At 66.2% G+C, this 56,937-nt stretch carries 47 protein-coding genes, 2 pseudogenes and 3 riboswitches (1 of these 52 only partly in view); of the genes and pseudogenes, 29 read left to right on the plus strand and 20 right to left on the minus strand.

Annotation, left to right across the window (positions count from 1 at the left end):
- On the minus strand, positions 1-2,253 hold a 2,253-nt coding region (locus D3F03_RS12050), incomplete at its 3' end, for a beta strand repeat-containing protein (protein ID WP_147414724.1).
- A gap of 522 nt (positions 2,254-2,775) precedes the next feature.
- Here D3F03_RS12050 and D3F03_RS12055 point away from each other — a divergent pair.
- Both D3F03_RS12055 and wrbA read left to right on the plus strand, forming a co-directional pair.
- Positions 2,776-3,213: pseudogene (locus D3F03_RS12055) on the plus strand (DoxX family protein); the annotation flags it as partial.
- A gap of 87 nt (positions 3,214-3,300) precedes the next feature.
- Positions 3,301-3,903 carry an NAD(P)H:quinone oxidoreductase gene (gene wrbA, locus D3F03_RS12060; protein ID WP_119109683.1) on the plus strand — a complete coding sequence of 201 codons (603 nt, stop codon included), beginning with the start codon at positions 3,301-3,303 and terminating at the stop codon, positions 3,901-3,903.
- A 103-nt stretch (positions 3,904-4,006) separates the two neighbouring features.
- Here wrbA and D3F03_RS12065 read toward each other — a convergent pair whose 3' ends face one another.
- Entirely contained in the window at positions 4,007-5,320 is a 1,314-nt protein-coding gene (locus D3F03_RS12065) for a D-amino acid dehydrogenase (RefSeq protein WP_119109684.1), read from the minus strand.
- Between the two features lie 51 nt (positions 5,321-5,371).
- A riboswitch (glycine riboswitch) is annotated at positions 5,372-5,477 on the minus strand.
- Between the two features lie 15 nt (positions 5,478-5,492).
- Positions 5,493-5,594: riboswitch (glycine riboswitch) on the minus strand.
- Positions 5,595-6,192: 598 nt separating this feature from the next.
- On the opposite strand from D3F03_RS12065, the gene dinG reads away from it, so the two are divergent.
- The 3 genes from dinG to D3F03_RS12080 all read left to right on the plus strand — a co-directional run bounded on the left by dinG (position 6,193) and on the right by D3F03_RS12080 (position 9,576).
- Positions 6,193-8,379 (plus strand): ATP-dependent DNA helicase DinG, encoded by a 2,187-nt coding sequence (gene dinG, locus D3F03_RS12070; protein ID WP_119109685.1) that lies wholly within the window; start codon positions 6,193-6,195, stop codon positions 8,377-8,379.
- A 35-nt stretch (positions 8,380-8,414) separates the two neighbouring features.
- A complete protein-coding gene (locus D3F03_RS12075; protein ID WP_119109686.1) occupies positions 8,415-8,771 on the plus strand; it encodes a zinc ribbon domain-containing protein YjdM in 357 nt (118 codons plus the stop codon).
- Between the two features lie 91 nt (positions 8,772-8,862).
- Positions 8,863-9,576 (plus strand): 3'-5' exonuclease, encoded by a 714-nt coding sequence (locus D3F03_RS12080; RefSeq protein WP_119109687.1) that lies wholly within the window; start codon positions 8,863-8,865, stop codon positions 9,574-9,576.
- Here the strand turns inward: D3F03_RS12080 and D3F03_RS12085 are convergent.
- Positions 9,540-10,232, minus strand: coding sequence for a class I SAM-dependent methyltransferase (locus D3F03_RS12085; protein ID WP_342769324.1), 693 nt, complete (start codon positions 10,230-10,232; stop codon positions 9,540-9,542). The two genes, D3F03_RS12080 and D3F03_RS12085, sit on opposite strands and share 37 nt — an antisense overlap.
- 247 nt (positions 10,233-10,479) lie before the next feature.
- Here D3F03_RS12085 and D3F03_RS12090 point away from each other — a divergent pair, with 247 nt between their 5' ends.
- The 3 genes from D3F03_RS12090 to D3F03_RS12100 all read left to right on the plus strand — a co-directional run bounded on the left by D3F03_RS12090 (position 10,480) and on the right by D3F03_RS12100 (position 15,910).
- Positions 10,480-10,974, plus strand: a complete 495-nt coding sequence (locus tag D3F03_RS12090) for a C40 family peptidase (RefSeq protein ID WP_199665462.1) — start codon at positions 10,480-10,482, stop codon at positions 10,972-10,974.
- A 31-nt stretch (positions 10,975-11,005) separates the two neighbouring features.
- A complete protein-coding gene (locus tag D3F03_RS12095; protein WP_119109688.1) occupies positions 11,006-12,109 on the plus strand; it encodes a 3-deoxy-7-phosphoheptulonate synthase in 1,104 nt (367 codons plus the stop codon).
- Positions 12,110-12,235: 126 nt separating this feature from the next.
- Positions 12,236-15,910, plus strand: coding sequence for a bifunctional diguanylate cyclase/phosphodiesterase (locus tag D3F03_RS12100; protein WP_119109884.1), 3,675 nt, complete (start codon positions 12,236-12,238; stop codon positions 15,908-15,910).
- 657 nt (positions 15,911-16,567) lie between these two features.
- Here D3F03_RS12100 and D3F03_RS12105 read toward each other — a convergent pair.
- Both D3F03_RS12105 and D3F03_RS12110 read right to left on the minus strand, forming a co-directional pair.
- Positions 16,568-17,167, minus strand: a complete 600-nt coding sequence (locus D3F03_RS12105) for an acyloxyacyl hydrolase (RefSeq protein ID WP_119109689.1) — start codon at positions 17,165-17,167, stop codon at positions 16,568-16,570.
- Positions 17,168-17,357: 190 nt separating this feature from the next.
- Positions 17,358-17,918 carry a Spy/CpxP family protein refolding chaperone gene (locus D3F03_RS12110; protein ID WP_119109690.1) on the minus strand — a complete coding sequence of 187 codons (561 nt, stop codon included), beginning with the start codon at positions 17,916-17,918 and terminating at the stop codon, positions 17,358-17,360.
- Positions 17,919-18,234: 316 nt separating this feature from the next.
- Between D3F03_RS12110 and D3F03_RS12115 the strand changes: the two genes are divergently transcribed.
- Positions 18,235-19,233, plus strand: coding sequence for a recombination-associated protein RdgC (locus D3F03_RS12115; protein WP_119109691.1), 999 nt, complete (start codon positions 18,235-18,237; stop codon positions 19,231-19,233).
- Between the two features lie 13 nt (positions 19,234-19,246).
- Here D3F03_RS12115 and D3F03_RS12120 read toward each other — a convergent pair whose 3' ends face one another.
- From D3F03_RS12120 to D3F03_RS12140, 5 genes are all read right to left on the minus strand, one after another.
- Positions 19,247-19,816, minus strand: a complete 570-nt coding sequence (locus D3F03_RS12120; protein ID WP_119109692.1) for a manganese efflux pump MntP — start codon at positions 19,814-19,816, stop codon at positions 19,247-19,249.
- A gap of 12 nt (positions 19,817-19,828) precedes the next feature.
- A riboswitch (yybP-ykoY riboswitch) is annotated at positions 19,829-19,999 on the minus strand.
- A 212-nt stretch (positions 20,000-20,211) separates the two neighbouring features.
- A complete protein-coding gene (locus D3F03_RS12125; RefSeq protein WP_119109885.1) occupies positions 20,212-20,652 on the minus strand; it encodes an EamA family transporter in 441 nt (146 codons plus the stop codon).
- 153 nt (positions 20,653-20,805) lie between these two features.
- Positions 20,806-21,606 carry an enoyl-CoA hydratase/isomerase family protein gene (locus D3F03_RS12130; protein WP_119109693.1) on the minus strand — a complete coding sequence of 267 codons (801 nt, stop codon included), beginning with the start codon at positions 21,604-21,606 and terminating at the stop codon, positions 20,806-20,808.
- Between the two features lie 106 nt (positions 21,607-21,712).
- Positions 21,713-22,177 (minus strand): Cu(I)-responsive transcriptional regulator, encoded by a 465-nt coding sequence (cueR, locus tag D3F03_RS12135; RefSeq protein ID WP_119109694.1) that lies wholly within the window; start codon positions 22,175-22,177, stop codon positions 21,713-21,715.
- Positions 22,174-22,380, minus strand: coding sequence for a heavy-metal-associated domain-containing protein (locus D3F03_RS12140; RefSeq protein WP_119109695.1), 207 nt, complete (start codon positions 22,378-22,380; stop codon positions 22,174-22,176). The genes cueR and D3F03_RS12140 overlap by 4 nt, the downstream gene beginning before the upstream one ends.
- Before the next feature lie 239 nt (positions 22,381-22,619).
- Between D3F03_RS12140 and D3F03_RS12145 the strand changes: the two genes are divergently transcribed.
- The 4 genes from D3F03_RS12145 (at position 22,620) to D3F03_RS12160 (ending at position 29,226) form a co-directional block, all read left to right on the plus strand.
- On the plus strand, positions 22,620-24,914 hold the full coding sequence (locus D3F03_RS12145; protein WP_425453124.1) for a heavy metal translocating P-type ATPase: 2,295 nt from the start codon (positions 22,620-22,622) through the stop codon (positions 24,912-24,914).
- A gap of 70 nt (positions 24,915-24,984) precedes the next feature.
- The gene (locus D3F03_RS12150) at positions 24,985-26,811 is read left to right on the plus strand and encodes a ClcB-like voltage-gated chloride channel protein (protein WP_119109696.1); all 1,827 of its coding nucleotides are present in this window, start codon (positions 24,985-24,987) and stop codon (positions 26,809-26,811) included.
- A 204-nt stretch (positions 26,812-27,015) separates the two neighbouring features.
- Positions 27,016-28,575, plus strand: a complete 1,560-nt coding sequence (locus D3F03_RS12155) for a methyl-accepting chemotaxis protein (protein ID WP_119109697.1) — start codon at positions 27,016-27,018, stop codon at positions 28,573-28,575.
- A gap of 72 nt (positions 28,576-28,647) precedes the next feature.
- Complete coding sequence (locus D3F03_RS12160) at positions 28,648-29,226, plus strand: hemerythrin domain-containing protein (RefSeq protein ID WP_119109698.1); 579 nt, start codon at positions 28,648-28,650, stop codon at positions 29,224-29,226.
- A 31-nt stretch (positions 29,227-29,257) separates the two neighbouring features.
- Here the strand turns inward: D3F03_RS12160 and D3F03_RS12165 are convergent, their stop codons facing one another.
- Entirely contained in the window at positions 29,258-30,367 is a 1,110-nt protein-coding gene (locus D3F03_RS12165) for an alkene reductase (protein WP_119109699.1), read from the minus strand.
- A 254-nt stretch (positions 30,368-30,621) separates the two neighbouring features.
- Here D3F03_RS12165 and D3F03_RS12170 point away from each other — a divergent pair, with 254 nt between their 5' ends.
- Complete coding sequence (locus tag D3F03_RS12170) at positions 30,622-31,848, plus strand: YbfB/YjiJ family MFS transporter (RefSeq protein ID WP_119109700.1); 1,227 nt, start codon at positions 30,622-30,624, stop codon at positions 31,846-31,848.
- A gap of 18 nt (positions 31,849-31,866) precedes the next feature.
- Here D3F03_RS12170 and gstA read toward each other — a convergent pair whose 3' ends face one another.
- Both gstA and D3F03_RS12180 read right to left on the minus strand, forming a co-directional pair.
- A complete protein-coding gene (gene gstA / locus D3F03_RS12175) occupies positions 31,867-32,475 on the minus strand; it encodes a glutathione transferase GstA (protein ID WP_119109701.1) in 609 nt (202 codons plus the stop codon).
- 66 nt (positions 32,476-32,541) lie between these two features.
- Complete coding sequence (locus D3F03_RS12180; RefSeq protein ID WP_119109702.1) at positions 32,542-33,462, minus strand: LysR family transcriptional regulator; 921 nt, start codon at positions 33,460-33,462, stop codon at positions 32,542-32,544.
- A 135-nt stretch (positions 33,463-33,597) separates the two neighbouring features.
- On the opposite strand from D3F03_RS12180, the gene D3F03_RS12185 reads away from it, so the two are divergent.
- Together D3F03_RS12185 and D3F03_RS17415 are read left to right on the plus strand one after the other, a co-directional pair.
- Positions 33,598-35,214: an NADH-quinone oxidoreductase subunit L gene (locus D3F03_RS12185; RefSeq protein WP_119109703.1), complete on the plus strand. Its 1,617-nt coding sequence runs from the start codon at positions 33,598-33,600 to the stop codon at positions 35,212-35,214.
- Positions 35,211-37,694: pseudogene (locus D3F03_RS17415) on the plus strand (YbcC family protein); the annotation flags it as partial. The gene D3F03_RS12185 and the pseudogene D3F03_RS17415, both read left to right, overlap by 4 nt.
- Positions 37,695-37,728: 34 nt before the next feature.
- Here the strand turns inward: D3F03_RS17415 and D3F03_RS12195 are convergent.
- Positions 37,729-38,712: a LysR family transcriptional regulator gene (locus tag D3F03_RS12195; protein ID WP_119109705.1), complete on the minus strand. Its 984-nt coding sequence runs from the start codon at positions 38,710-38,712 to the stop codon at positions 37,729-37,731.
- 88 nt (positions 38,713-38,800) lie between these two features.
- On the opposite strand from D3F03_RS12195, the gene D3F03_RS12200 reads away from it, so the two are divergent.
- The gene (locus D3F03_RS12200; protein ID WP_119109887.1) at positions 38,801-39,934 is read left to right on the plus strand and encodes a YeiH family protein; all 1,134 of its coding nucleotides are present in this window, start codon (positions 38,801-38,803) and stop codon (positions 39,932-39,934) included.
- Here D3F03_RS12200 and D3F03_RS12205 read toward each other — a convergent pair.
- Positions 39,903-40,208: a YkgJ family cysteine cluster protein gene (locus tag D3F03_RS12205; protein ID WP_119109706.1), complete on the minus strand. Its 306-nt coding sequence runs from the start codon at positions 40,206-40,208 to the stop codon at positions 39,903-39,905. The genes D3F03_RS12200 and D3F03_RS12205 overlap by 32 nt on opposite strands.
- 58 nt (positions 40,209-40,266) lie before the next feature.
- Positions 40,267-40,857 (minus strand): NADPH-dependent FMN reductase, encoded by a 591-nt coding sequence (locus D3F03_RS12210; protein WP_119109707.1) that lies wholly within the window; start codon positions 40,855-40,857, stop codon positions 40,267-40,269.
- 247 nt (positions 40,858-41,104) lie between these two features.
- On the opposite strand from D3F03_RS12210, the gene mnmG reads away from it, so the two are divergent.
- From mnmG to D3F03_RS12265, 11 genes are all read left to right on the plus strand, one after another.
- A complete protein-coding gene (mnmG, locus tag D3F03_RS12215; protein WP_119109708.1) occupies positions 41,105-43,081 on the plus strand; it encodes a tRNA uridine-5-carboxymethylaminomethyl(34) synthesis enzyme MnmG in 1,977 nt (658 codons plus the stop codon).
- Positions 43,078-43,764, plus strand: a complete 687-nt coding sequence (rsmG, locus tag D3F03_RS12220; protein ID WP_119109709.1) for a 16S rRNA (guanine(527)-N(7))-methyltransferase RsmG — start codon at positions 43,078-43,080, stop codon at positions 43,762-43,764. Before mnmG ends, rsmG begins: the two co-directional genes overlap by 4 nt.
- An 87-nt stretch (positions 43,765-43,851) precedes the next feature.
- Entirely contained in the window at positions 43,852-44,655 is an 804-nt protein-coding gene (locus tag D3F03_RS12225) for a ParA family protein (protein WP_119109710.1), read from the plus strand.
- Between the two features lie 50 nt (positions 44,656-44,705).
- The gene (locus tag D3F03_RS12230) at positions 44,706-45,245 is read left to right on the plus strand and encodes an RBBP9/YdeN family alpha/beta hydrolase (protein WP_119109711.1); all 540 of its coding nucleotides are present in this window, start codon (positions 44,706-44,708) and stop codon (positions 45,243-45,245) included.
- An 8-nt stretch (positions 45,246-45,253) separates the two neighbouring features.
- A complete protein-coding gene (locus D3F03_RS12235; RefSeq protein ID WP_119109888.1) occupies positions 45,254-46,168 on the plus strand; it encodes a ParB/RepB/Spo0J family partition protein in 915 nt (304 codons plus the stop codon).
- A 20-nt stretch (positions 46,169-46,188) separates the two neighbouring features.
- On the plus strand, positions 46,189-46,992 hold the full coding sequence (locus tag D3F03_RS12240) for a class I SAM-dependent methyltransferase (RefSeq protein ID WP_245960602.1): 804 nt from the start codon (positions 46,189-46,191) through the stop codon (positions 46,990-46,992).
- A gap of 172 nt (positions 46,993-47,164) precedes the next feature.
- A complete protein-coding gene (locus tag D3F03_RS12245) occupies positions 47,165-48,676 on the plus strand; it encodes a COG3014 family protein (RefSeq protein ID WP_119109712.1) in 1,512 nt (503 codons plus the stop codon).
- 40 nt (positions 48,677-48,716) lie between these two features.
- On the plus strand, positions 48,717-49,109 hold the full coding sequence (locus tag D3F03_RS12250; protein ID WP_119109713.1) for a YcfL family putative periplasmic lipoprotein: 393 nt from the start codon (positions 48,717-48,719) through the stop codon (positions 49,107-49,109).
- Between the two features lie 26 nt (positions 49,110-49,135).
- The gene (gene lpoB, locus D3F03_RS12255) at positions 49,136-49,744 is read left to right on the plus strand and encodes a penicillin-binding protein activator LpoB (protein WP_119109714.1); all 609 of its coding nucleotides are present in this window, start codon (positions 49,136-49,138) and stop codon (positions 49,742-49,744) included.
- Positions 49,745-49,940: 196 nt separating this feature from the next.
- Positions 49,941-50,900 carry a hypothetical protein gene (locus D3F03_RS12260; protein WP_119109715.1) on the plus strand — a complete coding sequence of 320 codons (960 nt, stop codon included), beginning with the start codon at positions 49,941-49,943 and terminating at the stop codon, positions 50,898-50,900.
- Positions 50,901-50,929: 29 nt separating this feature from the next.
- Positions 50,930-51,955 carry an alpha/beta hydrolase gene (locus D3F03_RS12265; RefSeq protein ID WP_119109716.1) on the plus strand — a complete coding sequence of 342 codons (1,026 nt, stop codon included), beginning with the start codon at positions 50,930-50,932 and terminating at the stop codon, positions 51,953-51,955.
- 37 nt (positions 51,956-51,992) lie between these two features.
- Here the strand turns inward: D3F03_RS12265 and D3F03_RS12270 are convergent, their stop codons facing one another.
- From D3F03_RS12270 to D3F03_RS12285, 4 genes are all read right to left on the minus strand, one after another.
- Positions 51,993-52,622: a flavin reductase family protein gene (locus D3F03_RS12270; protein ID WP_245960603.1), complete on the minus strand. Its 630-nt coding sequence runs from the start codon at positions 52,620-52,622 to the stop codon at positions 51,993-51,995.
- 183 nt (positions 52,623-52,805) lie between these two features.
- A complete protein-coding gene (locus D3F03_RS17505; protein ID WP_119109718.1) occupies positions 52,806-54,815 on the minus strand; it encodes a methyl-accepting chemotaxis protein in 2,010 nt (669 codons plus the stop codon).
- A 142-nt stretch (positions 54,816-54,957) separates the two neighbouring features.
- Positions 54,958-55,101, minus strand: a complete 144-nt coding sequence (locus D3F03_RS12280; protein WP_119109889.1) for a DUF3149 domain-containing protein — start codon at positions 55,099-55,101, stop codon at positions 54,958-54,960.
- A 105-nt stretch (positions 55,102-55,206) separates the two neighbouring features.
- Positions 55,207-56,100 carry an AraC family transcriptional regulator gene (locus tag D3F03_RS12285; protein WP_119109719.1) on the minus strand — a complete coding sequence of 298 codons (894 nt, stop codon included), beginning with the start codon at positions 56,098-56,100 and terminating at the stop codon, positions 55,207-55,209.
- Between the two features lie 64 nt (positions 56,101-56,164).
- Here D3F03_RS12285 and D3F03_RS12290 point away from each other — a divergent pair, with 64 nt between their 5' ends.
- Positions 56,165-56,937 carry the 5' portion of an MFS transporter gene (locus D3F03_RS12290; protein WP_119109720.1) on the plus strand. The gene runs 490 nt beyond the window's last position, so 773 of the gene's 1,263 nt are visible here — the first part of the coding sequence; its start codon is at positions 56,165-56,167; its stop codon lies off the right edge, out of view.

Consider the following 56,937-nt stretch of genomic DNA (forward strand, 5'->3'; position numbering starts at 1 on the left):
TGCTGCCGAGGCGCTGCCCGTGCCCGCCGTATTGGTAGCGGTCACCGTGAAGGTGTAGGCGGTGCCGTTGGTCAGGCCCGTCACCGTGATCGGGCTGGTAGCACCGGTTCCGGTCAACCCGCCAGGATTGGAGGTGACGGTGTAGCCCGTGATGGCCGAGCCGCCGTTGCTGGCCGGCGCCGTGAAGGCAACGCTCGCCTGGCCGCTGCCTGCCGTGGCCGTGCCTATCGTGGGCGCGCCTGGAACCACCGCATTGACCGCAAAAGTCTGGCTCACCTGCGGCGCCGCCAGATAGGTGCCATCGCCCGCCTGGTCGGCATGGATGGTGCAGTTGCCTGCCGTGACGAAGGTCAGCGCGCCGCCGCTGGTAACGGTGCATACGCCTGTAGTGGCCGAGGTAAACGCCACTGCCAGGCCCGATGTGGCCGTGGCCGTGAGCGTTGGCGTGGTGCCGAAATTCTGCGCTCCAGGGTTGGCGAACGTGATGGTCTGGGCACCTTTGGGCGTAACGCTGTTGGACGCTGCCGATGCCGACCCCGTCCCGGCTGCATTGGTCGCCGTCACCGTGAAGGTGTAGGCGGTGCCGCTGGTCAGGCCCGTCACCGTGATCGGGCTGGCAGCACCAGTTCCGGTCAACCCGCCAGGATTGGAGGTGACGGTGTAGCCCGTGATGGCCGAGCCGCCGTTGCTGGCCGGCGCCGTGAAGGCAACGCTCGCCTGGCCGCTGCCTGCCGTGGCCGTGCCTATCGTGGGCGCGCCTGGAACAGTGTACGGGGTGACACCGACAGCCGCTGACGCAGCCCCACCGCCGCCCGCATTCACTGCACGCAACGTGACAGAGTACGCAGTTCCATTGGTCAGGCCGGTAATCGATACAGGCGAACTGGTGGCCGCAGGTGTGAAGGAAGTCCAATGGGCGCCAGCATCCAACGAATACTGGTAGTTAGTGATCGGCGATCCGTTGTCGGAGCCTGCGGTGAACGAAATGGTGGCTTGCGCATTGCCAGGTGTCGCACTCAGGCCCGTGGGTGCATCCGGTAACGGGATGGCGGTCAGGCCGACCTGGTAAAGATCAGAGTGGATATAGCCAGACGAATCGGTTCCGGAGGCCGAGTACAAAAGAGAATATCCGCCACCGCCGTCCGGCAAATAGAAAGGTGTTACCAGCGCCGGGTTCGGCGGCGTGGTGGTGTTGGCAACGGCGGGCACCGTGATGCCTGAATCGACGACAGAGCCGATCAGCGCGCCTGTCGCAGGCGAGATGGTCCCTGTGCTGAACCCCCCGGCATCGTTGAGCATCATGGCGACCAGATTGCTGCCGTTCATGCCAAAACTTGCCGACGCATTGCCCACACCGGAAGGATTGCCCCAATAGCGTGTTGCCGCAATGGTTGCGCTCGCCGGGAAAATGCGCGCCGCAGTGTAGGTCCTGGCACCACCGCCAGACCCCCCGACTGTCACGTTTTGAATATCGGTGGTCACCAGACTGCCATCGTTATTGAAAACCGTGACCTCCCAATCGATTGACGCCTGCTGGTTCAGCGTTGCAAAGCCGCCGTTAAAGGAGGTGACCAACGTGGTGTCGTTGGTCTGCCCCTGGCTCCAGTTCACCCGGGCATAGTTCACACCGCTCGCAAAATTTGCCGCAGTTCCGTCAGATGCCAACTTGAAAACAAAATCACCCAAGGGCGTGTAGGTAGAGCTCACCCAGTCATAGACGGCGCCCGTGATGACAAAACTTCCATCTGACAACGCCGCCAGATTCAATCCACCCAAAAACCACAGTTTTCCAATATCCGGGTCGCTGCCCGGATTAGGTGCAGGGTTGGTCGAATCGCCCACCGTGGTTTCCGTGTTGTGCACGTAGTTGCCTGCCACGTAGGAGTAGGCGTTGACGTACACCTTGCTGCCATTGAGCACAGCGGTGGCAAATCCGCCGCCCGTCAAGCCCACGACCTGCGGCGCATAGCCGGATACCGATGCCAAGGCCGACGTGCTTTTGGTCAGAGTCCCGGCGTTGTCAAAAAGCGCATAGAAATTAGCTGGTGTGGAAGAAGTAGCCTTATCTACTTCAGTCCAGACCACGACAAACCCGCCATTAAGCAATGGCGCCACGCGCATGTCCTGCAGGTAGTTGTTGACGGGGTCCGACAAATGCGTCGCCGTGATATTGATCGTGGCCTGCACGGTGTTGCCGGCATCCAGCACTTTGACGATCCCATCGAAACCTGGAGCATTGGGGCTGTAGGTCATTGCGTCGCCAGACGTCTGCTGAAGGTAAGCAGAGATCTTGTTCCCGTTGGACAAAACATCCAGCCCCGCCGCCAGCACTTGAAAGCCAGACGGGGACCCGGTGCTGGCTTGGACCAGCGTGCCAGTCGCATGGGCCTGCAAGGAAGCCGACATCGCGATGCACGCGACGACGCTTAGACAAAGTCGCCCTGCTGCTCGACAAAACTTTGAGAACATTTAAAACCCTCTTCTTCTGAACGGAGCCCCAGACTTACACGTTGCCCAAGTCTATGGATGCGTGCCTTTGGAGCGAATACACGTAATTCTTTGTCACATCTTGTAGAAGATCAATCTTTTCTCTCGAACTCGTGGCAATCCCGCCCTCGCTCGGCGGCCATTGACACCAAAGACAGAACGGTGAGTTGGCCGCGCACCGGTTTATCTTTGTTTGCAGCAAAACTAAAGTCGTGGTGCTGATACGACAACGCGCGAGGGCTACTTGGTTGAGCACCGCCGTTAGCCGCAAATTGCCAAGAAGTCTCCTCCCTGTTTTTTTCGACTACCACCATGACCGACAAATACGCCTCCACCGTTTCCCTCGCCGGCCGCATCCTGCTGGCGCTGATGTTCATTCCCGCCGGTTTCGGCAAGTTGACCAACATTGGCGGCACGGCGGGCTACATTGCCAGCGGCGGTTTGCCCTTCCCCAGCCTGCTCGCAGTGCTGGCCGGCGCGCTGGAGCTGTTTGGTGGCCTGGCGCTCGTCATCGGTTTCAAGGTGCGCTGGGTGGGCCTGGCGATGGCCTTGTTCACGCTGGTTGCCAGCATGGTGTTCCACCCCTTCTGGTCGGTGCCCGAAGCACAGCAGATGGTGACCAAGCTCCTGTTCATGAAGAACATCTCCGTCGTTGGCGGCATGCTGCTGATCTCTGCCCTGGGCGCTGGCGCGCTCAGCGTGGACGAGCGCAACCGCCAGCGCTGAAGTCTTACCCAACGCTCTACCCCGTTGCGCCGCATTGTCGGTCCGCACTGGGCGTCGCCAATCTCTCAGTCAACCCAAGGAAGCACCATGTCCAAAGTCCTCGTTCTCTATTACTCGTCTTATGGCCACCTGGAGACCATGGCCTCGGCCGTGGCCGAAGGCGCTCGCTCTGCTGGCGCCGCGGTGGACATCAAGCGCGTGCCCGAAACCGCACCCACCGAAGTCGCCAAGGCCGCGCACTTCAAGCTGGAGCAGGCAGCGCCCGTCGCCAGCGTTGCCGATCTGGAGCACTACGACGCCATCATCGTCGGCGCGCCCACGCGCTTTGGCCGCATGCCGGCGCAGATGGCGAGCTTTCTGGACCAGGCCGGCGGCCTGTGGGCACGCGGCGCGCTCAACGGCAAGGTCGGCGCTGCGTTCACCTCCACCGCCACGCAGCACGGCGGCCAGGAAATGACGCTGTTTTCCATCATCACCAACCTGCTGCACTTCGGCATGGTGGTGGTCGGCCTGCCGTACAGCCACCAGGGCCAGATGACGCTGGACGAAATCGTCGGCGGTAGCCCCTACGGCGCGACGACGATTGCCGGTGGCCAGGGCCAGCGCCAGCCCAGCGCCATCGAACTCGAAGGCGCGCGCCACCAGGGCAAGCTGGTGGCCGAGACGGCGAACAAGCTGTTTGGCGGCTGAAGGCTGCCCGGCCAGCGATGGCCGCGCAGGCCCTTTGAGTTTTAGGTCAAATTGGCTGCTAGCGCTTACCCAGTAAGCGCTAGCAGCTATTATTTAAATAGCATTACTGCGCTGCGGGCGCCATTGCTCCGCGCGGTGAGCGTGCGGTGCCCGTGCCGACAAACGCAAAATCCACCTCCGGCGCCAGGCCGCTGACGATGCGCGCCAGGCTCTTGCCCGAGCCGCAAGAATGCGTCCAGCCTAGCGTGCCGTGGCCCGTGTTGAGGAACAGGTTCCGCACGCGCGACTGGCCGATGATGGGCAGGTTCGACGGCGTGGCCGGGCGCAGGCCGCTCCAGAACTGCGCTTGCGCCGTGTCGCCCGCGCCGGGGAACAGTTCTTCCACGCGGCGAACGATGGCCTGGCAGCGAACAGGGTTCAGGTCGCGGTCGTAGCCATTGAGTTCGGCCGTGCCCGCAATGCGCAAACGGTCGCCTTGCTCTGACGTGTAGCGCGAGAAAACGAGCTTGAATTCGTCGTCGGTCAGTGACACCTGGTGCGCCAGGCTGGCGTCTTTTACCGGCATGGTCACCGAGTAGCCCTTGGCCGGGTAGATCGGCAGGTTCAGGCCCAGCGGCTTGGCGAGCAATGGCGAGAAGCTCCCCAGCGCCAGCACGTAGGCATCGCCCTGAATGCGCTGGTAGCGGCCCTCGTTGTCGGTCACTTCGACATGGTCGATGCGACCGCCTGCTTCGCGCAGCGCCGTGATGTGGTGGCCCATGCGGAACTCGACGCCGTCGGCCACGCAGCGGGCGGCCAGTTCGCGGGCGAACCGGTTGGCATCGCCCGATTCGTCTTCGGCGGTGTAGGTGGCACCGGCGAGCTGCGGGCGAATGTGGCGCAGCGCGGGCTCCAGGCGCACGGCTTCGTCGGCAGAAATCACCTGGCGCTCGCAGCCCAGCTCGCGCATCTGCTGCGCGGGCGCTTCCGCCGCATCGAACTCTTTCTGGCTGGTATAGAAGTGCAGAATGCCCTGCGTGCGCTGGTCGTATTCAAGACCCAAATCGCGGCGCAGCGCCTGCAAAGTGTCGCGGCTGTAGGTGCCCAGGCGCACGATGTGCCCGATGTTGTGGCGCGTGCGCGCCGGCGTGCATTCGCGCAGAAACTGCAGGCCCCACAGCCACTGGCGCATGTCGGCGCGCAGGCGAAAGAGCAGCGGCGCATCTTCGCGGCCCAGCCACTTGAGCAGCTTGAGCGGCGCGCCGGGGTTGGCCCAGGGCTCGGCGTGGCTGACGGAGATTTGCCCGCCGTTGGCGAAGCTGGTTTCGGCGCCGGGCGTGGCCTGCCGGTCGATGACGGTGACGTCGTGGCCTTGTTGGCGCAAGAAATAAGCCGAGGTGACGCCGAGCAGGCCGGCGCCCAATACGATGACTCGCATGAGAAGACTCCAAGAGAACGGTGGTCGCACCCAACAAAACATTGGTTGCGTGCCGCTCCCTCTGTCCTCGGTACCTGAGAGATTCAGCCCTGCTCTGCGAGCGCGGCCTTGCTCCTTCGGTGCGTCACGGCTGTGACGGCTCTCCAGACGGCGTTTGGAACGTGTGGACGTTCCACGGTGTGCAGTACGGTACCTGAGCGTTCATGGGAGTTTGCGCCTTCGGTGGCACGCCGTGGAACGGGTCCGTGGGCGTGCGCTCTCCTGCGGGGGGCAGTGTAGCAGGGCGAGCGTAGCTGTTCCATGCGACGCATGCCCTAGGCTCGTCCACCTTGGCCAGCCAGAGCTTGATGGGCTCGACCTTGGGGCTGGGGATGGAGTGCACCAAGTGCAGCAGGGTTTCGGCAGTGGCGCAATCGGTTCCGCGCTGATTGCTGTCTGACGCGATCCATTTCAACCTTACGATTTTCTCGTACGGTTGCTTTAAGCCAGCCTCCTGTGCCAACTTGCGCTTCAAGTCAGACCCATACCGATTGGAGCAGGCTCTGTCCGTCAACACTTTCACCACGTCCACCACAGGAAGCCATCACTGAGTCGGCCGGGACAAGCAAGGCCTTGCTTATTTCTTCTCAGAGCAGGTCTAAATAGTCTTAGGGAAATTCGGCTCTATCGCATATCCAGAAATCGCCTGCAGCTCTAATTTTTATAGTTTTCCCTCTTTACGATCCGGCTCCACCCGCCTCGGCGTCCCGCCGTAGAACTCGCCCAAGCAGGCCTTTGCAGGCGTGCAACGCGAGGGACTGGGAGCATTTCCAGCCCGACATCACTGGCTTTTCATCCAGCGACCGGCTGCGAACGTGCCACACTCACGTCCCATGTCTTCTGAAGAATGGTCGGCCAAAGCCTTGCAGGCGTTCGATGCCATGGTGCAGGCAGGCAGCGGCCTGCGCGCGCGCAGCGGGCAGCGCGGCATGGCCGAGTGCGTGGCCAACACTTTTGCCAAGGCGCAACTGGGCAAGGTGGAAGACGGCGCCACACCGCAACGCGCCATTGCCGTCATCCAGGCCGGCACCGGGGTGGGCAAGTCGCTCGCCTACTGCGCGCCGGCGATTGCCATGGCGCTGGCGCGCGGCACGCGGGTGGTCATCTCGACGGCGACCGTGGCCCTGCAAGAGCAACTGGTCCACAAGGATTTGCCGCTGTTGGCCGCGCAGATGCCCGAGCCGTTCCGCTTTGCCCTGGCCAAGGGGCGCGGGCGTTATGTGTGCAAGCTCAAGCTGGAACGCCTGGCGGGCCAGGGCGGGGCGGACGAGGGCGACGACGACCTGTTTCCCGACGACGAGCTGCCCGCCTCCAGCGAGGTGGGCGAAGCCCGCGTCCGGCTCTACAAAGGCATGGCCGATGCGCTGGCCAGCAGCGCCTGGGACGGCGACCGCGACAGCCTGCACGAGCAGCCCGACGCCGCCCTCTGGCGCCCGGTGGCGGCCGAGGCGAGTTCGTGCACCGGCAAGCATTGCCCGGTGTTCAACGAGTGCAGCTATTTCGAGGCGCGCAAGGCGTTGGTGGGCGCGCAGGTGATCGTGGTGAACCACGATTTGCTGCTCGCGTCGCTGGGCGCGCGCGTGCTGCCCGAGCTGGACAACTGCCTGCTGGTGCTCGACGAAGCCCACCATTTGCCGGCCACGGCGCTGGAGCAGTTCGCCTGCCGCATGGACCTGAGCCGCCTGGCCTGGGTCGACCGGCTGGCCAGCCGCGCGCTGCGCGTGGGCACGCTGCTCGAAGTGATGGAGGTGGCCGATATTCCCGCCCAGGCGAGCAGCCTGCGCCAGGCGCTGCAGGCGATGGAGCGCCTGGTGCTCGATGCCTACGGGCCTGCGCTGCGCGGCGAAGCCGGCGGCACGGGAGCCCGGCGCTGGGGCCGGCCCGGCGATCCGGCCAGCCCGACTCGCCACCGACCGCCGCGTGGCCTGTTGGCGGCGCAGTTGGACGCGCCGATTGCCGAAGTCGCCGCGCACGCCAGCGAGTTTCTGGAGAGCCTGCGCGCCATCGCCAAGGCGCTGCGCGCGGCCCTGCGCGATACCCCTTTGGAAGCGCGCCGCCTGGCCGCGCTGTACGCGCAGATTGGCATGCTCGCGCCCCGGCTGGAAGAGGTGCACGCGTGCGCCGCGCTGCTGCAGCAAGCGCCTGCCGAGGGCGCCTCGACGGTGCCCGCGGCCAAGTGGTTCACGCTCATGCAAAACGGGGATTTCCTGGTGCTCCAGGCCCATGCCAGCCCGGTGCTGCCCGGCAACGCGCTGCGCCAGCAGCTGTGGGGCGCGGTGCGCGGCGCGGTGCTGACCTCGGCCACGCTGACGAGCTGCGGCAGCTTTGATTTCTTCCTGCGCGAATCCGGCCTGTGGGGGGACGAGGCGGCCACCACCTTGGAGGTGGCCAGCCCGTTTGACTACGCCGCGCAAGGCACGCTGGTGCTGAGCGAAACGCACGCCGATCCGAAAAACGCCGACGCCTTCAATGCCGAAATGGTCGACGCCCTGCTCGAAGACCTGACGCGCGTGCGCGCCGGCGCGTTGGTGCTGTTCACCTCGCGCGAGCAGATGCGCCGCGCGGTGGACGCGCTCGCCACCGCCATGCGCCCGAGCGTGCTGGTGCAGGGCCAGCTGCCGCGCCCGCAGCTCTTGGCGCGCCACCGCGAGCGCGTGGCGGCGGGCCAGCCCTCCATCGTCTTTGGCATGCAGTCGTTTGGCGAGGGGCTGGATCTGCCCGGCGCGCTGTGCGAATCGGTCTTTATCACCAAGCTGCCCTTCGCCCCGCCCGACGACCCGGTCGCCGAGGCGCGCGCCGAATGGCTGCGCAGCGTGGGGCGCGACCCCTTCAGCGAGCTGGTGGTGCCGGCCACGGCCCTGCGGCTGGCGCAGTGGGCGGGCCGCGCGATCCGCAGCGAGGAAGACCAGGCGCACATCTACTGCTACGACAAGCGGCTCGCGCGCACCAGCTACGGCCAGCGCCTGCTCAAGGGGCTGCCGCCGTTTGCGCAGGAGCGGCGCACCCTGCAGGGACAATAGCGGCCTCACACAACAAGACAGCGGAGGAACGCCCCATGCCCCACACCCTTCCCGCCTGCCCCCAATGCGGCCAGGAGAACACCTACCCCGATGGCGATCAGTTCATCTGCCCCGACTGCGCGCACGAGTGGCCTCAGGCAGTCGCTGCCAGCGCGGAAGACGACGCCAAAGGCGATGGCGTGGTACGGGACGCCAACGGCAACCCGCTGCAGGACGGCGACGCCGTGATTCTGGTGAAAGACCTCAAGGTCAAGGGCTCTTCTTCCACGCTGAAAAAGGGCAGCAAGATCAAGGGCATTCGGCTGGTCGATGGCGCCGACGGCCACAACGTGGACTGCAAGACCGACCTGGGCAGCATGCTGCTCAAGTCCGAGTTTCTCAAGAAAGCATGATCTGTTTTTGATAGCTGTAAAGCCAATACAGATAAGCGCTATAGGCTATTTTTAATACAAACTCTTACCCTTCCGACAACCCCGCTGCCCAGTGACTTCCCGCATCGCCGTCATCGACTTTGAAACCACCGGCAGTTCGCCCGGCCAGGGTGCGCGCGCGACCGAGGTGGCCATCGTCATCGTTGAGCACGGCGCGGTGGTGGGTAGCTTCCAGAGCTTGATGAATGCCGGGGTCTGGGTGCCGCCTTTCATCACCCAGCTCACCGGCATCACCAATGCCATGGTGGCCGAGGCGCCGCCGGCTGCCGAGGTGATGCGCCAGGCGCATGCCTTTGTCGGCGGCGCGCCCATGGTGGCGCACAACGCGGCCTTTGACCGGGGTTTCTGGCGGGCCGAACTGGCGCGCATCGGTTGCGATGCCGAGCACCCGTTTGCCTGCACGGTGCGGCTCTCGCGCCGGCTGCACCCGAACGCGCCCAACCACCGTCTCGGCACGCTGGTGGACTACCACGGCATCGCCAGCGCCGGCCCGGCCCACCGGGCGCTGGCCGACGCCAGCGTCACGGCGCAGTTGCTGCTGCGCATGCAGGAGCATTTGCGCCTGCATTGGGGCATTGCCACCTCCGACCACGCCTTCCTGCTGGCCCTGCAGGCCTGCGCCAAGGCGCGGCTGGCGGATTTCCTGGTGCGGCATGCGCGCGGCGCGCAGGAGAGCCTTGGTCTCGCCAGGGACTTGAACCGCAAGCCGCTGGCCGAACCCCAAAACGCTCAGGCACGCACGTACGTCAGCAGCCGTCCTTTGTAGGCGGGGTGGGCGGCCGAGGCCGGGCTGTCCAGCCGCTCCTGCGTGCAGGCAAAGCCCAGCCCCTGCATCTGCCGCGAGAACGCCGCGCGGTTTCCCCGGTCGGGGTCGACGATCCAGATCTCTGACTGCGCATTCGCATGGCGGCCGATAAAGCCCGCCAGTGCGCTGCTCGCATCGCGGTCGTACAGCAAATCACTGCCGATCAGCAGGTCGTAGCGGCCCCTCAGCGTGGTGGAATGGGGCGCTGCCGGGCCAGGCTCTGGTGCGTTCCAGGCCCCATGGCGGTACTTCATCGGTGCCAGGGCGTTGAGCCGCAAGTTGGCGCGCAGAAACCGGGACGCCAGTGGATGGCTGTCGCTGGCGGTCATATCCAGGCCCAGCCGGTGCCCCACGAGGCTGGGCAGGCCCAAGCCGCAGCCCAGTTCGAGCACGCGCTCACCAGGCAGAACTCCGCGCATGGCGAGCCGCTGCGCCAGCCGCGCACCCGAGGGCCAGAGCAGGCCAAAAATAGGCCAGGTGGCCGACGAAATACCAACGCGCAGCGCATGGCCCAGCGGGTCGGAGAACTGTTGGCGGTCGAGCAGGGAGCGAATTTGCAGATCCGCAACCCCCGCGACGGCGATGCACTCCTGCTTGGTGGCATAGCCGGGCATCATCGCGAACGCACCGCTTCGGGCGCGCGCCTGTGTGAAAGAGGGCCATTGTGCGCCTGCGCATCGCGGCCGCTGGTTGGCGCCTGCACATGCGGGCTGGCCGGACGTTTCAAATGCCGACGGCATCACCCTGCTACTGGCACCCGGCTGGCACCAGACATTCGGCTTTTCTCAGTACCTGGTGCTATTATGTAGATAGCTGCTCGCGCTTGCTGTCAAAGCGATAAGGCCAGTTTATATGTATATTTTTATGCCATGGACAGGCGCCAGACCGCGGGTCTTGCTGGCTCTGGCGCTGTTGGGCGCACTGCTGCTGGGCGGCTGCAGCACCTCATCCTCCATGCGCCACGCGCGCGGCACGCCGTCCACGCTCTCGGGTGACCAGGCCAGCGACATTGCCATTCACGCGCTGGGGCTGGTCGGCACACCCTACCGCTACGGCGGCAACACGCCCGCAGGCGGTTTTGACTGCAGCGGCCTCATCGGCTATGTGTACCGCAGCGAAGTCGGCACGCCGCCCCCGCGCACCGTGGCCCAGCTCGGCGGCTGGGGCGAAGAGGTGGATGCGCAAGCACTGCGCACTGGCGACCTGGTGCTGTTCGGGCGCGGTCGACCCACCCATGCCGGCATCTATGTGGGCGCAGGGCGCTTCGTCCACGCACCGTCCACCGGCGGGGAAGTGCGGCTCGACGTTCTGACGGCCGGGTACTGGGCACGGCAGAACCCCGAGTACCGCAGACCCTGACGCCACCGGCCGAGCGCGCGACAATCGGCGCATGACACACCAGCCGCGCACCCCCGAACCGCTCTCCACCCACGACACCACGCGCATCGACGACACGCGCATCAAAGCCGTGCGCCCCCTCATCACCCCTGCATTGCTGGACGAGTGGCTGCCCGTGCCAAGCGCCGCGCAGGCGCTGGTGGAGGCGAGCCGCGCCGCCATCTCACGCGTGCTGCATGGCCAGGACGACCGTCTCGTGGTGGTGGTGGGGCCTTGCTCCATCCACGACCACGACCAGGCCATGGAATACGCCCGGGCGCTCAAGCAGCAGGCCGATGCCTTGCACGACGACCTGCTGCTGGTGATGCGCGTGTATTTTGAAAAACCCCGCACCACGGTCGGCTGGAAGGGCTACATCAACGACCCGCACATGGACGGCAGCTTTGCCATCAACGAAGGCCTGGAGCTGGCGCGCCAACTGCTGCTGGACGTGCTGGCGCTCGGCCTGCCGGTGGGCACCGAGTTTCTCGATTTGCTCAGCCCACAGTTCATCAGCGACCTGGTGAGCTGGGGCGCCATTGGCGCGCGTACCACCGAGAGCCAGAGCCACCGCCAGCTCGCCAGCGGCTTGAGCTGCCCGGTGGGTTTCAAGAACGGCACCGACGGCGGCGTGAAGGTGGCCAGCGATGCCATCCTGGCGGCACAGGCACCCCACGCGTTCATGGGCATGACCAAGATGGGTCAGGCAGCTATTTTTGAGACGCGTGGCAATGACGACTGCCACGTGATCCTGCGCGGCGGCAAGCTGCCCAATTACAGCGCCACCGATGTCGAAGCGGCGTGCGCCTTGCTGCGCGCCGCCGGCCTGCGCGAGCAGGTGATGGTGGACGTCTCGCACGCCAACAGCAGCAAGCAGCACCAGCGCCAGATCACGGTGGCGGCCGACGTGGCCTCGCAGGTGGCGGCAGGCGATGCCCGCATCATGGGGCTGATGATCGAGAGCCACCTGGAAGAGGGCCGCCAGGACATCGTTCCCGGGCAGGTACTGCGCCCAGGCGTGTCGGTGACGGACGCCTGCATCAGCCTGGCGCAGACGGCGCCGGTGCTGGACACGCTGGCGGCTGCCGTGCGCGCTCGCCGGGCCCACGCAGCGTAGTGCTTGAAAACGGTTGCACGGTGTATATTGGAATTAATCTGTAGCAATTTCGTCATGTGAGATCGTTGCGCGACGCGCAGCGTGTTTTTGCGCCGCAGCGCAGGGGTATTGCACGCCGAGGCATCCATGAGCGCTTCCACCGCCCGTTCTCATCCGGCACCTATTGCGACCGCACAGGACGCAATGGCGGACGAGGCTTTGAAAGCGCTGGCACAGGACGCCCTGCACGAAGCGCGCATGCACGCCGTGCTGGTGGACATTCAACTGCAGCTCTCGTCGCCCACGCTCAGCGACGGGGAGTTGCAGCAGCGCGCCATCCAGGCGGCGCTCGATGCCACGAATGGCGAAGGAGCCTGTTTCGAACTGCTCGAAGGGGACGGACTGCGCTGCGTGGCCGCTGCGGGCAGGCTGGTGCACCGTACAGGCCAATGGCTTCCCTTGGCGGACAGCCCCTCATGGACAACACTCGCACTCGGGCAGTCACTGCGCTGCAGCGACACGCAGCAGGCTGGCTGGCCATTGGCGCCGGGCCCGCCCGAGACACCGATGCGCTCAGCGCTGGAGGTGCCGCTGCGGCGCGATGGCACGGTGGTCGGCGCACTCAAGGTATGGTCCAGCACGCTGGGCGCCTTTGCCGAACGCGACCTGGCGCACCTGGAAATCCTCAGTGAATCTGTTGGTGCCATGCTCAAGCTGCGCCACGTGGCAGCGCAGTTGCTGGTCTCACAAAAGCAGTACGAAGGCCTGTTCCAGACACACCCGCAGCCGATGTGGGTGTTTGCGCTGGATGACCGCCTGACGCTGCTGGCCGTCAACGAAGCCATGGTCGAGGTCTATGGCTACAGCCGCGAGGAATTGCTGGGCATGGTTCTGCCCGACCTCTGGCCGCCCGGCACGCACGAAATACATCGGCAAGCGCTGGCAAGCGTACACGGCGCCAGAAACAGCGGCTTTATCCTGCAGCATCGGTGCAAGGACGGCCGCTTGATCGACGTGGAAATTACCTCCCGCGCGACGCAATTCAATGGCATTCCCGCGCGCCAATCCATGGCCATTGACATCACCGAGCGCCTGACGGCGGAGCGTGAGATTGCCCGCATGGCACGGGCACGCCATCTGCTGAGCGCCTGCAACGAAGCCATCGTGCGCGCCAGCTCTGAAGCCGAGTTGCTGGAAGCGATCTGCCGCATCACCGTAAAGCTGGGCGGCTACCGCATGACCTGGGTCGGCCTGGCACGCGATGACGCGCAAAAATCCATTGCCTGTGTGGCCAGCGCCGGGGCCGACCACGGCTACCTTGAGGGCCTGTCGCTGTCCTGGGACGAAGAGAGCCCAAACGGTCATGGCCCGGCAGCCGAAACGGTACGCACCGGACGCACCGTCATCGTGCGCGACGTGCGAGAGGCGACGGGATACGCTGGCCTGGCGCATCGGCTCCATCCACGTGGCTTTCACGGGATGGTGTGCCTGCCGCTCAAGGATGGGGAGCACACCTTTGGCGTGCTGTACCTCTACGCCTCCGAAGTGCTCGAAATCAGCCAGCATGAAAGCGAGTTGCTGGGCGAGCTGGCCAACGATCTGGCCTTTGGCATGCAGAGCCTGCGCGCGCGCCAGGAGCAGCAGCGCATGCAGGCGTCGGTACTCAAAGTGGCCGCCTCGGTATCGGCAGCGACCGGGACGGCTTTCTTTGTGCACCTGGTCCGCAACATGATCGAAGCCCTGGGAGCCGAATCGGGCTGCCTGGGACGTTTTGTTCCCAGCGCCCACGGAGCGCCCGAGAGCCTGGTCACTCTGGCACTGGTGGTCAACGGGGAGCTGGCACCCAACGCCGAATACCTGCTCAGCGGCACGCCCAGCGAGCATTTGGCGACCGAGGCCCAGTTTTGCGTGACGCACGACCTGAGGGCGCAGTTTCCAACGTCTGTCGTGGTGGGCCAAACAGCTGCAGAGGCCTACGCCGGCCAGCAACTGTGCGACAGCACCGGAACGGTCACCGGCGTGCTGTTCGTGCTGTTTCGCCAACCGCTGCAAAACCCGGCCTTTGTGCAATCGACGCTGCAAATTTTTGCCTCGCGCGCTTCGGCGGAGATCGAACGCCTGGCATCCGACGCACACATCCGGCGCCAGGCATCGCTGCTCGACCAGGCGCGCGACGCGATCATCGTGCGCGACCTGGCACACCGCATCACTTTCTGGAACCTGGGGGCGGAGCGGCTCTATGGCTGGTCGCAGGAACAGGCTGTGGGCCAGCCCGTGGACAGGTTGTTGCACCCGGACCACGGCAGCTTTGAGCGCGCCACCCAAGCAGTTCTGGCCCATGGCGAATGGTCGGGGGAAATGGTGCAGCGCCACCGCGATGGCCACTCCCTTGAGACCGAAGGGCACTGGACCCTGGTCAAGGGCGAAGACGGATCGGCGAGCAGCATCCTCGCCATCAACACCGACATCCGCGAGCGCAAGGCCACCGAGCGCGAAATTGCACGCCTGGCCTTCTACGACGCACTGACCGGTCTGCCCAACCGCATGCTGCTGATGGACCGCGCGCGCCATGCGCTGGCCAACGCCGCGCGGGTGGACGAAGGCGGGGCGCTGCTGTTCATCGACCTGGACAACTTCAAGACGCTCAACGACACCCTCGGGCACGACAAGGGCGATTTGCTGCTGCAACAGGTTGCGCGCCGCCTGGAAACCTGTGTACGCGGCAGCGACACCGTCGCGCGCCTGGGCGGCGACGAATTTGTCGTCATGCTCGAAGCGCTCAGCAGCGATCCCAGTGCGCTGGCGCTTGACGCGCGCGCAGCGGCAGAAAAAATTCTGGCTACCCTGTCGCAGCCCTACCAGCTTGACGGCTACCACTACCGCACCACGCCGAGTATCGGCATCGCGCCCTTCGGGCAGGGCCATGCGACGGTGGGCGACCTGCTCAAGCAGGCCGACCTGGCCATGTACCAGGCCAAGAGTGGCGGGCGCAACACCCTGCGCTTCTACGACCCGCACATGCAGGCCGTGGTCAGCGCGCGCGCCGAACTTGAATCGGATATGCGCACCGCCTTGGCACAGGGTGAATTCCTCCTGCACTACCAGCCTCAGGTGCGCCACGATGGCCGCTGGCTGGGCGTGGAGGCACTGGCGCGCTGGCAGCATCCGCTGCGCGGCATGGTGCCGCCAGCAGAGTTCATTCCCGTGGCGGAGGAAACCGGCCTCATCCTGACCCTGGGACGCTGGGTTCTGCACACGGCCTGCCAGGTGCTTGCGCGCTGGCAGGCCGAACCGGCGCTGCGCCACCTGACCATGGCGGTGAATGTCAGTTCGCGGCAGTTTCGGAACGTCAACTTTGTCGACGATGTCTCGCGCATGCTGGCGGTCACCGGGGCACCCGCGAGGCGCCTCAAACTCGAATTGACCGAAAGCGTGCTGGTGGACGACGTGGAAGCCACCATCGCCACCATGGAAGCGCTGCGCACCGTCGGCGTTGGCTTCTCGCTGGACGATTTCGGCACCGGCTACTCCAGTCTGAGCTACTTGAAGCGCATGCCCCTACACCAGCTCAAGATCGACCAAAGCTTTGTCCGCGATCTGCTGAGCGACCCCAACGACGCAGCCATCGTGGACACCATCGTCGCGCTCAGTGCCACACTGGGGCTGGATGTGATCGCGGAAGGGGTAGAGACCCTGGAACAGCGCGAAATGCTGCTCCAGGCCGGCTGCATGGCCTTCCAGGGCTATCTGTTCAGCCGCCCCCTGGACGATAAGGCTTTGTTTGAGCTGCTGCACAGCCCCGTTGCGCAAAAACCCCGGTAATCAGGACGCAGGCCGGCTGCTCGGAGCGCACGGGCCCTTGGGATAGTTTTCTATCTTTCTTCTATTTCATTGGTAGATAGTAGATAGAGGACCGCCGTTTCGGTGGATAAGTGTGCTTTGTGCTTGCCCATCAGATACTTGGACAGGGCCCAGCGCTGTGCAGAAGCCCCGCGGATGGCGCCAGCGCATTGGGGGCAGTTTTCCGATTTGGCCCCAATCTGTGGATAAACGGTCGGTTGCCAGATTTTTATCCACAGGTTTTTCGCCGCACAACGGTTGGTGCGTCGTGCAGCGCCAAGCTTTTTGCGTCTTTGCGGGCGCCTTTATGGCGTGCCGCGCAAGACAAACCACTTTTTCAAACCGCCCCAAAGAACAGCCACCGCATTGCACGGGGACGAAAACGGGCGCGTATTGTCTGTTCTTCTATGTCTCTCTATTCAAATAGTAGTAGTAGTAGGCAGCGGCCGAATCTGTGGACAAGGCCATTAGGGTGTTTTCGATCAACCACTTACAGACATCACAGCCCTGTGCGCGGAGCCCTGTTGCGCTGCCCCAAAAAACTGAACAACTTTTCAGAACCGCCACCGTCTGTGGATAACTGCCAGGATATGCGCCTTTGTCACACAGGTTTATCCACAGGCTGGAGAGATGGGCCCGTCAAAAATGCAGGGTGTAGCGCAGTTGAACGAAGTTCGCGCCGGGGTTGGGCTTCTTGATGCCGGCGTTCGAGACATGCTCCAGGCGCAGTTGCAGCGCGTGCTGGCGCTGTTCGCCCAGTTCCACGCCGACGCCCAGGTGGCTGGCGAAATTGAAGCGGGTGCTGAATTTCCGCTCCGGCGTGACGAAGCGGGGGTTGGCCAGCGTGGCACCGACACCGGCATCGACAAACCAGCGCGAGTGCCCGTCGTCTGGAGTGAAGCGAAAGCTGGGGGTAACGCCCAGGACCGTGGTGCCAAAGTCACCGCCTATGCCGCGGGCTGACCAGCGGCTGGCGTAGAAGTCCCAGTAACCCCGTACCTCGGCGCCCCAGAGGCTGCGGCGCCAGTCTTGCCAATCCAGGGTGGCGCCCAGCGTCCAGGCGTCGATGTGGTGGGATGTTTTGGCGGTCTGCAGGTACAGGCCCCAGCGGGGTGCGGCGGGTGCATCCGTTGCGCCGGCTGCTTGTGCGGCTGCGGGCGTGCAACCCAAAAGGGACAAGAGGGCGACGAAACCGAAAAGGGCCCTTGCAGGCCCCTGGTGGTTGGAGGTGTAAGGCATGGCGAAACCTCGATTCCGGATTCCGCCATCGGGCAGGAGCCGTGCTGCGGTGTGGGGTAAGACATCCCAGGATGATTGTCCTGGGGTGTCTCCCGAGGTTACTGCTGCGCCAACGCCGAATTTGTAGGCCGGAAACGAATCGTTACGCCATCGCGTGCTGGCGCAGCAGCGTGCGCGCGATCAGCCAGGTTCAGCCGGGTTGGCCGCCACCTTGGCGCATGGGGCCATGGCCATGGCGCCCTTGCATGTGCTGTTGGCGGTTGCCGCCCATGCGCTCACCCATGTGTTCGCTCATGCGATCAAAGGTCTTTTGCTGCTCGGGCTGCAGTTGGGCGTAGAAGGTTTTGATGGCGTCCGCGCGCGCGTCCATGGCGGCGTCGCGTTGTGCACGCAGGGCGCGCATGCGGTCAATGCGTTCGGGCGTGGTCAGCTTTTGCATCGCTTGGCGGTCCAGGCGGGCGAAGTCGCTGCGCGGCTGCATGGCCTGGGTGAAGCTGGTCCAGGCGCCTTCCTGGGCCGGGGTGATGGCCAGCTTCGCCTTGAGCTGGGCCTGGCGCTCAGCATGTTTTTGCTGCCATTGGTCGCGCTGGGCTTGCCGATTGGCCCGGTAATCGCTCCGCTGGTGCATCTGGACCGCGGGTGCGTCGCTGGCGCCGGCGGGTGCGGCTGGGCTGGTTTGTGCGAGGACGGGCAGGGCCAGCGCGGCGCAGGCGGCGGCGGCAGCAAGGCGGCGGGTGAACGAGAAGGTCATGGAGAATCCTTTCGGGAGGGTTGCAAGGGCGCCGGCACGGTGTCAGCGTTGAGGGCCAGTGTTGCGCTGCCATGTAAGGGCGCCATGCGCACTGCGTGAGTCTGTGTAAAGTTTCTTGGAGTTTCGTGGCGCCCGCAAAGCCATGAATTTCAATGAAAATGGCACCTAGCGCTTATTGCTATTGCCTAAGCAGCTATCAATTTTGATAAATGGCGGCTGGCTGCAGATCCGTCGCGCGCGACAATCCTCCTTTTCCCTTTCTCGGCGCGCCGTGCGTTGCTGGCGCGCCGCTGCCAAGTCACCAAAGGATTCCCTCTTGTTCAAGAACCTGATCGTCTACCGTATCGCGCCCGGCTGGCAATGCGATCTCACCCAGTTGGAAGAAGCGCTGGCGCGCGCGCCGTTCCTGGAATGCGGCGCCACCCAAGAGCGTTCGGTTGGCTGGGTGCCGCCGCGCGGCGAGGCACATGGCCTGCTGGCCGAATCGGTGGCGGGCCAGTGGATTTTGCGTTTCATGGCCGAGGCCAAGGTAGTGCCCGGCTCCGTCGTCGCCCGCCGGGTCAAGGAGAAAGCCGATCGCATCGAGCAGGAAACCGGCCGCAAGCCCGGCAAGAAGGAAAGCAAGGAGCTCAAGGATGAAGCCATGCTTGACCTGCTGCCCATGGCGTTCACCAAGCAAGGCTCGATGTGGGTGTGGATCGACCAGGCCGCCCGCACCCTGGTGCTCGACACCGGCAGCCAGGCGCGCGCCGATGAGGTGGTCAGCCTGCTGACCGAGGCGCTGCCCGGCTTTGCGCTGGCCCTGGTGCACACCCACACCAGCCCGCAAGCCGCCATGGCGCACTGGCTGGCCACGCAGGAGCCGCCCGCAGGTTTCAGTGTGGACCGTGAATGCGAACTCAAGTCGGCGGACGAGGCCAAGGCCGTGGTGCGCTACGCCCGCCACCCGCTCGACATCGAGGAAGTGCAGGCCCATATCGCCGCTGGCAAGCTGCCGACGCGCCTGGCGCTGACCTGGGACGAGCGCGTGTCCTTCGTGCTGACCGAGGGCCTGCAGATCAAGAAACTGGCGTTTCTGGACACGGTGTTCGAGGACAAGGCGGCCGACGATGGCGGCTTTGACACCGATGTGGCCATTGCCACTGGCGAAGTCTCGCGCCTGCTGCCCGACCTGATCGAGGCGCTGGGCGGCGAGGCGCAGCCGGGCGTGGCGGCACCCGTTTCGGCCCCCATTTCGGCATCTGCTGCGTCCGGCAGCGTGACCGGCCCGGCGACGGCGCCCGTGGATACCGACCCCGACAACGCCCCGTTCTGAGGCGGGGCAGCGCTCAGCCGGCGCTAAGGTGCTCGAACAGGATGGCGGTGCCGATGCCGGCAAGCACCAGCCCGCCCACGATCTCTGCGCGGCCGCCCGCCGCCCGGCCGAACACGCGCCCGGCCATCACCCCGAGGGTGACGGCCACCAGCGTGGTGCAGCCGATCGCGAAGGCGACGGGAAGGATGGGCACGTCCAGAATGGCCAGGCCCGCGCCTACCACCATGGCGTCCATGCTGGTGGCTAAGCCTGTCAGCGCCAGCACCCAGAAGCCGTGGCGCGCGGGTTTGTCGGCGGCCTGTGATTCGGAGGGTCTCAGGCCATTGAGCACCATGTGCCCGCCCAGACCCAGCAGCAGCACGAAGGCGATCCAGTGGTCCCAGGCTTTGACGTAATCGGCAGCAGCCAGGCCCAGGGCCCAGCCGATGAGGGGCGTTGTGCCTTCGATGGCGCCGAAAATGGCCCCGGTGCGCAGCGCTTCGCGCCAGTGGGGGTGTTCCAGCGCCATGCCCTTGCCCACGGCGGCGGCAAAGGCGTCGGTGGACATGGCCAGGGACAACAGGGCAATGGAGAGGGGGCTCATGGGAATTGTGTGATCTGGCCGGGCGAACGCAAAGGCGCATTCCCACGGCCCGGCTCCTGTCGTGTGAACGCGCCCATGGTCTCGCCAACCAGCACACTGGATGCCTGCGCCACAGCGCGCAGAGCGGGCCGAGTATGTTGACGCAGGCGCTTTCGAAGTCGAAAGCCGGCTACTCCCCAAGGGAAGCGCGAAGTATAGAGGCGCGTGCCGCAGTCGCTGCGGCTGAATGCGGCTAGTGTCGTGAGTTGGAAGTTCGTTTCAGAAAGTTGCCGAGAATCGCCGCCATGCCGCGTTGCAAATCCTCGCGATAGCTCCGGCTATCGCTGTGGTTTGCGCCTTGCCTGACGCCGATTTCGACATCTTTCACTTTTTCAACCTACTTCCAACTCACGACACTAGCGGCGCAGCGCCAACACCACCACCCCGGCCGCCACCAGCGCAATGCCCAGCCAACCCGTGCCCGACGGGCGCTCGCCCAGGAACACAAAGGCAAACACCGCCACCAGCACCAGGCTGAACTTGTCGACCGGAGCCACCTGCGACGCCTCGCCCAGTTGCAGCGCGCGGAAGTAGCAGACCCACGATGCCCCGGTTGCCAGGGCCGACAGCGCCAGAAAGATCCAGGTCTTGCCCGGCAACTGCAGTGGGTTGCTCCACTTGCCTGTGGCCCAGACGAACGCCGTCAGTACGAAAACAATGATGACGGTGCGCACCAGCGTGGCCAGGTCGGAATCCACGCCCTGGATGCCCACCTTGGCAAAGATGGCGGTGAGGGCGGCGAAGACGGCAGACAGCGCGGCCCAGAAGAACCAGCTGTGGGAGGTGGTCGATTGCATGTGCGTGCTGCCTTTTTTGTACTGCCGGTTGCGCTGCTTTGTCGCCCTGTCAACGTGCCAGTCCTTGCCGCGGGCTGCGAGCCCAAATGTAGCGGGAAGCCCCTGCCTCTGGAAGCGACCGTTGGCGGTTTGCATGCATCAGAAAGACAGCGCTCAACGCCCCTCAAAGCTGGCAGGTTTTTTCGCAAAAAACGCCTCGATCCCCGCACGCATGTCCTGCGTGGCGGCGCAGCCGGCAAAGGCTGCAGTCTCGGCGATCAGCTGCGCCTCCAGGTCGCGGTCGAACGATGCGCGCATCAGCCGCTTCATGGCGCCATAGGCCAGCGTGGGGCCGTGGGCCAGGCGGTGGGCGAGGGTGGCGGCGGCTTCGTCCAATTGCCCTGCCGGTACCACGCGGTTGACCAGGCCCAGGCGCAGCGCGTCGGAGGCGCTGAGCGTGTCGCCGAGCAGCGCGATCTCGAGCGCGTGGCGCAGGCCCACCAGGCGCGGCAAGGCCCACGAGGCGCCGACGTCGCAACTGGTGCCCAGGTTGATGTAAGCAAGGTTGAAGCGCGTGCTCTCGGCAGCCATCACAAAGTCGGCCTGCAGCATGAGCGAGAGGCCGGCACCGGCGGCGGCGCCATGCACCTTGGCGATGACGGGGGCGTTCATGCCGGCGAGCACCTGTACGGCGGCGTTGAGCGGCCCGAGCAGGTCGGCGGCGCCCTGCACCGGGTCGGCGCGCAAGGTAGCCAGGTCGCCGCCCGCCATGAAGGCTTTGCCGGCCCCGCACAGCACCACGGCGCGCACGCCAACGTCGGCGGCCAGGTCCTGCACGGCGGCGAGCAGTGCCTGCGCCATGGGTACGTTGATGGCGTTCATGGCCTCGGGGCGTGAAAATCGCAGCGTGGCAACAGCGCCTTCGCGGGTGACTTCCAGCGGGGTGCTGGTGGAGGGGGGGCTGGCGGTGCTCATGGGGGCTCCTGAATGCGGTGCGCCGGGCCACTCCGCCGGGCCTCGCCGCGCGAGTCATATTTTAGGTATTTCAGACCTCCAGCGCTTGATGGGTAAGCGCTGGAAGCTATGGTTTTGATAGTTTTCTTCGCCCCGTGGCAACCGGCGCGGCGCTTTCGCCCTCGGCCGCCAGGTCGTCCAAGATCGGGCATTCGGGCCGCGCGTCGCCCGCGCAGCAGCCTACGAGTTGCTGCAGCGTGCGCTGCATGGCCTGCATGGCCGCGATGCGTTTTGTGAGGTCGTCGATGTGCGCCTGTGCAATCTGCTTGACGCTGGCGCTGGCGCGCTGCTTGTCTTGCCACAGGCCGAGCAGGGTGGCGATCTCGGGCATCGAAAAGCCCAGGTCGCGGGCGCGGCGGATGAAGCGCAGGGCGTGGATGTCGGCCTCCGAATACTGGCGGTAGCCCGAGTCGGTGCGCGCCACGGGGGCCAGCAGGCCCAGCGATTCGTAGTGCCGCACCATGCGCGGCGAGACGCCCGCGCGCCGGGCCGCCGTGCCGATGGGGACCTGCGCTGCGTTTTCGCTGGTCACGCGGGCGCCACCTCGTAGCCTTCTTCGGCAATGGCCGCCGCCAGGGCGTCGCGCGGCTGGGTGCTGGCGACGTCGACGCGGTTGGCCGCGCGGTCGATGCGCACCTCGGCGGCCGGGTCCAGCGCTTGCACGGCCTGGGTGACGGCGCGCTCGCAGTGGCCGCAGGTCATGCCGGTGACGGTGAATTGGTAGGTTGTGCTCATGGGGAAACTCCTGGAATGGGGGAAAAGGGCTGACAGCGGTAGCTTGCAGCTTGACATGGTGGCAGAGTCAAGCGGTTCGTGTCGATCTGTGGAGCGGGGATGAACTACAGAATAGATAGCTGTCAGCGCAATACAGATAAGCGCTTGAGGCCTATTTGGCTACTAATTTTAGGCATTCCCCACCCAGCCCGGACTTTCGCGCTTGACCCTGCCACCGTGGCAGGGTGTACCTTTGCGCCATGACACCCGAATCCACCCTGCCTGTCCCCGCCTTCGCCGCTGCCCCCGGCGCCGCACCTGATGCTTCGGCACCGCCGCTGGAGATCGACATCGGCATTGGTGGCATGACCTGTGCCAGTTGCGTGGGCCGCGTGGAGCGCGCGCTGCGCAAGGTGCCGGGGGTGCAGATGGCGGCGGTGAACCTGGCCACCGAGTCTGCCCGTATCGCCGTGGCAGTTGCGCCCGGCGAGGACGCCGCCGCCACCGAGGCCCGCCTGCGCCGCGCTGTGCGCACCGCCGGTTATGAGCCGCGCACCGCCGAGGCCGTGGCCGCGCACGAGGACGCTTCGCCCTGGGCGGGGTTTGACCGCGTCGCCATGGGCCTGGCCTTGTCGGCGCCGCTGGTGCTGCCCATGTTCGGTGCGCTGTTTGGCCTGCACTGGATGCTGCCCGCCTGGGCGCAGTTTGCGCTGGCTACGCCGGTGCAGTTCATTCTGGGGGCGCGCTTTTACAAGGCCGGCTGGCATGCGGCGCGCGCGTTCACCGGCAACATGGATCTGCTGGTCGCCATTGGCACCAGCGCGGGCTGGGGGCTGTCGATGTGGCTGTGGCTGGCGGCGCCGGCCGGGCACATGCCGCATTTGTATTTCGAGGCCTCGGCGGTGGTGGTCACGCTGGTGCTGCTGGGCAAATGGCTGGAGGCCCGCGCCAAGCAGCAGACCACGGCGGCGATCCGCGCCCTGCACGGCCTGCGGCCCGATGTGGCCCATCTGCTGGTCAAGGGGCAGGAGCAGGACGTGCCCGTAGGCGAGGTGATGGTGGGCGACGAGCTGGTGGTGCGGCCGGGCGAGCGCCTGCCGGTGGACGGCGTGCTGCAAAGCGGCGAGACCCAGGTGGACGAATCCATGCTCACCGGCGAGCCCCTGCCCGTGGTCAAGGACGCGGGCGCGCTGCTGACCGGCGGCTCGATCAACGGCGAAGGCCGCATCGTGCTCACGGTGCGTGCGGTGGGCAGCGAGACGGTGCTGTCCAAAATCATCCGCCTGGTAGAAGACGCCCAGGCCGCCAAGGCGTCGATCCAGCGGCTGGTGGACCAGGTGGCCAATGTGTTCGTGCCGGTGGTGCTGGTGATTGCCCTCATCACCCTGGCGGGCTGGATGCTGGCGGGCGCCAGCGGCGAAGTGGCGCTGATCCGCGCGGTGGCGGTGCTGGTGATCGCCTGCCCCTGCGCGCTGGGCCTGGCGACGCCGGCCGCCATCATGGCCGGCACGGGCGTGGCGGCCGAGCACGGCATCTTGATCAAGGACGCCCAGGCGCTGGAGCTGGCGCACCGCGCCGACACCGTGGCCTTTGACAAGACCGGCACGCTGACGGTGGGCCAGCCGCGCCTGACGGCCTTCGAGCCCGCCGCGGGGCAGGATCGCAAGGCGCTGCTGCAGGCCGCCGCCAGCCTGCAAAGCGGCAGCGAGCACCCGCTGGCCCGCGCCGTGGTGCAGGCGGCGCAGGCTGAGGGCCTGGCGTTGGCCGCCCCGGAGGCGCTGCGCGCGGTGGCGGGGCGCGGCAGCGAAGGCGAGGTGGACGGACAAAGCTATCTGCTGGGCAGCCTGCGCTGGATGGGCGAGCTCAAGCTCGACCTCGGCCCGCTGGCCGGCCGTGCCGCTGCTTTGCAGGCCGAAGGGGCCACGGTGTCGGCGCTGGTGCAGCGCACGGGGCGCGGCCTGGAGGCGCGCGCCCTGCTGGCCTTTGCCGACGAGCCCAAGCCGGGCGCGCTGGAAGCGCTGGCCCAGTTGCGCGCCAAAGGCCTGCGCACGGTGATGATTTCAGGCGACAACCGCGGCGCCGCCGAGGCGATGGCGCGGCGCCTGGGGCTGGACCCGGACGCTGGCGAGGTGATGGCCGAGGTGCTGCCAGGCGACAAGGCGGCGGCGGTGCGGGCGCTGCAGCACACGCCGGATGGGCAGACGCACACCGTGGTCATGGTGGGCGATGGCGTGAACGATGCACCGGCGCTGGCCGCGGCCGACGTGGGCATGGCCATGGGCAACGGCACTGATGTGGCGATGCACGCCGCCGGCATCACGCTGATGCGTGGCGACCCGCTGCTGGTGGCGGCGGCGCTCGACATTTCGCGCCGCACGGTGATGAAGATTCGGCAGAACCTGTTCTGGGCCTTTGCCTACAACGTGGCCGGCATTCCGCTGGCGGCGCTCGGTTACCTGAGCCCGGTGGTGGCGGGCGCGGCGATGGCGCTCAGCTCGGTCAGCGTGATGACGAATGCCTTGCTGCTCAAACGTTGGCGCGGCCCGCGCGGCTGAGGTGGTGTGGGTGGGCGCTGCTGGGGTGGCGACGACCGCCAATCGATTCCTCGGGTGAAAATGCCCTTCCATGTCTCCCCGCTTTGCCTCCCGCCTGCTGACCGCCCGCAATGCGCTGCTGCGGGTGTTCCGCATTTCCGACTGGCAGATCACGCTGTTGTGGTCGGTGGTGGCGGGCCTGCTGGGGGCGGTGGCGACCGAGGGCTTCCGGCTTCTGCTGGAGTCGCTCGACACGCTGGTGTTCGGGGCGCACACCGGCATGGTGGACCTGGCGCGCAAGCTCCCCTGGTTCCTGCGCCTTGCCGTGCCTGCGCTGGGTGGGCTGGCGGCGGGTGGCCTGCTGGTGCTGGCGCGCCGCCGGGCAGAGCAGAAAGCCACGTCGGACTACATGGAAGCGATTGTGGTGGGCGACGGGCGCATTCCCGTGGCGCAGGCGCTGATCCGCAGCGGCTCGTCGCTGCTGAGCATTGCCAGCGGCGGCTCCATCGGGCGCGAAGGTTCCATGGTGCAGCTCTCGGCGCTGGCGGCGTCGCTGCTGGGGCGCTTTTTGCATTTTCCCGTGGAGCGGCTGCGCCTGCTGGTGGCTTGCGGGGCGGCGGCGGGCATTACCTCGGCCTACAACGCGCCCATTGCCGGCGCGTTTTTCGTCGCCGAAATCGTGCTCGGCACCATCGCCATGGAAAGCGTGGGGCCGATCATGGTCGCCTCGGTGGTGGCCAACATCGCCATGCGCGCCTTCCCCGGCTACCGCCCGCCGTACGAAATGCCGGTGTTTGCCGATATCTATGGCCCCGAGGTGCTGCTGTTTGCCCTGATGGGCGTACTGCTGGGCGCGGCGGCGGCGCTGTTTCTGCGCGGGCTGGCCGGCGGCAAGCGCTTGTTCGCGCGCCTGCCCTGGGCGCTGCCGCTGCGCATGGCGCTGGGCGGGCTGGTGGTGGGGCTGATTTCGGTGGCGGTGCCCGAGGTCTGGGGCAATGGCTACAGCGTGGTCAACGGCGTGCTGCACGACCCTGGCCCGTGGTGGATTTTGCTGTTGCTGCTGGTGGCCAAGCTGGTCGCGACGTTCGCCACGGCCGGTTCCGGTGCGGTCGGCGGGGTGTTTACGCCAGCGCTGTTTGTCGGCTGTCTGGTCGGCAGCCTGTTCGGGCATGGCGTGCAGGCCCTGTGGCCTGCGGCCACCTCGGCGCCGTCGGCCTACGCCATGGTGGGCATGGGCGCGTTTTTGGCGGCGGCCACGCAGGCGCCCTTGATGGCGGTGCTGATGATTTTCGAGATGACACTGAGCTACGAAGTCATGCTGCCGCTGATGGCGGCGAGCGTGGTGGCCTACTTCGTGGCGCGCTCGATTCAGGGCGGCTCCATGTACCAAATCACCGTGCAGCGCCGCCAGGCGCAAGACGCACGCATCCGGCTGCGCGGCTTGCAGATGCGCGAGCTGGTGCAGCCGGCGCTGACGGTGGTGCGGCCTGACGCCGACCTGGTCGCCATGAGCCGTTTGTTCCTGCAGCACCCGGTGAAATACCTCTATGTGGCCGATGCCGGCGAGCGTTTTCTGGGCGTGGTGCCACTCAAGGCCTTGAGCACGGCGGTGGAGGAAGAAAAGCGCCGCCAAGCCGCTGCGCAAGCGCCTTCCAACACGGCTGCCGGAGCGACCGCCGCAATGCCAGCGCCGCGCGAGCTGGCCCACCAGTGCGCCGCCGACCTGCTGAGCCGCGAAATCGAGCCCCTGCCCGCCGAGATGGAGCTTGGCCAGGCGCTGCAGTATTTTCTGGAGCACCGTGGTGAGCGCCTGCCGGTGGTGGAAAGCGCCGCCAACCCGGTGCTGCTGGGGGTGGTGGCCAAAAGCGCGTTGCTGGCGACCTATGTGCGCCTGAGCGAGCAGAGCCCGGCTGCGTAGCGCTGCCAGAGCGTAAACCCCCTGCGCCCCAAGGGCCGGGGAGGTCCGCGCATTTGATCGGCGTCAGTGTCTGCCCGAATGGCAGGGGCTGCAGACGTTTGCAGTGCGCGCCAGTCAACTCTAAATCCATGTATTCAGGGTGGTTTCTGGCACACTTGCAACAAGTTGTTGCGGTGCCGCACGGGCTTTTGACAGGGGAATTTCATGTCGGTTTTCAGTTTGATGCGCCAGTTCACGATCCGTTTTCGCATGCAGAGTGCGATTGCCGTGGTGCTTATCCTGTTGGGCCTGCTGGGCGGAGCCGGCATGTTCGGGATGTTTCGCATCCACGCCATGAGCGAAGCTTTTGTGGCGCGCGAGTTCTCTCAGCAGACGCAGATTGCCAGCCTGCTCACCCAGTTGGGTACGGCCCGCAGCGAGCAAAAGGAGATGCTGCTGCAACAGGCCACCCCCGACGCCCTGGCAGCGGCGCGCACGCGCGCTCTGGCGGCGCTGGAGGCGGCCGAGCAGGCGGTGGCGCGGTTTTTGGCTACGCCCGATGCCGCAGACCACCAACAGGCGCTGGCCGTGCGCGAGCGGATTGCCGCGTTCCGCGCCCAGCTTGCCGCTGTGCCGGGGCCTGAGGCGGATGCTGCCTGGACTGCGCTGCAGCAAGGCATGTCGGCGCTCGATGAGCGCCTGCAGCGCGAGGTGACGCAGGCTGTGGCAGGACAGGCCAAGGCGCTGGAACAGACCCTGTGGCTGTTTGCGCTGCTGGTCGCCATCACCATCCTGGTGGTGGTGCCGCTCACGCTGCTCAACATGATCTCCATCTGCCGGCCGTTGGAATATGCGCAGAAGCTGGCGCGTGCGATTGCCGGGGGCGACCTGTCGCAGACCATTCGCGTGTCCGGCAACGATGAGGTGGCCGATCTGCAGCGCGCCCTGCACGACATGCAAAACGGTCTGGGCGCCCTGGTGGCACAGGTGCGCGATGCCAGCGGCAGCCTGGCCATTGCCAGCCACGAGATTGCCAACGGCAACCAGGATCTGTCGTCCCGCACCGAGCAGACCGCCGGGCACGCGCAGGATGCGGTGGGAACGCTGGCCACGCTGACCGCCACGGTGCAGCAGACGGCGGGCTCGTCGCAGACCGCCAACCAGCTCGCCAGCTCGGCTTCGGCCACGGCCACGCGCGGCGGCTCGGTGGTGCAGCAGGCGGTGGCCAGCATGCAGGAAATAGCGGCCTCCAGCCGCAAGATCAACGACATCATTGGCCTGATCGATTCGATTGCTTTCCAGACCAACATCCTGGCGCTGAACGCCGCCGTCGAGGCCGCGCGGGCGGGCGAGCAGGGGCGCGGCTTTGCTGTGGTGGCCAGCGAAGTGCGCAGCCTGGCGCAACGCTCGGCCGCGGCGGCGAGCGAAATCAAGACGCTGATCGGCAGCAGTGTGCAGGCGGTCGATGGCGGCGTGCGCCATGTGGAAGATGCCGGCGCAGCCATGCAGGAGATCGTCGCCAGCGTGCAGCGCGTGGGCGACATCATTGGCGAAATTTCGGCCGCGGCCAAGGAGCAGGCGGTCGGCATTGGCGACGCCAACCAGTCGGTCGGCGAGATCGACCGCATGACGCAGCAGAACGCTGCGCTGGTGGAGGAATCGGCCGCCGCCGCCGCCTCCCTGCGCGAGCAGGCGGCGCGCCTGTCGCAGGTGGTGCAGCAGTTCCGCCTGGGCGAAGCGGGCGGTGTGCAGGGGCCAAAGGGGCTGACCCGCTTGCCGGCATGAGCCTTGGGCAAAGGCCGCCGATCTGGGGGATGATGCCTGGCCGGCTGCCTGCCGCATCTGGAGCGTCGCGCCATGATCCCTACGAGTCTCAGAATCATCAACGAAGAGCACGCTGCGCTGGCCGCCATGCTCAAGGCCTTGCACCAGCGGACGCAGCAAGGCCCTGGCGATGCGCCGCAGGCGTTCTTTGGCGCCATGCGGGCGATGCTGTTCTACATCGACGAGTTTCCCGAGCGCCAGCACCATCCCAAGGAGTCCCAGTGGCTGTTTCCACGGGTGGCTGCGCGTTCGGCCGAGGCGGCCAGCGCCATTGAGCAGCTCGACCGCGACCACGAGGGTGGCGAGGCGGCGGTGCGTGAGCTCCAGCACCTGCTGCTGGCCTGGGAACTGCTGGGCGAGTCGCGCCGTGCGACCTTCGCTGGCGCGCTGGTGCGCTACAACGATTTTTATCTGGCCCACATGCGCCTGGAAGAGGCGGTCGTGCTCCCCGCCGCGCTGGCCGAACTTGGGGCCGACGACTGGCACGCCATCGACCAGGCCTTTGCCACCAACGATCTGCTGCTCACGCCCGGGGTGCCGCGCGATCCGGCGTTTGACGCGCTGTACACGCGTATCTGGCGTTCCATGCCAGGCGGAGCGAGCCCCGGATAGATCATGGGAAGCGCCGCTGGCGCGTCGGTGCTTAACTGTGTGCCAGCGCCGGGTAGTCGGTATAGCCCTCGGCGCCGCCACCGTAGAAGGTGGCGCGGTTGGGGGTGTTGAGCGGTGCGTCCTGGCGCAAGCGGGTGACCAGGTCGGGGTTGGCGATGTAGGGCCGACCAAAGGCCACGATGTCTGCACCCGCATCGAGCGCGGCCTGGGCGCCTGCCTTGTCGGCGAATCCGTTGTTCAGCATCCAGGCGCCCTGGCCGCCATGCTTGCGGTAGAGCGCGTGCAGCGATTCGTAGTTGAATGGCCGGCCTTCCACTTCGCGCGGGCCGCCGGTGGCGCCGACGATCAGGTGGATGTAGGCCAGGCCCAGGGGCGCGAGCTGGTGCAGCAGGTAGTCGAACGTCTGCTGGGGGTGTTCGTCCACGATGTCGTTGGCGGGCGTCACGGGCGAGAGGCGGATGCCGGTGCGCCCGCCGCCAATTTCGTCGACGATGCCGCGCACCACTTCGAGCATCAGCCGGGCGCGGTTCTTCACGTTGCCGCCGTAGTCGTCTTCGCGGTGGTTGGCGCCGGTTTTCAGGAACTGGTCGAGCAGGTAGCCATTGGCCCCGTGGATTTCCACGCCGTCAAAGCCGCAGGCGATGGCGTTGCGCGCGGCGCGCCGGTAGTCCTGCACGATGCCTGGCAGCTCGGAGACATCGAGCGCGCGTGGCTCCGAGGTGTCGACAAACACCGGCTGGCCGTCCCGGATGAGGACGGTCTTGGTCTTGGCGGTGATGGCCGAAGGGGCCACAGGCTTGCCGTGGTCCGGCTGCAGATCGACGTGCGAAACGCGGCCCACGTGCCACAGCTGCACCACGATGCGCCCGCCCGCCTTGTGCACGGCATCGGTCACGCGGCGCCAGCCGTCGAGCTGATCCGTGCCGTAGAGGCCGGGCACGTCGGCATAGCCCTGGCCCTGCGGGCTGATGGCGGTGGCCTCGGTGATGATGAGGCCGGCGCTGGCGCGCTGGGTGTAGTACTCGGCCATCAGGGGCGTAGGCACGGCGCCGGGAGCGCGGTTGCGCGTCAGCGGCGCCATGGCGATGCGGTTGGCCAGGTGCAGGGCGCCGGCGGTGAGGGGTTCGAACAAAGAGGTCATGGCGGTGCTTTCCGAAAGGGGTGGCAAAGGTGGGTGGCGTGGGGCCTGTACTGCACAGCGTAGCGTGCTGGCGCGGCCTGCGCTGAAGGAATTCGCCGCATGCAGCGCTCAACCAACCCGGAAGTTTTGGTAAAAATGGCCTCTGGCGCTTATGGGGTAAGCGCGAGAAGCTATTAAAACAGGAGTAACCTGGGCGACCGTGGGCGCGACCGATGGCAAGCACTGCAACGGCTGAGCGGCACAATGGGGCGCTTATGACCGCTTCTTCCGCTGCCGCAGCGCCCCGGCCGCTGCCCGCCCTGGCGCTGGCCTTCTCGCTCTCGCTCGGCGCTGCCATCTCGCTGGGCCTGACCCGTTTTTCCTACGCGCTGCTGCTGCCGCCCATGCGGGGCGACCTGGGCTGGAGCTATCTGCTGGCCGGAGGCATGAACACGGCCAACGCCATCGGCTACCTGGTGGGTGCGCTGGTGACGCCGCTGCTGCTGCGCCGCCACGCGCCGGGCAGCATCTTGCTGGGTGGAGCGGCGCTGGCGACGGTGCTGATGGCGGTGTGCGGTTTTCTGCTGGACTCACCCGCTTTGTTGGCGCAGCGCCTGCTGGCGGGCGTGGCCAGCGCGGCCGTGTTTGTGGCGGGCGGCTTGATGGCGGCCCGCCTGGGCGCGCTGGACGGCCGCCGCAGCGGGCTTTTGCTGGGCGTGTACTACGGCGGCGTGGGCTGGGGCATTGCGGCGTCAAGCTTGCTGGTGCCGGTGGTGCTGGCGCACGCGCCCGAGCCGCACACCTGGGTCTGGGCCTGGTGGCTGCTGGCCCTGCTGTGCGCCGCCTGCACGGCAGCGCTGGCCTGGCCGGCGCGGGTATTGCGCCAGTTGGATGCGCAGGGAGCGGTGACCACGGCGACCACGGCGGACGGCGCGGTGCCCACGCATGCGCGGGTGCCGCTGCGCGCGCTGGCGCCAGCGCTGGCGGGCTACACCTTGTTTGGCGTGGGCTACATCGGCTACATGACCTTCGTGATTGCGCTGTTGAAGGAGCAGGGCCTGGGCACCACCGGCATCACCTGGTTTTACACGCTGCTGGGTCTGGCGGTGGTGGCGTCGGCGCGCGTCTGGGCGGGGCTCTTGGAGCGCAGCAAGGGCGGCGGCGCGCTGGCGCTGCTCAACGCCCTGCTGGGCGTGGCCACGGTGCTGCCGGCGCTCACCTCGGCCTGGCCGGTGGTGCTGGCCTCGGGCCTGCTGTTTGGCGGGGTGTTCCTGTCGCTGGTGGCCTCCACCACGGCGCTGGTGCGCCACAACCTGCCGCCGTCGCAATGGGCGGCTGGCATCAGCGCCTTCACCATCGTGTTCGCGGCTGGCCAGATCGTCGGGCCCACCGTGGTGGGCGCCATTGCCGATGCGGCCGGAGGCCTGGCGCGCGGCCTGGTGTTCTCGGCCGTGGCGCTGTGGATGGGCGCGGTGCTGGCCTGGCGGCAGAAGCCGCTGTGATGGCCAGCGCGCAGGCCCTTACTTGATGAGGCCTTCGGCCTTCATGGCGGCAATCACCGCCGGGCGGGCTGCCACGCGTGCGCGGTAGGCCGTCAGGTGCTTCAGGTGCGAGAGGTCAAAGCCCACGTGCGGGGCCCAGCCGCTGACGGTGAACAGGTAGGCGTCGGCCACGGTGAACTGCGCGCCCATGAGGTAGTCCTTGCCGGCGAGCTGTGCGTCCACGAAAGCCAGGCGCGACATCAAACGCTCCTTGACCACCGCCTTGTATTCGTCGTTCGCGGGGCCGCCAAAGAAGGGGCCAAAGCTCTTGTGCAGCTCGGTGCCGATGAAGGTCAGCCATTCCTGCAATTGGTAGCGCTCAAAGCTGCCGGCCGGGGGCGCCAGGTGTTTGTCCGGCACTTGGTCGGCCAGGTACTGCACGATGGCCGGGCCTTCGCGCAGCGTGCGGCCATCGTCGAGCACCAGAAAGGGCACGTAGCCCAGGGGGTTGATGGTGTAGTAGTCGGTGCCATCGGGCAGCTTGTGCGTTTTGGTCGGCGCGGCAATGGCCTCGTGTGCCAGGCCGGCTTCGTGCAGGACGATATGGGGCGACATCGAGCAGGCGCCGGGGGAGTAATACAGCTTCATCGAAAAATTCCTTGGATGTGACACCCGCATGCTATGCGGCGCGCGAATTCTTTGCTGGCGCTGCCCTCAATGTGCTGGCACCGATGTGGGCAGTACCCCCAACACCGTAGCTTGCGGTTGTTTGCGCAGCGCTTTCAGGAGCGGAGGTTCGAACTGGCGCTGCACCGTAATGGCATAGAAGTTTTCGTGCAGATCGGGCAGTACAGCGTATTCGACCAAACTGCCGCTGCGCAGCTCGTCCTGCACCACCACGCTGGGCAGCAGCGCCACGCTGTCGGAGTCGCGCGCCAGCAGCCGCATCAAGGCCATGTCGTCGACCTCGGCGCGCAGTTTGTAGCGGATGCCGCGCTGCTCGCACAGCAGGTCAAAGGCAGCGCGGATGTCGTTGTCGCGGCCGGGCAGGAGCATGGGCGCTTCGACCAGGTCTTGCGGGAACCGAAAGGGTTTGTCGACCGGCCGTGCGCGGCCCACCAGGCTGACGGGCTGGCGCGCCACGCGTTGGCAGCGCCAGGGGTTGTCGCTGCTGGCGTGCACGCGCTGGTTCGACAGGATGAGGTCCAGCGTATGCACCCGTAGGCGCCCGAGCAGTTCCAGAAGGTTGCCCGATTGCAGCACCAGCTCCACGTCGTCGCGTGCCAGCAGCGGTCGCAAAAAGTTCTCTTGAAAGTTGCGCGACAGGGTGGCCGCGGCGCCGATGCGCAGCACTTGGCGCTCTTCCCGGTGGCCTTCGCGCATCACCGCCATCAGCTCGTTGCCTGCCGCAAAGATGGAGTCGGCATAGCCCAGCGCCATTTGGCCGGCTTCGGTCAGTTGCAGGCCGCGCCCAACGCGGGCAAACAAGGTTTGGCCGAGCTGGTCTTCGAGTTGGCGAATTTGCGCCGACAAGGCCGATTGCGACACATGCAGGCGCGTCGCAGCGCGCGTGAGATTGCCCTCGCGCGCCACGGCCCAGAAGTAGTGCAGATGGTGAAAGTTCAGGCGGGACATGGCGGCTGCTGCAGGGCTGGCGGTGGTAAATAGTTCTTTTTAATAGAACGAAACATATCAAAAAATGAATTTTACAGAATGAAAGCAAGCCGGCAAAGTCCATGCATCCCCCTTGACCTTTGACTGGAGAACGCCATGGAGTCCGCCGTATTGCCATCTCATGCCTTGCCCTTGTGGCAGGCCGCACTTGTTCTGGCGCCCGCGCTGGTGTTGGGTTTGGCGGCCGCGCTGGTGGGCCGCCGCACCGCCATTGCCTGGCGCATGGCGGGGGCCAGCGCTGTCGCCGCGGTGGTTTTGGCGTCGGGCGCCTTGGTGATGGTGGCTTTGGGACACCAGGGTGCAGGTTATGGCCAGCGCGCGGACCCGCCGGGCGCGGTGGTGCTGCTGTTGGTGGCCTTTGTGGGCTGGGTCATCGTGCGCTATTCGCGGCGTTACTTGCAAGGCGAGCCACGGGAGTTGCAGTACCTGCGCTGGTTGCTTGCCACGCTGGCCACCGTCTGCGTGGTCATTGCCACCAACCATGTGCTGGTGCTGGCACTGGCGTGGATGGCCACCAGTCTGACGCTGCACCATTTGCTGGTGTTCTTCCATGAGCGGCCGGCAGCGTTGGTGGCCGCGCACAAGAAGTTCATCGTCGCCCGGCTGGCCGATGTGTGCATGGCGGGCGTGGTGGTGCTGCTGTATGCGGCCTTTGGCACGCTGCACATCGACGAGTTGCTGAAGCTGGCCGCAATGCAGCCCCAGTGGCCGTTGGCGGCGCATGCGGCAATGCTGCTGCTGGCTCTGGCCGCAGTTATGAAATGTGCGCAACTGCCCTTTCACGGTTGGCTCATTCAAGTGATGGAAGCGCCCACGCCGGTCTCGGCACTGCTGCACGCGGGCATCGTCAACCTGGGCGGCTTCGTGCTGATTCGCTTCGCGCCGCTGGTGGAGCAGGTTCCGCTGGCGCAGGCGCTGCTGGTGTTGGTGGGCGCGACCACGGCAGTGCTCGCCGCGCTGGTGATGACAACGCGTATCAGTGTCAAGGTGATGCTGGCATGGTCCACCTGCGCTCAAATGGGCTTCATGTTGATGCAGTGCGGCCTGGGCGCCTGGGACGTGGCGCTGGTGCATTTGCTTGCGCATTCGCTCTACAAGGCCCACGCCTTCCTCTCGGCCAACGGGGTGGTGCAGCGGACCATGGTGACCAAGATGGCGCCTGCCCAGCGGGAGACCTGGGGAAGCAATCTGTTGGGCATGGCCTTGGGTGCCGCCATGGTGCTGCTGGCAGGGGCGATCGTGACCGCATGGGTTCCGGGCGCGCTGGCCTCGCCTGCGCTTTGGGTGCTGGCGGGCATCGTGGCGCTGGCGCTGGCGCCACTCGTCAATGGCAGCGCGCTCGCGCTCAAAGGCTGGCGGATGCCCTTATTGGCGCTCGCGGCGTTCGCCGTGGCGCTGGGCTATTTCAGCTTGCACCTGCTGTCTGGCGCCTGGTTGCGCTTGCCGGTGCAGATGCCGCTGGTGGGGCTGTGCGTCTTTGGCGCCTTGGCCTTTGCTGCGCTCTTCTGGCTGCAGTCGCTGATTCGGATTGCGCCGCACTCGCCATTGGCACAGCGCCTTTACCCGTGGCTGTACGGCGGCTTTTTTCTTGACGAGACGTTCAATGCCATGACCTTTCGTGTGTGGCCACCGGCGAAAAGGCCGATGCGCCCCAACGCGCAAGGCTTGCCTGTTGCGAACGCTCTTTCCACCATTTCCGGAGTGCAGACATGACCGCCGCTAAGCTTTCTAACCCCGTGTCCTACGCACTGGAACAGCACATCGCAGCGGCATGCGCAAGGGTGGCGCCCACCTGGCCCCTGGACCGGTTTATCGCCGTCAATCCCTACTGGGGCTGGGTAGGGCAGCCGATTGAAGTGGCAGCGGGCACCCTCGGCACACTGGCGGGAACGCGACTGACGATGTCCCGGAGCTGGTTTCAAGCCGAGTGGGCCGCGGGCCGGCTGACGCATCGGCATCTGAAGCATGCAGCGGATTGCGCTGTGTCTGCGCTGGGCAGCGAAAGCGCGGACGACGGGGAAGCAGACGTCAAGCGAAGCGTCCAAGTAGCGGCGCTTGTGAACGACTTGGTGCAAGCCTTGGAGCGGGCCGAGCCGAATCCGAAAAATCTGGCCCGCTTGCCGTTGATCAGCGATCTGCGCGACGCAGCCGGCGCGCCGAGGCCTGGCCTTTCGTGGAATGCGCTGATCACCCATCAGGTCAGCCAGCACTGCGCGGCTTACTTTGACGACCAGGGTTCTGCCTGGGGCTTGGACCGGAGCCAGGGGCTGTACGGCAGCTGGCGCGAGCAACTGGCGCACGACCATGGTTTGCCTTGGCGTCAAGGACGCAGCGCTCTGCACGCGCGCCTTGCACAGCTGCCCAGCGAGCCGCGCGCCAGCATCGCCAATTCGCTGGAAGGGCTGGGCATTGCGCCGCAGGGCCAGCAGGCTTATCTCACCGCGGTGCTGCTGTCTCTTGGCGGCTGGGCGGCATGGTGCGCTTACCAGCGTTGGCAAGCCCGCCTGGCCGGAGGCGACGACGAGCAAATTGAGCATTTGTTGGCGATCCGTCTTGCATGGGAATGGCTGCTGCACAGCGATGCAGAGCATGAGGCACGCCCAGCCTATTGGACGGCTGCATGGGCGCAGGCCGATGCTGCTGCCGAGGCGCTGGCGGCCGCCCAGCGCATCGACTGGCTGCTGCAGCACGCGCTTGAAATTGCCCAGCAGCAGGAAACCATCGCCGGCTTGACTCGGCCAACGCTTGCGAGCGCATTTGACGGCGCCAAAACGCCAAAATTTCAGGCCGTGTTCTGCATCGACGTGCGCTCGGAAGTGTTTCGGCGAGCGCTGGAGGCGGCCGAGCCCGGCGCCCAGACGCTGGGGTTCGCCGGGTTCTTCGGCCTGCCGATGGCGTACCAGCCACTGGGCAGCGCGCTTACACGGCCCCAGCTTCCCGGGTTGCTTTCGCCCACGCTGCAAGTGACGGAGTCGGTCAAAGCCAGCGGCTTGGCGGCAGCGAGTGGCACGGCGCAAGGTCCCCACTTGGCCCAAGTGCTGGCAGCCAAGCGCAAAGAGGCGCTGCACTGGAGCGATCGCTGGGCCGCATTCCGCGCAGCACCGTCGTCGGCTTTTAGCTTTGTCGAGAGTTTGGGTTTGCTGTATGGCGGCAAGCTGCTGAGCAGCAGTTTGGCGTCCGACGCGCCGGCAGCGCGTTGGGAAGACACCGGCTTGCCCGGCGGTGCTGCGAAACACTTGCGGCCGAGCCTGGCGGAGGGGGATGACGGAATTCAGGCTGCGGCAGCGCTCGCGCAGGGCATTCTGACCGCCATGGGCTTGGTGAAAAACTTTGCGCCGCTGGTGCTTATCGCCGGCCACGGCAGTCAAAGCGCCAACAATGCCCATGCTTCAAGCCTGGATTGCGGGGCCTGCGGAGGGCAAAGCGGCGAAGTGAACGCCCGGGTGCTGGCCGACTTGCTCAACCGACCCGCGCTGCGCGCGGAGCTTGCGGTGCGCGGTATTGCGATACCGGCAGACACCCACTTTGTGCCTGGAGTCCACAACACGACGACCGACGACCTGGTGCTGTTCGACACGCAGGACGTCCCGGCGCCGTTGGCGGGCTCGCTCGTGGCGCTGAAGTCGGCGTTGGACCAAGCTGGCGTGAGCGCTCGGGGCGAGCGTGCAGAGAGTCTGGGTCTGGGCAAGCTGGTCACAAGACCAGCAGCGCTGCACCAGGCGGTACGTGAGCGCGCCAACGACTGGTCTCAGGTGCGCCCGGAATGGGGCCTGGCCAACAACGCCTCATTTATCGTGGCACCGCGCGCGCGCAGCCGGAACATGAATCTGGCCGGTAGGAGCTTTTTGCACGACTACGACCATGCGCTGGATCCCGAGAACAAGGTGCTCACGCTCATCATGACTGCGCCCATGGTGGTCACTAACTGGATCAACCTCCAGTACCACGCCTCGACCGTGGACAACACGCGCTACGGGTGCGGCAACAAGCTTCTGCACAACGTGGTGGGTGGCCACATTGGCGTGTTTGAGGGCAACGGCGGAGACTTGCGCATTGGACTGCCGCTGCAGTCGTTGCACGACGGTCAGCAGCTGCGCCACACACCGCTGCGGCTGAGCGTGTACATCGAAGCGCCGCGCGCAGCCATCGAGTCGGTGCTGTCCGAGCATGCCACCGTACGCGAATTGGTGGAGAATGGGTGGCTGCATCTCTTCTGCATCGATGCCTTCACGGGGAGGGTCGCACAGCGCTGGCGCGGGTGCTGGAGGGAGTCGGAGGCGCCGGTGGCTGAGCCGCATGCTCGTCCTCCAATCCCAGCAGCGTCAGAAATTGCGCCAATGCTGGCGTGAACGGCTTCCCCCGCCTCAGCACGCAAAAGCACTGGCGCTGAATAGGAGGTAGCGGGGTCATCAGCTCCACCAGCCGCCCCTCGCGCAGAGCGTCGTGCACCACCCAGCGCGAGAGGCAGGCAATGCCCAGGCCTGCGGCGGCGGCTTGCCGGATGGCTTCCGAGCTGCCCAGTTCGATCACGCGGCGGTAGGCGTGCAGTTGGGGCAGGATGGCGAGGTCGCCGGTTTCGCGCGTGCCCGAGCCGCTCTCGCGCAGCAGCCAGACGGCTGCGCGCAATTGCTCCAGGCTGGTGGGGTCGCGCGGGTCCAGCCCTTGGGCACCGCTGGGCGCGGCGACGAGCACCAGTTCGTCGTGCAGCCAGGGGCGCGCGTCAAGCTGGGGGTGGTGGCAATGGCCTTCGACGAGGCCAACATCCAGGGAAAAGGCCGCGACTTGCGCGCAGATGTCTTCGGTATTGCCAATGGCCACGCTGGATTCCCAGTGCGGCGCCGCGGCCGGGCTGCTGCCGAAGAATCGGGCCAGCAGGCCGGGCAGCACATGGTTGCCCAAGGTGGTGCTGGCGCCGATGCGCAGCGACTGCAACTGCTGGTCCGCATCGCGTGCCATGCGCTCGATTTCGGACGCGTTTTCGAGCATGCGCAGCGCGCGTGGCAGCAGCGCGCGGCCGTTGTCGTTGAGCAGCAGGCGCCGGCCGGTGCGGTCAAAGAGCTGCAGGGAAAGCAGGCGCTCCAGCTCATTCACCGCCGCGCTGGTGGCCGACTGCGAGAGCGCTGCCGCGTGGCTGGCGGCGGTGGTGCTGCCGGTCTGCGCGACGGCGACAAAGATCTGCAACTGGCGCAGCGTCAGGCGAAGGACATCCATGGGGTGCGGCGTTCTATCGGTATAACAGCTAGATCATATGTAAATAACCCGTTGGACAGGAAGTATGCCGCTACGCACACTGCGCGGCATGGCTTCTTCTACCGATCTGACCGTGCGTGCGGACGCTCCGTCTGCCGCTCTCCAGGGGGCTTTGCGGCTTCCTCACGTACCGGACTGGCGCCGGCTGCTGCCTGGGCTGGCGCTGAGCGCTGCGCTGGCCGGCGCCGGCATGGCGCTGGGCCGCATCGAGTGGCTGGCGGCACACGGCCTGAGCGCGCTGACGCTGGCCATCGTGCTGGGCATGCTGGTGGGCAACACGGTGTACCCCCGCCTTGCCGCAACCAGCGGCCCGGGCGTGACTGTGTCCAAACAGAACCTGCTGCGCCTGGGCATCATTCTGTATGGCCTGCGGCTGACGGTGCAGGACATCGGCCATGTGGGGCTTGCCGGGGTGGTGGTGGATGCGCTGGTGTTGGGCTCGACCTTTCTGCTGGCCTGCTGGGTGGGCACGCGCTGGCTGGGCCTGGACCGCCATAGCGCCATGATGATTGGCGCCGGCAGTGCGATCTGCGGTGCGGCGGCGGTGATGGCGGCCGAGCCGGTCGTCAAGGCGCGCGCCGAGCAGGTGACGGTGGCGGTGGCGACCGTGGTGGTGTTTGGTACGCTCTCCATCTTTCTGTACCCGGTGCTGTTCGATTTGAACCAGCATTGGGGCGTGATCGGTGGCGGTGCCCGGGGCTTTGGCCTGTATGCCGGCTCGACCATTCACGAAGTGGCGCAGGTGGTGGCGGCGGCGCGCTCCATCAGCCCCGAGGCGGCCGATACAGCGGTTATCGCCAAGATGGTGCGGGTGATGATGCTGGCGCCCTTCCTGCTGCTGCTCTCGGGCTGGCTGGCGCGTGATGCGGCGCGCCCTGCGGGGCCACGCGCACCGGGCAAGGGTGCCAAGGCCAAGATCACCGTGCCCTGGTTTGCCTTTGGCTTTGTGGCCGTGGTGCTGCTGAACTCCCTGCAATGGCTGCCGGCAAGCGCCACGGCGGCGGCTACGGGCATCGACACCGGTTTGCTCGCCATGGCGATGGCGGCGCTCGGCCTTTCAACGCACTTCAGCGCGATCCGCAAGGCGGGCGCCAAGCCGCTGTTGTTGGCGCTGATCCTGTTTGCCTGGTTGCTGGCGGGCGGGGCACTGATCAACCACTGGGTGCCGCTGCTGCTGGGTTGAGGAATGGGGCCGTCAGGGCTTCGAGCCGGGTGAGAAACACCATCGCCTGGCTGCGGTCGCTGCCGCACATGGCCGGCTCTGGCCGCAGGCTGGCGCAGACGGCGGGGCGGTCGGGGCGGCCAAAGAGACGGCAGCGCAGATCGGCGTCCAGTTGCACGCAAGGCACGCCCGCTGGCTTTCCCAGCGGCATGCCGGGGATGGCGCTGGAGATGGACGGCGCCGTGCAGCACGCTCCGCAGCCAGGCCGGCAGCTTGCATCTGCTATCGCAGGCATAGCTGGCAGCGCTTGCCTGTTATGCGCCAGAGGCGCTTTTTTGCAATATTTTTCTGCTTCACACCGCGGGCTCGCCGTGCAGGCGCTTGGCCGCCCACAGCACCTGCTCGACCACGCCCCGCACGCCGCTTTGGTGCGCCGCATCGGTGAGCGTGCCTTGGTCGTCAAAGGCGCTGGCGGCGCCGGCAAGGGCGTAGGCACGCGGGGCCAGCCAGCATTCGAGATTGAGCAACAGCGGTGCCAGGTGGCTTTGTGAGCGCAGCCCACCCAAGCGGCCATTGGACGCACTGAGGATGCCGACCACCTTGCCGCGAAAGGGTTTCACGCCATCGGTCCATTCGGGGTCGCCGACCACCGGGCTGGAAGCCCAGTCGATGGTGTTCTTCAGCAGGGCGGTGTAGCTGCCGTTGTACTCGGGCGAGCAGATGATCCACGCCGGGTGCTCCCACAGCAGGCGCTTGAGCCGCAGCACATCGGCAGGTGTGCCGCGCGCTTCGAGGTCGGCGTTGTACATGGGGATGTCGAGCTCGGCCAGTTCCAGCAGTGTCACCTCACTGCCTGCGGCCTTGGCCATGGCGGCCGCTTCGCGGGCCAGACGGCGATTGAACGATTGTTGGCGGGTGCTGCCCGCGAAGACGAGAGTTTTCATGGCCGCGATTGGAGCATAGGCACAGCGGCAAGGTGCGACGGTTCTTGAATGCACCGTGGTTTGGAACGGATTCCCGTGCCGGCGCGTTGGGTGTTTCACGTGGAACAGCGTCGCCGGGATGGGTCTGATCACCTGCTGCGCACGTCCGACGCGGCAAAGTGGGAAAATTGCGGGTTAGCCCGTACCGGCATCCGCACCGCACGTGCTGTTTTTTGACCCAGGGGCACCAGAGCCCCGGAGCGTTTCCATGTTGTACCCCCAGGAATTTGATGTCATTGTGGTCGGCGGCGGCCACGCCGGAACCGAGGCCGCGCTTGCCGCCGCGCGCATGGGCGCGCGCACGCTGCTGCTCACACACAACATCGAGACGCTGGGGCAGATGAGCTGCAACCCCTCCATCGGCGGCATCGGCAAGGGCCACCTGGTGAAAGAGGTGGATGCGCTGGGCGGCGCCATGGCGCTGGCCACGGACGAGTCCGGCATTCAGTTTCGCATTCTCAACTCCAGCAAAGGCCCTGCCGTGCGCGCCACCCGCGCACAGGCCGACCGTGTGCTCTACAAGGCGGCGATTCGCCGCATGATCGAGAACCAGCCCAATCTCTGGCTGTTCCAGCAGGCGGTGGACGATTTGATGGTGGAGGGCGACCGCGTAGTGGGCGCCGTGACGCAAGTGGGGGTGAAGTTCCGCGGCCGCACGGTGGTGCTGACGGCAGGCACTTTTCTGGATGGCAAGATCCATGTGGGCCTGAACAGCTATGCCGCCGGGCGCGCGGGCGACCCGCCGGCCACCAGCCTCTCAAGCCGGCTCAAGGAGCTGCAACTGCCGCAGGCGCGTTTGAAGACCGGTACGCCACCGCGCATTGACGGGCGCAGCATCGACTTTTCCCGCTGCGAGGAGCAGCCGGGCGACGGCATGCCGGGTGGTGTGAACGAGGGCGCCGTGCCGGTGTTCAGTTTCATGGCCCATGCCCATGGGGGCGCTGCCATGCACCCGCGCCAGATGCCGTGCTGGATCACGCACACCAACCTGCGCACGCACGAGATCATCCGCTCGGGGTTCGACCGCAGCCCCATGTTCACCGGCAAGATCGAGGGCGTTGGCCCGCGCTATTGCCCCAGTGTGGAAGACAAGATCAACCGTTTTGCGAGCAAGGACAGCCACCAGATTTTTCTCGAACCCGAAGGTTTGAGCACGCACGAGTTCTACCCCAACGGCATTTCGACTTCGCTGCCTTTTGACATTCAACTGGCCTTGGTGCGCAGCATGGAGGGCCTGGAAAACGCGCACATCCTGCGGCCCGGCTATGCGATCGAATACGACTACTTCGACCCGCGCTCTCTCAAGAGCAGCTTCGAGACGCGGCAGATTGCCGGCCTGTACTTTGCCGGCCAGATCAACGGCACGACCGGCTACGAAGAGGCCGCCGCGCAAGGGCTGTTCGCTGGGATCAACGCCGCCCTGGCGTGCCGGGGTGAAGCGCCCTGGCTGCCTGGGCGCGATGTGGCTTACCTGGGTGTGCTGGTGGACGACCTTATCACGCAAGGCGTGACCGAGCCCTACCGCATGTTCACCAGCCGCGCCGAGTTCCGCCTGCAACTGCGCGAAGACAACGCCGACATGCGGCTCACCGAAGTGGGGCGCCAGATGGGTTTGGTGGACGACGCACGCTGGGAGTCCTTCAGCCGCAAACGCGAAGCGGTGGTGCGCGAAACCCAGCGCCTAAAGGACACCTGGGTCAATCCGCGCAACCTGGCTGCCGGCGAATCGGAGCGGGTGCTGGGCAAGGCCATCGAGCATGAGTACAACTTGTTTGAGCTGCTGCGCCGGCCGGGGGTGTCGCACCAGGAGTTGACCAGTATGGATGGTGGGCGCTTCGCCAGTGCCGATGTTTCACTTGAAACCTTGGGCGATCTGTTTGACCCCGTGCGCGAGCAGGTGGAGATTGCGGCCAAGTATTCGGGCTACATCGATCGGCAAAAGGGCGATGTGGAGCGCGCTTCCCATTTCGAGCAGCTGCGCCTGCCGGATGCCATCGACTACCTACAGGTGACGGCGCTGAGCATCGAGGCGCGGCAGAAATTGGCTGCGCACCGCCCCGAAACCTTGGGCCAAGCCTCGCGCATTCCCGGCATTACACCGGCCAGCATTTCGCTGCTGCTGGTGCATTTGAAAAAGGGCGGCCTCAAGGAGTACATCGCTGTGGATGCCGGAGCCTCTGCGTGACCGGCGCGTTGCGCCAAAACCTGGAGGCGGGTGTGCGGGCGCTCGGCCTGTCGTTGACCGAGACGCAAGTGGACCAATTGTTGGCGTTTCAGGCGCTGCTGCAAAAGTGGAACCGGGTCTACAACCTGACGGCGGTGCGCGAGCCTGGCGAAATGTTGACGCACCACTTGCTCGACAGTCTGGCGGCTGTGCCGGCGCTCCAGCGCGAGCTTGCGGGGCAGAGCAGAGAAGCGCCACGTCTTCTGGATGTGGGTTCGGGCGGCGGCTTGCCAGGCGTGGTGTTCGCCATCTGTTTGCCGCAGCTTGCGGTCTACTGCGTGGACACCGTGGCCAAGAAGGCCGCGTTCATTCAGCAGGCGGCGGCTGCCTTGCGGCTGCCGGGCCTGCACGGCATTCATGCTCGGGTCGAATCGCTCGTCGGGCCGTTTGATGTGGTCAGCAGCCGGGCCTTTGCCTCGCTCAAGGATTTCACGCAGTGGTCGCATGCGGCGCTCGCGCCCCAGGGCGTCTGGCTGGCCATGAAAGGCAAGCTCCCGCAAGATGAACTGGCGGCGCTGCCTGCTGGCGTGGAGGTGTTTCACGTGGAACCTCTTATCGTTCCGGGGCTGGACGCCGAGCGCTGCATTGTCTGGATGCGTCCGCACAGCCATCCGAATGGGGCCGCAGCAGCGGCGCTCGCGTAAACTCAACCTCTTTGCCTGCTGCGGAGATGCCATGTCGGCTGTTGTGAATTTTCAAGTCATCTCTGCGTTACCCGCAGGAGTTCGCTGATGGCCCGCATTTTCTGCATCGCCAACCAGAAGGGCGGGGTTGGCAAAACCACCACCTCGGTCAACCTGGCCGCAGGCCTGGCGCGCATCGGCCAGCGCGTGCTGCTGGTGGACCTGGACCCGCAGGGCAATGCCACCATGGGTTCGGGTGTGGACAAGCGCAAGCTGGCGCTCACGGTGTACGACGTGCTGCTGGAATCGGCCTCGGTGGGCGAGGCAGCGGTACTGGCGGAGAAATGCGGCTACCAGGTGTTGGGCGCCAACCGTGAGCTGGCGGGCGCTGAAGTCGAGCTGGTGGACGTTGAGCGGCGCGAAAAACGCCTCAAGACAGCGTTGGCTGAAATTGATGCCGACTACGATTTCGTGCTCATCGATTGCCCGCCCTCGCTCTCCATGCTCACCCTCAACGGCCTGTGCAGCGCGCATGGCGTCATCGTGCCCATGCAATGCGAATACTTCGCACTCGAAGGCCTGACCGATCTGGTCAACACCATCAAGCAGGTGCACGCCAACCTCAACCCGGACCTGCAGATCATTGGCCTGCTGCGCGTCATGTTCGACCCGCGCATCACGCTGCAAAGCCAGGTGAGCGAGCAATTGCGCGGGCACTTTGGCGACAAGGTGTTCGACACGGTAATCCCGCGCAATGTGCGCCTTGCCGAGGCGCCCAGCTACGGCTTGCCCGGCGTGGTGTTCGACCCTGCCGCCAAGGGCAGCCTGGCCTTCGTGGAGTTCGCCCGGGAGATGGTCGAGCGCGTACAGCGCCTGGCGCCGGCCACCAAGGAAAAAATAGCAGCAAAATAGGCCTCTAGTGCTTTATCCATAAGCGCAGGCAGCTATTTAAATAGAAGCTTATGTCGCCCGATCACGTTCTCATTCTTCCGGGCTGGCAAGGCTCCGGCGCCGGCCATTGGCAGACCCTGTGGGAGGCGGCGCACGGCTACTGGCGGGTTGAGCAGCACGACTGGATGCACCCGCTGCGCGGCGACTGGAGCGCGCGGCTCGATGAGGTGGTGGTGGACGCCGACGGGCCGGTGGTGCTGGTCGCGCACAGCCTGGGCTGCATCCTGACCGCCTGGTGGGCTGCACATTCGCAGCACACGCACCAGGTGCGTGGCGCGCTGCTGGTCGCGCCTGGCGACGTCGAACAGCCCGATGTCGCCGCGCAACTGCCCGGCTGGGCGCCCATCGCCCGCCAGCTGCTGCCGTTTCCCGCCGTGCTCGTGGGTAGCCGCAACGACCCGTACTGCCGCTTTGAACGTGCCCAGGCATTGGCGCAGGCTTGGGGGGCGCGGTTTGTCGATCTGGGCGAGCGCGGCCACCTCAACGCGGAATCCGGCCTCGGCGCGTGGCCTGAAGGCCTGTCGCTGCTGCATGCATTGATGAAAGATTGAACACCACCATGGTCACCAAGAAACCCAAAGGCCTGGGCCGCGGCCTCGAAGCGCTGCTGGGCCCCAAAGTCGCAGAACGCGCCAACGCCGAACCGGTGGAGGGCGCGCCATCGAGCTTGCCACTCACGGCGCTGGTGCCCGGCATGTACCAGCCGCGCACCCGGATGGATGAGGGCGCGCTGTACGAGCTGGCCGAATCCATCAAGGCGCAGGGCATCATGCAGCCGGTGCTGGTGCGGCGCCTGAGTGCGGGCGAAAACGCCGGCCAGTACGAAATCATCGCCGGCGAGCGGCGTTTCCGCGCCGCCCACCTCGCGGGCCTGGACAGCATTCCCGTGCTGGTGCGGGACGTCCCCGACGAGGCCGCCGCGGCCATGGCACTCATCGAGAACATCCAGCGCGAAGACCTGAACCCGCTGGAAGAGGCGCAAGGCCTCTCGCGCCTGGTCAAGGAGTTTGGCCTGACGCATGAGCAGGCGGCGCAGGCGGTAGGGCGCTCGCGCTCGGCCGCGTCCAACCTGCTGCGCCTCTTGAACCTGGCCGAGCCGGTGCAGACCATGCTGATGGCCGGCGACATCGACATGGGCCATGCCAGGGCGCTGCTCTCGCTCGACCGCGCGGCGCAGATCACGGCCGGCAACCAGATCGCGGCCAAGAAGCTTTCGGTGCGCGAGGCCGAATCGCTGGTGCGGCGCATCGGCGCCGATTTCAACCTGGTGCCGCAAAAGCCCAAAAAAGAGAAATCGCGCGACATCAAGCGCGTGGAAGACGAGTTGTCCGACCTGCTGACGGCCGAGGTGGAGGTGCGCGTCAAGAAGCGCGTCAAGCGCGCCGGCCGTGTAGAGGAAATGGGCGAGCTGGCGATCTCCTTTGGCTCGCTCGACGCGCTCAACGGCCTGATCGAGCGTTTGCGCGGGGACTGATTCCTCAGCCCGGCGACCCCATGCGGAGCCTTCCCTGGCCTCTGCCGGCCCTGCTGGTCTGGGGTGCGGCGTGGCTGGCATACGGGTTGCTGGCGCGCGTCCTGCCGTCCGGCTGGGCGCTGCTGCTGGCGTGCGCGCTGCCGGTGGCGGTCAGCCCACTGGCGGGCAGTTGGTGGCGCCGCACTCTCTTGGCGGCGGGTTTTCCGCTGGCGCTGCTGCTCTCGGGTACCGCCAGCGTGGCGCCCTGGGTCTGGCTGGCACCGCTGGCGCTCTTGCTGCTCGTTTATCCACTGGGCGCCTGGCGCGACGCGCCCCTGTTCCCCACGCCGCATGGTGCACTGTCCGATCTGGGCACGACCGTGCCATTGCACGAGGGCGCGCGCCTGTTCGACGCTGGCTGCGGGCTGGGTGATGGGCTTATCGCCCTGCGCCAGGCCTACCCAGAAGCGCACCTGGAGGGCATCGAGCGCAGCCGCTTGCTGCAGATGCTGTGCGCCTGGCGCTGCCCCTGGGCCTATGTGCGCCGGGGCGATCTCTGGGCGGCGGACTGGGCCAGCTACGCGCTTGTCTACCTGTTCCAGCGGCCCGAGAGCATGGCGCGCGCCCTCGCCAAGGCCCAGGCCGAGATGGAAGTTGGGACGTGGCTCGTCAGCCTGGAGTTTGCCGTGCCCGAGGTGGTGCCCGACGCCACGCTGCAACTCCCTGGCGACCGCACGGTGTGGCTTTATTGCATCGCGCAGCGTGAAAAATCGCACGCTGCGGCGCCAGATCGTGCGCGGGAACAAATTTCAAGCCACCGCGCACGCGGATACTTCGGACGGTAGCTCCGGTATTTGCTACATTCTCGCGGCTGGTCCCGCAGCGGCGTACTGGGGGCAGCAAAAAGGCGGAGAGCGTGCAAGCAAGCGCGCCCCAAGAAGAAGAAGGAGGAGGAAGGCAGTGCCCGTTGCGCAGCCGTGGATCACCTCTGGATAGACAACAAAATCGGAGGAACCCATGGCTTTTTCACGACCCTCGCGCGCCCGCGCCCTAGCCCCGTTGGCGCTCGCCCTGGCGCTGGCCGGCTGCGCCAACATGCAAAGCCACGACAAGCTGGCGACCGAAATGCAGACCGCCGGCAACAACGGCGGCATCCCCGCGGCGCTCTCGCGCCTGGAGGCTTCCGCCACCACCGAAGCCGAGCGAACCGAGCTGCTCTACAACCTCGAACGCGGCGAATTGCTGCGCATGGACCAGCGCTACGACGACAGCACCAACGCCTTTCTGCTGGCCGACAACCGTGTCAAGGCCTGGGAAGAAGCCGCCAAGACCGACCCGCAAAAGCTGATGGGCACGGTGGGCGCGGCCCTGGTCAGCGAGCGCCTCAAAGTCTACGAAGGCCAGGACTATGAAAAGGTTTGGCTCACCACCACGCTGGCGCTCAATCGCGTCGCCGTGGGCGACCTGGACAACGCGCGTGTCGACATCAAGCGCACGCACGAGCGCGAAGCGGTGATTGCCGAGTTCCGCGCCAAGGAGACGCTGGCTGCAGAAGAAGAAGCCAAGGCCAAGGGCGCGCAGTCTGGCGGCAAGGAACTGAACGGCTACCCGGTGGAAACGCTCAACGACCCCGAGGTGCTGGCGCTCAAGAACGGGTATTCGAACGCCCTCTCGCACTACCTCGCAGGTTTTCTGTACGAGGTGCTGGGCGAATCGGGCCTGGCCGCGCCGGGCTACCGCAAGGCCATTGAGCTCAAGCCCGAAACGGCGGTGCTCGAAGAAGGCCTGCGCGGCCTGGACAGCCGTACCAGCTTCACCTGGAAGCGCCGCCAGCGCATGACCGACGTGCTGTTCCTGGTCGAGGCGGGCGACGCGCCAGCGCGCAAGCCCAAGGCGTTCACGCTGCCCGTGCCGACCGGGCGCGGCATGGTCACGGTGAGTATTTCCTACCCGGTCATCGAGCCTTCTACCGATGCGCCTCTTGGCCAGATTTCCGCCTCGGGGTACGACTTCAAGCTGGAAAAGATTGTCGACGTGAACGTCATGGCACGCCGCGCCTTGAAGGACGAAATGCCCGGCATGGTGCTGCGCGGGGTCACCCGCGCGGTGGCCAAGGGCGTGCTGCAGGACCAACTGCAAAAGAACGGAGGCCTGCTGGGCGGGCTTATCGGCGCCGTGGCCTCGGTGACCACCGAGCAGGCCGATGACCGCATGTGGCGCATGCTGCCCGGCCGGGTGTACGTGGCGCGCGGCTACCTGCCGCCGGGCACGCACCAATTGAGCGTCAATGGCCGCCCCCTGCCCGAACCGGTGCAGATCGACGGCCAGTACGCGCTGGTGCCCATGCGCCTGTACCACAACACCGTGCTGATGGGCAAGGTGGCCACCATCGGCAGCCTGGCCGCTGTGTCCGCCGCGCCGCCCACACCCGTCGCTGCCACCGCCGCTGCGAATGAAGCGCCCACCAAACCGCAGAAGGCGAAAAAACGCCGCACCAGCAAACCCGCAGCCGCCAGCGCCGCGCAGTAACGGGCAACGCCACTCTCAAGCCAACCCAAGGAGCCCGCGCATGAACCCACGCACCCTTCTCGCCGCCAGCGCCGCTTTCCTGGCGCTCTCAGGCGCCGCCATGGCACAGATGCACGACCCGGCCACACCGATTGCCGTGGCCGCCAAAGTCGCGCTGCGCGGCGAAGCCAACGGCATCGCCGTGCGCGAGATCCGCATCGTGCGCAAGAACGACATCCTCGTCGTCCAGGCCGACATGGCCAACATGGGCCGCAGCGACCGCACCGTGTTTTACCGCTTCCGCTGGCTCGACAACGTCGGCAACCAGGTGGGCGACGGCGAATCGTGGAAGCAAATGGCCGTGCTGGGTCTGGGCCAGCAGACCGTGAAAAGCGTGGCCCCGACCAGTGCCGCGCAGGATTTCCGCATCGAAATGAACGTAGAAACGCGCTGAACGCAGCGCCTTGCAGGAGAAACACCATGACCGCATTTTTCAGCCGCCACCTTGCCCTGGGCCTGGCCACCGCCACGTTGCTGCTGGCTGGCTGCCAGAACATATCGTCCCCCGTGATCCGCTTTGACCGCCAGGTGAACTATGGCGACGCCAAGGGCGTGGAACTGGTGACCAACGAGTTTGGTTCGTCCGACCTGCAGATGATCGCCGAGAAGATGACCGGCAGCCTGCTGGAAACCGGCATCTTCCAGGGCCGCCCCACGGTGACCATCTCCACGGTGAAGAACAAGACCAGCGAGTACATCGACACCACCAACGTGATGAGCTCCATCCAGACCGCGCTGGTCAAGTCCGGCAAGGTGCGCTTCGTGCGCTCCATCCGCGAGATGCAGTCTGGCGTGGATGAGCTGCAGCGCCAGAACCAGAGCGGCCTGTACAAGCAAAGCAGCACGGCCAAGATCGGCAACATGACGGCGGCCAAATACAGCCTGGAAGGCGAGCTGACCAGCATCGTCAAGCAGAGCGCCTCGACCAAGGACGTGTACTACAAGTTCACGCTCAAGCTCTTCGATGTGGAAGAGGGCACCATCGAATGGGAAGACGAAAAAGAAATTCGCAAAACCAGCACGAGGTGAACCCCCTGAGCGGCTACGCCGCTTCCCCCTTTCTCTCGCACTGCGCGCGGGAAGGGGGACTTTGCTCAGCGCAGCGGGGCGGCCCTTGCGCGGCGGCCGCTGGTGTGCGCCGCGCCAGTTTTGTGCGATGCGGCCGAAATCGCTTGCATCGCCTGATCCATCCAAGAAGTCCAGTCAGCTCACAAGGAGCCCAACCATGCAACGCAGAACCACTCTGAACGCGGCGCTGTCCGTGCTGACCGCCACCGCGCTGGCCTGGGGCGCTAGCGCCCACGCGCAGAACGCGGCGCCGCGCATTGCGGTCACCGATCTGGCCTACGCCCAGCAAGTGTCCGAATACTTCATGGCCGGCCAGTACCAGCGCAGCAGCCAGATGAGCGCGCAGGGCAGCCAGGGCGGTGGCTACAGCCACGGGCCCTACGGCGGTTCGGGCTCGTACTCGGGCCAGCAGTCCATGCAGGCTTCCGAGCAGGCCAGCGGCACTTACGTGGCCGGGCGCTACAGCTACATCGAGATGCGCGAGCTGGGCGGCTACACCAACGACATCAAGGGCGCCATCCTGCAGGGCACCTATTTCAAGCTGGTGCAAGGCCGGGGGTTTGACGCTGGCGCGCCGCAAAACTCGAAAGCCGAGCAGGTGCTCAACCAGGTGCAGGGCGGCAAGATGGCCAAGCCCGTGCGCCAGAACGACGTGACCAACGTCATTGCCCGCCTCAAGAAGGGCGAGTTCAAGGGCGCCGACTACGTGCTGTTCGGCGTGGTCTCCAGCATCGACTTCACCGACGCGCTCTCGCCCCTGCAGGGCACCAGCAGCGCCACGCGCCAGTATGGCCTGCAATTGCTGGCCGACTTCTCGCTGATCGACACCAAGACCTACGAGATCAAGGCGGCGTTCTCGGCCCAGGGCGAGGGCAACGACACCAAGATCCTGTCGAACCGGGGCGACATCGCGCCGCCGAACCGCTCCAAGGTCATGAAAGAGACCTCGCTCAGCCTCGCCCAGGACGTGTACCAGCAACTGGCTGGGCAGTTGGGCTACACCGACGCCAAGCTTTCGCGCGGCGTGCGCCGGGGCCAGCCCATGCCCATGCCCATGCAGCAGGGCGGTGAGCCGATGCGGGAAGCCCCGCCGGAGCAGGTCATCATCCTGAAGTGAACGGCGATTGGGCGTCTGAAAGAGACGGCATGGGCCCGTCGCCCGCAGCGCTCCAGGCCCGCCCCGTGCGGGCCTTTGTGCGTGGCGGCTGGGCGGTGCTTGTCTTGGCCAGTGCCGCCCTGTGCGGGTGCACGGTGCCAGCATCTGAGCGCGGGAATGGCACCCCGCCCGCTGCCGTGGAACCCGCTACCGCCAGCGCATTTCACGCCCGGCAACTGCCCGCAGCCGATGGCCTCACGCTCACGGCCCTGGAGCGCCCTGCGCGCGCCATGCCGGTGCGCTACCGCATCATCGTCGTGCCCGGTTCCGGCTGCGCCGGCATGGCGCCACTCGCTGACCGCTACTTTGCCGGCCTGCTCCATGCCGAGGTGCTGGTGCTGCACAAGCCCTGGGTTGATCCGGACGCCAGCACGCCTGCCGATCGGTGTTCTGCCGCCTTCGTACAGACGGATGGCCTGGGGGCCTGGCGCGCCCATGCCATCGCCGCGCTGCACGCAGACGCGCGGACCCGGGTGGGTGAGTCGCCCCTGCCGCAACTGCTGATCGGCATTTCGGAAGGCGCAGAACTTTTGCCCGCGCTGGCGCCCGAGGTGCCCCAGTTGGCCGGCCTCGTGCTGCTCAGCTCCAGCGGCCTTGACCCCAAGGAAGCCTTGGCGCTGCAAGCGCAGCGGCAAGGTGCCACCGCTCGGCTGCAGGTGCTCGAGCGTGCCCAAGCCGGCCCGCTTGCGGGCGCGGCCGTGCGCGAGGGCCGCAGCCTGCGCTATTGGCGCGAACTCTGGCAATGGCCGCTGGAGCAGCCTTTGCTCGCCGCTCCCTGGCCGCTGCTGCAGGTGTGGGGAGCGCAAGATGCGCTGGTGCCGCAGGCGGCGTACCAGCGCTTTCGTGCACTGGCACGGGGGCGTGCGGCCCCTTACTGCGCCCGCACACTGCCCGGTGCCGACCATGGCTTGCAACGCCCTGGGCACGACGGCGTGCAGCAGGTGTGGGCCTGGCTGGAACAGTGGGCCCGTGCGCCAGGCAAGGGGCTGTGCGCGGGTGTGGCAGCGCCGGAGTGAGCGGCCATTTCCGTAGCGCCTGCGCTGGGGGCCGCCTTTACCGGGGTCGCTTCATGCGAAAGAGCTGCTCTTTGCCAATCGAAAAATAATCCGCCGCGCCGCCGCCGCGCAGGATGGGCTGGGCGGCGGCGGTGTCGTACACGCCGCCCGGCAGCAGCGCGCGGTCGATGTGCACGGCCACCACTTCGCCCAGCACCAGCCAGGTGTCCACGGCAACGCCCTGGGCCGATTGCAGTTGCACGATCTGGCTCACGCGGCATTCGAAATGCACCGGCGAGCGTGCCACGCGCGGCGGGCGCACCAGCCGCGAGGGCAGGCGATCGAGCCCCGCGAGGGCGAATTCGTCCACCTCGGGCGGGACCGATGCGCTGCTCGCGTTCATCGCCTCGGCCAGCGGCCGGGTGGCCAGGTTCCAGACGAATTCGCCGCTGGCGCGCACGTTGCGCAGCGTGTCTTTTGCTTCAATGCTGGCAAAGCCGATGATGGGCGGCGTGTAGTTGAAGGCGTTGAAGAAGCTGTAGGGCGCGAGGTTGGCGGTGCCGTCTGGCGCGCAGCTCGATATCCAGCCAATCGGGCGCGGCCCGACGATGGCATTGAACGGGTCGTGCGGCAGGCCGTGGCCGAGGCGCGGTTCGTAGAAATGGGTGTTGGGCGTCGTGGGGCTCACTGGGTAACCTCCGTGCTGCGCACCGCGGTGCGCGGCTTGCCTGGGGCGGTCCTGCGCTGCGTTCATGCGCCATCACGATAGCGGGTTGGCCCGTGGCCCGCTTGGGCAGGAGGCAAAATCGCTTCCAAAATAATAGCTGCTAGCGCTTTCTGCATAAGCGCTAGAGGGCTAAAAACCTTGAAATTACGGGTTGCGCGCCAATGCCTGCCGCGCGAGGGGCTTCGCGGGAGCGGCAGCGGACGACGTCCGAGCGGCTGCGGGTGCCATGCTTCCCAGCCGGAATACGCCGACGGCCGTCACCAGTTCTTGCGCGTGGTGGTTGAGGTTGTCGGCGGCGGCAGACGATTCTTCCACCAAGGCGGCATTCTGCTGTGTCACCTGGTCGAGTTGATCGACGGCCGCGCTCATCTGTGCGATGCCTTGTGTCTGCTCCGCCGTTGCCAGGCTGATGCTGCTGATCAGCTCGCTGACCTGCTTCACTTGGGTGACGATGTCCTGGATGGTGCTGCCCGCCTGGTGCACCAGTTTGCCGCCGGCGTCGACTTTGCTCACGCTGTCGGCGATCAAGGCCTTGATTTCGCGTGCCGCTTCGGCGCTGCGGCCGGCGAGGCTGCGCACCTCGCTTGCCACCACGGCAAAACCGCGCCCTTGCTCGCCCGCGCGGGCGGCTTCGACGGCAGCGTTGAGCGCCAAAATATTGGTCTGGAAGGCGATCCCGTCGATCACGCCAATGATGTCACCGATGCGGCGCGACGCCGTATTGATCTCGTCCATGGTCGTGACCACGTCGCCCACGACCTGACCGCCGCGCGCCGCCACTTCGCTCGCCGTCTGCGCCAGTTGGGCGGCTTGGTGGGCCACGTCGGCATTGCTTTGCACGGTGCTGGTCAACTGCTCCATGGAAGCTGCAGTTTCTTCCAGGTTGGCGGCCTGCTCTTCGGTACGTTGCGACAGGTCGAGGCTCCCGGCGGCGACCTGGCTGGCGCCCGTGGCAATGCTGTCGCTGCTGGTGCGCACGGCGGAGACGATGCCGCGCAGGCTGGCGTTCATGCTGTTGAGTGCCGCCAGCAACTGGCCCATTTCATCCTGGCCCGCAGGGGTTGCGTCGGAAGCCAAGTCACCTGCCGCGATACGCTGGGCCAGTGCCAAGGCCCGCTCGACCGAGCGCGTTGTGCTGCGGCGCACCAGCCACAGCACCATGCCCGCCAGTACCGCAGTGGCCAATGAAATCAGCAAGACCTCCAGCAATAGGCGGCGCGTGTCGGAAGCCCGGCTGGAGACTTGCGCCGACATGACCTGCATGGCTTGGTCGAGCAAATTGGCCTGGGCGTCGATGTACCCCGTGAGGGTGGCGATGTAGTCTTTGCTCGGCGTGTCGAAGGACGAGGCTTCGACGATTTTCTGGGTAACCAGCGCCAGGGCCGCGTCGGCGGCCTTTTGTGCGCCTGCAGCGGGTTCGGCCAAGGTGCGCCGCGCCAGAGGGTCGTTCGCCATGGCCAGCGCCAGGGCTCCTTGTGCCTGCCGCGCAGCCACGCGCGCGCCCTGTACCAGCGCGGCGGCCTGGGCCTGACTGCTGGGGTTGGCCTGCTTTGCGTTCAGAAACGCTGCGCCGACGGCGCGTGCCTGGCCCAGGCTCTCCGTGAGACGAGGCAGGTGTTCAAGGGCGGCCATCGTCAGGTAGTAGGCGCTGGCGGGGACATGCAGCGTAAGGCCAGCGCGGTCGACCAGACCCAAAACAATTTCCAACTGCTCGTCAATCACGGCCGATTGTTGGCGAAAGCTCTCCGGTACGGTCAGGCTGCGCTCGCCAACCGCCTTTCCTAACTCGAGCCAGCGCTTTTGCACCGCCTCGGCCCGCGCCGTCAACGCTGTGTCGCCAAAGCGCTGCAGCGTGCTGAGTTGCTCTTGCAGCGCCTTGGTAGAACTCGCCAGCAGTGCTTCACGTGGCGCGCGCGCCTCCTCGCTGCCGGAGAGAAAATTGGCGGATTGGCCCCGGTGCTGCTGCATCAACTGCACGGTGTGGACGACGGCAACCGCAGGCGCCACGCCCGAGAGGGCTTTTTCAGAACGCGCGATGTCGGTCAAGCCGCCCGAGAGCACCAGCCACATCGGCAGGGCAAGGGCGATGAGTCCCAGCACGCCCACCAGCAGGAATTTGCGCGACAGGCGCAGGTTGTCGATCAGCTTTTGCATGGAGCCCCCTCACAATTCGATACGAATCGTGTGAAAGCGCATTATTTGCACAAAGCGCGGGAGTGGTGGCCCAATTTGACCTGATGAATGTCAAGTTGCAGGCTCGCGTGTTCACGCGATGTCGAGCGCCAGGGCGGCCGGGTCAGGCCTGCTTGTCGCGTGGCGGTTCGTTCATTTTGTGGCGCACCACCAGGGCAAAACCGGTGATGCCCACCACCATGATGGCGATCCCCACGATGCTCATCAGGCCATAGTCGGTGGAAAAAAGATCGGTGAGCGCCTTCATGAACATGTCCTCCGTTAAATACACAATTTATTTAGGGATATTTTGGAAGTGTGGGACGTTTGGGTGTTGACGCAACGCAAGGCAGCGTGCTGAGGCCGCAAGAACTCAGGGCTCTGCGCCTGGCCTAGCACGCATCGCCTTGCCCAGAAATCGTCCTGCCGTCTGCCCCACGCTGCGCCGCACCATGGCGCTGAAGGCGCTCGGGCTGTAGCCGAGCTCGGCGGCAATCTGTGCGATCGACAGTTCGCGGGCGGCCAGCGAGACGGCCTGCGCCAGGACCACCTGCTGGCGCCACTGGGTGAAGCTGGTGGCCAGTTCCTGCCGGAATAACCTTGCCACGGTGCGCGGGCTGGCGCCAGTGTCCCGCGCCCAGGCGGCCAGCGTGTCATGGCGCGCCGGGTCGGCGAGCACGGCTTCGCACAATTGGCGCAGGCGCTTGTCGCGCGGCAGGTCCACGCCCAGGCGGCGCGTGGGGGCTTGTGCCAACTCCTGGCGAATCAGGGCGCTGAGATGCCGTTCACGCCGACGACCTGACGCCGCCGTGAACGTCGGCTGGTCGTCTGCATCGGTCGGCATCTCGCGTACCAGCGCACGCAGCAGGGGCGAGACTTCGAGCATGCGCGCGCCGCGCCAGGCGTCGGCCTGTGCCAGCGGTGCGGCGTCGGGCCCGCAGCGGCTGCGCGGCACATACAGGTAAAGCGTGCGCAGGTCGGCGTCGTCCACCAGAGTGACGGCATGCACCATGCCAGGCGGTATCCACAGCGCATGCGAGGGTGGCACCAGGTAGCTGCCGCCATCGACACCGAGCCGGATCACGCCGCGGTCGGCCATGGCGACCTGTGCCCAGGGGTGGCTGTGCGGTGCAACCTGGGTGTTTGCTGCCAGATGGCGCACTTTGGCACGGACCGGCCGTGCGGCTGTCGGTACGAACAAATGCGGCGTGATGGAGCTGACCACCGGTCGGGAGGCCGCGGCAGCGAGGAGGGGCGTGCTTGGCATGATCGCAACAGAAATTGGCAGACTATCGCCGTTCGGACGTTCTGTGCCAGCCTACCATCGCCGCATGACTACCGCCACTTCGCGCGCGCAGGCCGCCGTGCCCCTGCACCAGGACGCCAAAACCATTGGCCTGATCGGCATGGCGCACGCGACCTCGCATTTCTTTCACATGCTGCTGCCGCCGCTGTTCCCGTGGTTCATCAGTGATTTTTCGCTCAACTATTCCGAGCTTGGGCTGCTGGTGACGGTGTTTTTCGTCATCTCGGCCGTTGGGCAAGCCTCGGCGGGTTTCCTGGTGGACCGGGTGGGCGCACGGCCGGTGCTGTTTTTCGCCGTGGGCTGTTTTGCCGCCGCCGCGCTTACCGCTGCGTTGGCGCCAGGCTATCTGGGCCTGGCCGTGGCGGCGGCGCTCGCAGGCCTGGGCAATGCCTCGTTCCACCCGGTGGATTTCACCATCATGAACAAACGGGTCTCGCAGGCGCGCCTGGGCCACGCGTTCGCGGTGCACGGCATTACCGGCAACCTCGGCTGGGCGGCTGCGCCGGTGTTCATGGCGGGTATTGCCACGGCCAGCGGCTCCTGGCGCACCGCCTGTTTTGCCGCCTGCGGTGTGGCGCTTCTCGTGCTCGCCGTGCTGTGGTGGAACCGCGATGCCGTGGACGACAGCCAGGGCGAATGGGCCCATGCAGCGCCGGTGGGCGGCGCCCAGGCCAAGCCCGAGCACCCGATGGCGTTTTTGCGCCTGCCCTCGGTATGGCTGTGTTTTTCGTTCTTTTTCTTCAGCACCTGCGCGCTCGCCGCCATGCAGAGCTTCGCCAGCCCTGCGCTTGGCAGGAT

The sequence above is a fragment of the Simplicispira hankyongi genome (assembly GCF_003570885.1).
GTDB classification, from domain to species: Bacteria; Pseudomonadota; Gammaproteobacteria; order Burkholderiales; family Burkholderiaceae_C; genus Simplicispira; species Simplicispira hankyongi.

Bases quoted from the DNA above. Each gene is read 5' to 3' on its own strand.
- wrbA (WP_119109683.1), top strand. From the start codon at position 3,301: ATGTCCAAAGTCCTCGTTCTCTATTACTCGTCTTATGGCCACCTGGAG.
- D3F03_RS12065 (WP_119109684.1), bottom strand. From the start codon at position 5,320: ATGCGAGTCATCGTATTGGGCGCCGGCCTGCTCGGCGTCACCTCGGCT.
- dinG (WP_119109685.1), top strand. From the start codon at position 6,193: ATGTCTTCTGAAGAATGGTCGGCCAAAGCCTTGCAGGCGTTCGATGCC.
- D3F03_RS12075 (WP_119109686.1), top strand. From the start codon at position 8,415: ATGCCCCACACCCTTCCCGCCTGCCCCCAATGCGGCCAGGAGAACACC.
- D3F03_RS12085 (WP_342769324.1), bottom strand. From the start codon at position 10,232: ATGATGCCCGGCTATGCCACCAAGCAGGAGTGCATCGCCGTCGCGGGG.
- D3F03_RS12090 (WP_199665462.1), top strand. From the start codon at position 10,480: ATGCCATGGACAGGCGCCAGACCGCGGGTCTTGCTGGCTCTGGCGCTG.
- D3F03_RS12095 (WP_119109688.1), top strand. From the start codon at position 11,006: ATGACACACCAGCCGCGCACCCCCGAACCGCTCTCCACCCACGACACC.
- D3F03_RS12100 (WP_119109884.1), top strand. From the start codon at position 12,236: ATGAGCGCTTCCACCGCCCGTTCTCATCCGGCACCTATTGCGACCGCA.
- D3F03_RS12105 (WP_119109689.1), bottom strand. From the start codon at position 17,167: ATGCCTTACACCTCCAACCACCAGGGGCCTGCAAGGGCCCTTTTCGGT.
- D3F03_RS12110 (WP_119109690.1), bottom strand. From the start codon at position 17,918: ATGACCTTCTCGTTCACCCGCCGCCTTGCTGCCGCCGCCGCCTGCGCC.
- D3F03_RS12120 (WP_119109692.1), bottom strand. From the start codon at position 19,816: ATGAGCCCCCTCTCCATTGCCCTGTTGTCCCTGGCCATGTCCACCGAC.
- D3F03_RS12125 (WP_119109885.1), bottom strand. From the start codon at position 20,652: ATGCAATCGACCACCTCCCACAGCTGGTTCTTCTGGGCCGCGCTGTCT.
- D3F03_RS12130 (WP_119109693.1), bottom strand. From the start codon at position 21,606: ATGAGCACCGCCAGCCCCCCCTCCACCAGCACCCCGCTGGAAGTCACC.
- D3F03_RS12140 (WP_119109695.1), bottom strand. From the start codon at position 22,380: ATGAGCACAACCTACCAATTCACCGTCACCGGCATGACCTGCGGCCAC.
- D3F03_RS12145 (WP_425453124.1), top strand. From the start codon at position 22,620: ATGACACCCGAATCCACCCTGCCTGTCCCCGCCTTCGCCGCTGCCCCC.
- D3F03_RS12150 (WP_119109696.1), top strand. From the start codon at position 24,985: ATGTCTCCCCGCTTTGCCTCCCGCCTGCTGACCGCCCGCAATGCGCTG.
- D3F03_RS12155 (WP_119109697.1), top strand. From the start codon at position 27,016: ATGTCGGTTTTCAGTTTGATGCGCCAGTTCACGATCCGTTTTCGCATG.
- D3F03_RS12160 (WP_119109698.1), top strand. From the start codon at position 28,648: ATGATCCCTACGAGTCTCAGAATCATCAACGAAGAGCACGCTGCGCTG.
- D3F03_RS12165 (WP_119109699.1), bottom strand. From the start codon at position 30,367: ATGACCTCTTTGTTCGAACCCCTCACCGCCGGCGCCCTGCACCTGGCC.
- D3F03_RS12170 (WP_119109700.1), top strand. From the start codon at position 30,622: ATGACCGCTTCTTCCGCTGCCGCAGCGCCCCGGCCGCTGCCCGCCCTG.
- gstA (WP_119109701.1), bottom strand. From the start codon at position 32,475: ATGAAGCTGTATTACTCCCCCGGCGCCTGCTCGATGTCGCCCCATATC.
- D3F03_RS12180 (WP_119109702.1), bottom strand. From the start codon at position 33,462: ATGTCCCGCCTGAACTTTCACCATCTGCACTACTTCTGGGCCGTGGCG.
- D3F03_RS12185 (WP_119109703.1), top strand. From the start codon at position 33,598: ATGGAGTCCGCCGTATTGCCATCTCATGCCTTGCCCTTGTGGCAGGCC.
- D3F03_RS12195 (WP_119109705.1), bottom strand. From the start codon at position 38,712: ATGGATGTCCTTCGCCTGACGCTGCGCCAGTTGCAGATCTTTGTCGCC.
- D3F03_RS12200 (WP_119109887.1), top strand. From the start codon at position 38,801: ATGGCTTCTTCTACCGATCTGACCGTGCGTGCGGACGCTCCGTCTGCC.
- D3F03_RS12205 (WP_119109706.1), bottom strand. From the start codon at position 40,208: ATGCCTGCGATAGCAGATGCAAGCTGCCGGCCTGGCTGCGGAGCGTGC.
- D3F03_RS12210 (WP_119109707.1), bottom strand. From the start codon at position 40,857: ATGAAAACTCTCGTCTTCGCGGGCAGCACCCGCCAACAATCGTTCAAT.
- mnmG (WP_119109708.1), top strand. From the start codon at position 41,105: ATGTTGTACCCCCAGGAATTTGATGTCATTGTGGTCGGCGGCGGCCAC.
- D3F03_RS12225 (WP_119109710.1), top strand. From the start codon at position 43,852: ATGGCCCGCATTTTCTGCATCGCCAACCAGAAGGGCGGGGTTGGCAAA.
- D3F03_RS12230 (WP_119109711.1), top strand. From the start codon at position 44,706: ATGTCGCCCGATCACGTTCTCATTCTTCCGGGCTGGCAAGGCTCCGGC.
- D3F03_RS12235 (WP_119109888.1), top strand. From the start codon at position 45,254: ATGGTCACCAAGAAACCCAAAGGCCTGGGCCGCGGCCTCGAAGCGCTG.
- D3F03_RS12240 (WP_245960602.1), top strand. From the start codon at position 46,189: ATGCGGAGCCTTCCCTGGCCTCTGCCGGCCCTGCTGGTCTGGGGTGCG.
- D3F03_RS12245 (WP_119109712.1), top strand. From the start codon at position 47,165: ATGGCTTTTTCACGACCCTCGCGCGCCCGCGCCCTAGCCCCGTTGGCG.
- D3F03_RS12250 (WP_119109713.1), top strand. From the start codon at position 48,717: ATGAACCCACGCACCCTTCTCGCCGCCAGCGCCGCTTTCCTGGCGCTC.
- lpoB (WP_119109714.1), top strand. From the start codon at position 49,136: ATGACCGCATTTTTCAGCCGCCACCTTGCCCTGGGCCTGGCCACCGCC.
- D3F03_RS12260 (WP_119109715.1), top strand. From the start codon at position 49,941: ATGCAACGCAGAACCACTCTGAACGCGGCGCTGTCCGTGCTGACCGCC.
- D3F03_RS12265 (WP_119109716.1), top strand. From the start codon at position 50,930: ATGGGCCCGTCGCCCGCAGCGCTCCAGGCCCGCCCCGTGCGGGCCTTT.
- D3F03_RS17505 (WP_119109718.1), bottom strand. From the start codon at position 54,815: ATGCAAAAGCTGATCGACAACCTGCGCCTGTCGCGCAAATTCCTGCTG.
- D3F03_RS12280 (WP_119109889.1), bottom strand. From the start codon at position 55,101: ATGAAGGCGCTCACCGATCTTTTTTCCACCGACTATGGCCTGATGAGC.
- D3F03_RS12285 (WP_119109719.1), bottom strand. From the start codon at position 56,100: ATGCCAAGCACGCCCCTCCTCGCTGCCGCGGCCTCCCGACCGGTGGTC.